We start from the raw sequence: 55,875 nt of genomic DNA on the forward strand, positions 1-55,875 counted from the left end.
GATCGTCAACGCGGCCCCGAACTCCGAGAACCCCAGCGTCGTCAACAACAAGAACCCGAGCAAGGACATCATCAAGTCGGCCGGTGGCGGATTCATGGAGTTTGAAGACACCAAAACCCGCCAGCACCTGCAGCTCTACAGCCCCATCCTGAAGTCGAGCCTGCGCATGGGCGCCGCGACCGACCCGCAGTCGGTCTACAACATCGCGACCCTGGAGCCGTGGAAGCAGAACTACGGCGTTTTGTGCGAGACCCAGGGAAACATGGGGCTGAACCCGGTGGGGGCCATGGTGCTCAAGGCGGGGTCCGCCGGCAAGTTTCCGGTGGCCGCGCCAAATCCGGGTGACTTGCAGGCGCTCGCCAAAACAACCATGATCGACCTGGACAACCAGCGCCCGGTCAGCCAGCCGCCAACCTCGCCGGGTATGCTGGAAATCTTTGCCAGGCACCTGAACCTGTACGCGGAGCCGACCGGCGGCGCAGACGGAACGTCAAAGTTCCAGTACCAGCTGATCACGTCAAGTACTCCTGCGCCCGCCCCCGCCCCCGCTCCCGCACCGGGACCTTCGCCGGCGCCTGCCCCGGCACCGGCGCCCGCACCGGCACCGCCATTCGCAGGCTGGAGCATGGCTGACCTGTACACACTGGGCAATCTGGGCGATCTCAATGCCAGCCTGAAAGTGCTCCCTGCGGATGGCGTCCGGGAAATCGTGGGCACCAACAAGACAAGCTATACGCAGGCCAATTCCAACTCCGTGACTTTTGGGGACAGTGCCTCGGTCGTGCGCGGCAACAGCATCAAGCTGACCCGCGGCATGGATACCAGCCACACCTACGGCATGAGCAGTTCGCTTTATTTCGGCATGAAGAGCGACATGATGATGGGCCTGAGCAACTCGACGTATCTCGGTGTCAAAAACGACCTGTACATTGGCGGGAAGATGTCATTTGCGCTCAGTGCCGAACTCAAGGTCGCGCTGAGCGCCACGGCGGACGCCACCTTCGGCACCAAGAACACCCTTAACGCCGCGACCGAAATCAATGCCAAGATGCTGGAGGCGAAAGCCGTGGCGGTTGAGCAATCGAACACCGTCACATTGCTGACCAACCACGTCATGGCCTTGCGGCAAAACGTGAACAACATCCACACCGATATGAACATGATCGCGACCGCGGTTCTTCACATCTGGACTTGATCACATGCGAGTCATCAAGCCCCAACGCCTTGCGCTCCAGTCCCGAACCTATGAGTTCGAGGGCCGGTTTTATCTGGCCGTCACCACCATGGCGTATTTCGCTTTCGATACACCCGGGCGGCTGCTGTCCGAGGTATCGATGTGGAAGTTCCTGGCCACCGCGCTGGGCAAGGATGCCGTGCTGGACATGGGCATGCCCAAGAAGCACGGTGAGTTCCTGGTCTACGGCCAGTGCCATGCGCCTGCCGCGGGGCCGGTGACGGCCTTGCCGGTGCGGGTCCGCGTTGGCGCCCAGGCCAAGAACCTGCATGTATTCGGGAACCGCCACTGGAACAAGCGCGGGCCGGTGTCTTCGATCAGCGAGCCTGAGCCTTTCACCAGTATTCGCATGGACTATGGCAACGCGTTCGGCGGACCCGGCTACCCGCAGAACCCCGCCGGCAAAGGCATGCCGCCGGCCGACGCCGGCGCGCCCTGGCTGCTGCCCAACATCGAGCTTCCGGGCAAGCCGGTCGTGTTCACCGACGACCGGCCGCCGCCGGCCGGTTTTGGGCCGATCGATTTCAGCTGGCCGCAGCGTTTTTCCAAAGCGGGCACGCATGACCAGAAATGGCTGGAGACCCGTTTCCCGGGCTTCGCGGCCGACATGGACTGGACCATTTTTAATGCCGGTCCCGAAGACCAATGGCTGGGCGGCTTCTTCGCGGGCCAGGAGGCCTTCGAGGTGTCCGGCATGCACGCGGAAAAAGACACGGTATCCGGCCGCTTGCCGGGGTGTGCCTCGCGCTGTTTCATCACCCGCAAGATGCCCGGCGGCGACGTCTTCCAGGAAGTGCCGACACGGGCCGAAACGCTGTTCCTGTTCCCCGGTGCCGAGCGCGGCATTGTGCTTTTCCGGGGCGTGGCGGAGATCTCCACCGACGATGGGGCGGACGTGCTGCACCTGCTCGCCGGCGCGGATTCGCTGGCCGCCCCAAAGCCCGAGCAGCATTACAAGGACGTTCTGGCGATCAGGCTGGATCGCAAGCTCGGTGCCGTGCATGCGCTCAATGACGCGCCTTTGCTGCCCGATATGCCGCAGCGTCAATCGGGGCCGGATGCCGAAGACGACGACGGTATGGAGGCGATGATCCGGCCCAACCAGCTGCATCGCAAAAACCTGCTGCGCAAGCAGGAAAAAGTGTTGAGTGAGTCCAGGGAAAAGCTCTCGAAAATGAAAGAGGAGCTTTTGCAGGCGCATCGTGCCAACGGCCTTGCGCCGCCCGATACCAGCGACATTGACCGTGCAATGGCCATGACGATTGAGCCCGACCCTGCGCCACCGACGCTGGAGGAGCTCCCAAAGTTCAAGGCCGACATGGACGAACTGCTCAAAAAAGGCCTGGAAGAAGGGCAGCGCAACAAGGCCGAGGCCATGGAGCGTATCCGCGCGGCCTGCGTCGAGAACAAGCTCGACTTTGACCAGGTCATGGCAGATGCCAAGCGCCAGGGCAGCGGGCCGCCCAGGCCCCTGGCAGCCCAGGTCCTGCAGCAGGTGCAGGGCGGCGGGGCGGAGCTGCAGTCCATCGGGCAGCCCAATGCGGACCTTGACCGGCTCGCTGCCGACCCGGCGCTGTCAGCCCGGCTTGCGCAGGCCGATGCCATGCGGATGGACAGCTACCGCAAGCATGGCCACCTGCAGGGCGCTGCCGCGGCCATGCCCGCGGAGGCGTCCGAGGCCGCAAGGACGGAGCTGTCCGCGGCGCCCGCATCCGGCAGGCAGTTTGCGGGGCGTGACTTCACGGGCGCCGATCTTTCGGGGCTTGACCTGTCGGGCGCCGATTTTTCGAATGCGTTGATGGAGTCTGTGAATCTTTCGGGCGCCAACCTTCAGAACGCCAGGTTTGCGGGCGCCGTGCTGGCCCACGCTGTTTTGACCGGCGCAACACTCGCAGGTGCCGGCTTCAGGAAGGCGAACATGGGTTTTGCCGTGTTGTCGGGCGCCAAGGCCGCGGGCGCGGACCTGGCCGAGGCTGTTTTGGCGGGCGCCAATCTGGCAGGCATTGATCTGTCCGGGGCCAACCTGGAGGGTTGTGACTTCATGGGTGCGCGGTTTGCCGGCGCCAACCTGTCCGGCGTGAAGGCGCACGGCGCGAAGTTCATTGAGGTGGACCTGCAACCGCAGGAGCTGTCCATTGAAGAGATACCGGAACAGCCGCCGGTTGACTTGCGCGGCGTCCGGTTTGCCGGGGCGGATTTCAGCAAGGCGCTGTTCATGAATTGCCAGATCGACAACGCCGATTTCAGCGGCGCCAATCTCAGCCAGGCGATTTTGCTGTCCGCCATGGGAAGCGGCGTGAATTTTTCCGGCGCCGACCTGAGCAAGGTGTGCGTGGTCAAGGACAGCCGCCTGGACAGGGCCAATTTTCGCGGCGCCAAACTGCACAAGGCCAATATGCGGGGAACCGACCTGGCCGAATCCGTTTTTGCCGAAGCCGATCTCAGCGACGGTGATTTTTCGGAGGCGAGCATGCCGCGCGTGGATTTCCAGAAAGCCAAGGGCGTCAACGTGCGCATGGTCAGGACCGACCTGAAACAGGCGGATCTTTCCGGGGCCGACTTCAGGCAGGCCATCCTGCAGAAAGCCGACTTGCGGAGCGCCAACTTCAGCGGCTGCAACCTTTTCGGCGCGGACCTGCTGAGGGCGATCCGCGACGCCTCAACCATTCTTGACAAGGCAAACCTCAAGAAAGCCGTCTTGCTGGGGGCGCAGACATCATGAACCGCGACGAACTGCTGGAGTTGATCCACAACGGGGAAATCGCGCAGGACGCCAGTTGCGCCGGGCTGGACCTGTCCGGCGCGGATCTTTCCGGCGGGATTTTCGAGAGGGTTTCCTTCGCGTCCTGCAACCTGGCGGGCGCCACGCTCGCGGAGAGCTTGTTCTCCAACTGCGACTTCAGCGGGGCCACACTCTCGCAGGCGAGCCTGCACATCACGCGGATGGTGGACTGCACGCTCTCGGCAACGGCCCTGTCCTCGGCTTACCTGGCGACGGCCGCATTCATACGCTGCGACCTGTCAGGCGCGGATTTTTCAGCCGCCAACATGACGATGGCCAAGCTGGTGGAATGCAACGCGTCGCAGGCGCGGTTCACGGGCGCCAACCTGGACCGCGCGGCCATTTTGCAGTCGCAACTTCCGGGAGCGGAGTTTCGCGAGGCGATGCTCAAGCAGACGGCGATCCTCGAAACCGATTTGTCCGGCAGCGGCCTGGCGGGCGCCATCTGCGCCAACGCCATCTTCGTCAAGTCAAAGCTTGCCGGGCTGGCATTGACGAACATGCGGCTGGCGGCAACCCAGTTCATAGGCGCCGACCTCAGCGGGGTGGACTTTTCGGGCTCGGACCTGACCCAGTGCAATTTCAAGGACGCGATTCTCGACGGCGCGGTGCTGCGCGGATGCGCGGCGGGCAACACGCTGTTTCCCAACGCCCGCCTCCACGGGGCGGTGCTGGAGGGCGCGGCGCTGCAGCAGGCGATCTTCATCGAGGCCGACCTGGGCGGCGCAGATTTGAGCCGCGCCAACCTGTACCAGGCCCAGTTCACCAAGGCGGTTTGCCGCGGCGCACGGTTTCAATCGGCCGAACTGACCTACTGCGACTTTTCGCATGCCGACCTGTCGGAAGCCGACTTCACCGGCGCCAAACTGTTCCGGGCGGTGCTGCACCGGGCCAGGGAAGAAAAAACCGTCTGGAAGGATTCCAGTCGCGACCTTGCGCTGGGAACCGACCCGGAACTGGCCGAGGCCGAAGACTGGGGCCGGCGGGCATGAGGCGCTGCCTCACGCCGCCTTATTCATATTCACAGTGACAGCGATTTTTGATTTTCAGAAGGAACAAGCATGAGCAACCTGGCCATTCAACCCAAGCTGGTCGCGATATTCCAGCAGTACGGCATCGTTGCCGAAGCCGGCGACGACTTTGTGGTGCACACCGACGCGGCGGTTTACCGGGCGCGCAAGGCGGCCAGCTGCCTGCTGGAGCCGCTGGTCGGCGACAAGGTGCTGCTGGTCACCGACATGGAGGCGGGCGATTACGTGCTGGCCGTGCTGGAGCGCGACGCGGGGCGGCCGTCCACCCTGAGCCTGCCGGGCGACGCGCAGATCAGGATGCAGAGCGGCCGGCTCACCGTCTCCGCGCGTGACGGCATAAGCATGGAGTCCGCGCGCGACATCGCGATGCAGTCCGCAAGCCTCAAGGTCGAAGCCCTCAAGGGCGAGGTGACGGTGTATGACTTGTCCCTGGTGGGCGACGCCTGGCGCAGCTGCGTGGACCGCGTGAAGTCCGTGGGCCGCAGCTTTGACTCCATCCTTGAACGTTGCCACCAGCGTGTGTCCCGCTCCTACCGCGTGGTCGACGAGATGGACCAGGTCAGGGCCGGCCAGATCGACTACCAGGCCGAGGGCAGCCTGCAAATGCATGCCAAATACACCTTGATGACGGCCGATGAGCTGGTCAAGCTGGACGGCGAACAGATTCACCTCGGCTAGGAGTTTTCCATGTTTGCCAACTCACAAATGGGCGGGATGAATATGGGTTTCCCGGACGTCTGCATCACGCCGATTCCGTCCCCTGCGGGGCCCATTCCCACCCCCCTGCCTTATCCCAATATTGCCACCGGCATGATGGGTGTCCCGGCCGCCTACAACGTGCTGACCGGCGGCACGCCCGCGCACAATATGGGCACCATCATCCCCATCACCAACGGAGACAACGCCGGTCTGATGGGCGGCGTGGCTTCCGGCACCATGATGGGGCCGTCGCGCGCCCTGACCGGTGCCTTCACGGTGCTGGTCGGCGGCATGCCGGCCACCCGCATGACCAGCATGAACCTGCAGAACTCCACCAACTGCCCCGGCGTATCGCTGGTGCCCAGCCAGCTCAGGGTGCTGATACTGGCGCCCTGAGTTGCCCCGCCTGACGACAAGCCTCAAGGACATCCCATGAAAACCGTCTGGATCACCGCCCTCAAGGAAGACCAGCCCCGCGTGGCCGCCGTCACCGCGGTGCTCAAACGCTACGGCCTGCAATGCAAGGGCCACTTCTGGGCCGACCAGCCCGACAAGCTGGCCTGGCGCATCGCGCTCGACGCCATGCTGGAGGCGAAGGCCGACGCCTGGCTGGTGCTGGTCGACGGCGATGAGGTGAAAAAGCCCTCGGTGCGCTACGGCCTGTCGCTGATGGCCTCGGCCTTGCGCGGCGCGCGCGGCGGCAACTTTCCCATCCTCACGCTGTGGAACTCCGTCCCGCCGGAAGAGGCCCCGCTGCCGGCGCTCATGGCGCAGGCCGAGCGGCTGCTGGAATCGGGCGCGAGCTGGCCCGCGAAAATCGTGGCCAAGGCCAATGTGCCGGGCAAGGCGGCGCCGGCTGAATTCCGCTTCGACGTGCTCGGCAACGAGCGCCTGGGCCAGTGGTTCGAGATAGGCCCTGTGGCCGGCGCCTGGCCGGGCGTGGTGTTCGGCGTGCAGGGCGGCGGCGCCGAAATCCAGTTCCAGGCCGTGGGCCCCAAAACCATGCTGCCGGAAAAGACCACGCTGGAGTTCGCGCAGGAGGGGATGAAGATCGAAGTCGCCGGGAATGAATACACCGCGTGGGCGGTGCGCAACCAGGTCGATGACAACACGTCCTACTTCGTCAAGGTCAAGGGCTGCCCTGACTCGATTCTTTTCATGCCCTATGCCGAGGAAGCGGATGCGGAAGCCACCATCCTGAGGCTGGTGTGAATCCGCGGATTTTTCCGGGTTTAGCGCCGCTCTCAGTCCAGCCGCTTGCGGGCCGGGCCGGTGATATCGCCCCCCGCGCTGACCAGCAGGGCTTCGCCCGGGTCGTAGGGCAGTTCGGCGACGCGCTCCTCGTTGTTGAAGCGGTAGCCGACGCGGTAGACCGACTGGCTGAGCGCCGTCTGCAGCCGCGTGCCGCAGGTTTTGTCGCGCAGGAAGACTTCCACGGGGATGTCGTCATCGGGGTCGTTGCCGGGCGCCGGCGGCACGGCGGGCGGAAACACCATGTCCCACAGCGCCTTGCCGGCCAGCGCACCGCCCAGCATGCCGGCGGCGGTGATGGCCGGTTTCTGCTTGCCGAGTTTGTCGCCGATGGCGCCGCCCACGACGGCGCCGGTCACGCCGCCCGGGCCCAGCACAAAGCCGGCACCGGCGCTGCCGAGGATCACCGGCACGGCCCAGCGTTTGTAAACGGCGGCGGTCGCATGGCGCTTGAGCAGGAAACCGCCGGTGAAGCCGCCCATGGCTGCGCCTATCAGCGGCACGGCATTGCGCAGCAGCCAGGGTTTGGCGTTCTCCTCGCGGATCAGGTATTGGCGTTCGGGGATCAGCACCTGCCAGCAGGTCGATTCGACGGTGCTGGTGCTGCCCAGCGTGGCATAGGCATAGAGCACCGGGGCCAGCACGGGTGCGGGCGGCAGTTCAATGTCGGCGAGGACGTCGGGAACGGACGGGCTTGCAGCCGTGGCGGGAGTGCTTTGGCCCAAGGCGGGCAGGGCCGGCAGCGCCATGGCGATGCAGACAAGCCCCGGGTAAATTGCCGCTCCAATTTGCATGGCTTATTATCATCTTCCCGAATGAATTCACCAAAATTACCTTTAATTACGAACAGGGCAAAACTTGGTTGAACAAAGGTCCCGGCGGGTGCGTGCATGGCGGGTGGCTGGCGCCTGCCTGGCCGCCGGCATGGCGGCGGCGGCCTTGTCGGGCTGCGCCACGGCCAATTCCCTGATGGGCGGCAACACGCGCAAGGAAGCCGTGGCCGAAATCGCCTGGGAGTTCGCGCGCAACGCCATCCTGGTGGAGGTCGAGGCCGACAACCGGCTCAATGAATACGGCGGCGAGGCCCACACGCTGGTACTCGGTGTTTACCAGATGGAAGATTCCGCGGCCTTCTATAAATTGATCGCCGACACGGCGCTGGTGGGAAAATCACTGGAAAGCGGCAAGGGCGGTGAAGGGTTTGTGCATTTCGCGCGCTACGTCGTGGCGCCGGGCCAGCATTCCATCCTGCAGCTGGACCGGGCGCAGAAGGCGAAATTCGTGGGCGTCACGGCCGGTTATTACCAGATGGAGGCGGCCCGCAGCGCGCGACTGTTCGAGGTGCCGCTCACGGTCGAGAGCGAGGGCATGGTCAGCAAAACCTACAAGGCCGCCCCGGCGACCCTGGCGGTGCGCCTTAATTTCGGACCGGACGAACTGCTCAATGCCGAGCGGCTGAACCGGGACCCGGCGGGGAAAAAGAACAGCGAGGCGGTTCCGCTCGATGGCGGGGGCCGCGAGATCAAATTGACGCCGGATTCGCTCAACGATGCGATGAACGCCGCCAGTACAGTGAAAAAACTGGACAAATAAGGACAGCAGGCAGCACATGGAAGAAAAACAAGGCATTTACTGGCACCAGGGCATGTTCCTGCAGTCCCAGCATTTCCAGATGGCTGACCTGCACAACCAGTTCCAGCACAAGCCCCTGCAGGAGTCCGGCCTGCCGCATTTCTGGGGCGTGGGCGAGCTTGAGCTCGTCAGCGCGGCCGCCACCAACCGCACGGTCGAAGTGCAGGCCGCGCGCCTGCTGTTCCCCGACCGCAGCTACATCGAATACCCGGGCAACGCCGTCATCAAGGCCAGGCCCTTCGACGCGGACTGGGTGGAAGGCGACAAGCCCTTCACCGTCTACCTGGGCCTGAAAAAACTCAGCGCCACCGAAAACAACGTGACCATCGCCGCCGACCTGACGGAAGCCGGCGGCGTCTCCACCCGCTACGCCACGCTGGCCAACCCGCCCGAGGTGGCCGACCTGTATTCGGACGGCCCGGCCGCCCAGGTGCGCACGCTGCTGCACGTGGTCAAGGTGTTTTTCGAGGGCGAGATCGACAAGCTGCAGGACTACAGCCTGATCCCCATCGCGCGCCTGGTGCGCGACGGCGACGCCATCAAGGTGTCCGAGAGCTTCATTCCGCCCTGCTATGCGATTTCCGGCTCCAACGTGCTGCTGCGCCTGGTCAAGGACATCCGCGACGAACTGACCGGGCGCGCGCGCCAGCTGCAGGAATACAAAAGCCCGCGCGAAATGCAGAAGGCCGAATTCGACGCGAGCTACATGGTGTTCCTGCTGGCCTTGCGCTCGCTGAACCGCGCCAGCCCCTACCTGTTTCACCTGACCGAGACGCGCCAGGTCCACCCCTGGCTGGCCTACGGCGCGATGCGCCAGCTGATCGGCGAGCTGAGTTCGTTTTCGGAGCGCTTCAACATGCTGGGCGAGGCCGAGGACGGCACGCCCGGCCTGCCGCCCTATGACCACAGCGACCTCGGCAAATGCTTCGACCGGGTTCGCACCATGGTCAGCCACCTGCTCAACGAAATCACCGTCGGCCCCGAGTTCCTGGCCATCCTGCAGCCGCAGGGCGATTACCTGGTGGGCCAGTTGCCGCGCAACTTCTTCGGCCAGCGCAACCGTTTCTACCTGGTGATACGCACCGAAAAAGACATGGAGTGGGTGGTCGATTCGGTGCAGCGCGACGCGCGCCTGGCCGCCACCGACGAAATGCCGGGGCTGATCTCGCACGCGCTGCCGGGGCTGGAACTGATTCACATGGTGGCGGCGCCGCAGGGGCTGCCGCGCAGGTCATACTCCTACTACTTCCGTATCGAGCAGATGAGCCAGCAGTGGGAAATGGTGGAGCGCGAGGGCTCTATCGCGCTGTACTGGACGGATGCACCGGCCGACCTCAAGGCCGAAATTGTCGTGTTGCGGAGATAACGTGCGCCTTGTTGACTGCTTCATTCCCTTCATGGCGTTCGTGCGCCATTTCCAGGGCACGCCCACGGGAAGCACGGCCTCCGTCAAGGATCAGCTCGACAGCCTGCTGGGCGACGCGCGCCGCAAGGCGCAGGAAACCGGCATCGCCGAGGCCGACACGCTCAGCGGCATGTTCGCCGTCGCCGCCTGGGCCGACGAAATCCTGCTGGCCACCGCCTGGGCCGGCGCCGAGGAATGGAAGCGCCTGCTGCTGCAAAAACGCTATTTCAACGTGTCCAGCGCCGGCGTCGAATTTTTCACCCGCCTCGAAGCCCTGGGCCCGCAGCAGCTCGCGGTGCGCGAGGTTTATTTCTTCTGCCTCAGCATGGGCTTTGCCGGGCGCTACGGCCATGACCGCAATCCCAAGACGCTGGAAGACATCAAGCAGGCCTGCCTGCAGCAGCTGGTGCACGAGGGCGAAGGCCTTTACGGCGATTCGGGCAAGGTGATGTTTCCGCAGGCCTACGCCAATCTCACGCGCGGCAAGCAGCAGGCCGACGGCCGCTGGCATTGGCGCATTTCCTCGCTGACGCTCAGCGTGCTGCTGGCACCGCTGGTCGTGCTGGCCGTGCTCTACGGCATCTACCACCTGATCATCTGGCAGACGGCCAACTCCATCATGGCGCAGATCAAATGAAAGCCTTGCGCACATTCCTCCTGTGGCTGCTGGTCCTTACGGTGCTGGCGCTGCTGAGCTGGGGCCTGGCCCTTTACATGGACTGGCCGCTGTGGGCCGCCGTGGCGGTGTTCTTCGGGGTGCTGGGCTTTTACCTGCTGGCGCGTTTCATCATCCGGCTGGTGCTGGTCTACCGTTCGCGCAGCCTCATGGCGCAGGTGTCGCCGGCCAACCAGGACAGGGCGGCCAAGCAGTCCTCGCCGCGCGCGGTGCTGATCCGCAAATGGAAGACGGCCGCGGCCACGCTGCGCGCCTCCAGCCTCAAGCGCTTCGGCAACCCGCTCTACGTGCTGCCCTGGTACATGATCGTGGGCCGCTCCGGCACGGGCAAGACCACGGCGCTGACGCGCACCCGCCTGTCCTCGTCCATCCAGAAGGTCAGCCAGAGCGCCCGCATCGAGCAGACCGCCAACTACGACTGGTGGTACTTCGACCGCGCCGTCATCATCGACTGTGCCGGGCGCTACGTGGAAGCGGCCGACCTCGAGCAGGACCGCAGCGAATGGGAACTGGGCCTGGACCTGCTGGCCAAATACCGCGGCAAGGAAGGGCTCAACGGCCTGGTGCTGGCCATCAGCACCGAGCGCCTGTCGCACCCTGAAAAAGACGACCTGCTCGAAGAAGGCCGCGTGATCCGCGAGCGCATCGAGCAATTGATACGCCTCTTCGGCAAGCGCTTTCCGGTCTATGTGCTGGTCACGCAGTGCGACCGCCTCTACGGCATGGAAGAGTGGGCCCGCCAGCTGAGCGAAAGCTCGCTCGAGCAGGCCATGGGCTACCTGGCCGAGCCCGACAGCGGCGAGCCCGGCGAGAACCAGTTCCTGGACAAGGCCTTCGGCAACATCCACGAGCGCCTGCAGGTGCTGCGCACGGTGCTGGTGGCGCGCGGCACGCCGGTCGCGCCCGAGCTGCTGCTGTTTCCCAACGAGCTGAACCAGCTCAAGCCCGGCCTCGAAGTCTTCCTGCGCGCCTGCTTCGGCGACAGCGCCTACCTGGAGACCCCGTTCCTGCGCGGCCTCTTCTTCAGCAGCGGCCTGCAGCAGGGCGGCGCCGTCTCCAGCCTGCTGGGCCGGGTGCTGCCGCCCGTGCCGCAGCACCCCAGCTCCAACGCCGGGCTGTTCCTGCATGATTTCTTCGGCCGGGTACTGCCGCAGGACCGCAACATCTCGCTGCCGGCCTCGCTGCGCAACCCCTGGCGCACCGCCACGCAAAACCTCGGGCTACTGGCCTGGGTGCTGCTCAGCGTCGCGGCCGGCATCTTCATCACCATCGGTTTCATGGACAACATGCAGACGCTGTCGCTGCTGCAGGAAAAAGACCGCCTGAACATCCAGTTCACCGGCAAGCTTGAGGACGACGCGGCCACGCTGGAGCGCCTGGCCGCAACCATTTCCATCATCGAGCGCCGCGACGACAACTGGAAAAGCCAGTGGATGGTGGAGACCACCAACATCGACGACCTGGAAGACCGGCTCAAAAGCAGCTTCACCGACAACTTCCGCAAATACATATTGCCCGTCACCGACGCCCACTACCAGGAAGACTCCGAGCGCATCCTGCAGAATGACCCCAACAAGGAGTTCCCGCGCCAGATGCGCAACCTGGTGCGCTACATCAACCTGCTGCAGGCGCACCAGCGCGGCGCCGACCGCGAGGCGCTGCTGGCCATGCCGCAGCGGCAGCACATCTCGCGCTACACGCCCGAGCTCTACGCGCGCCTGAACGATCTCTACATCTCCAACATCGCCTGGTCGACGCCCAACGACCCCTACGTGGCGGTGCGCCTGCGCTTTGAGCAGCAGCTGTTCAACCAGCTGGCGCTGCACGACCCGGCGCTGACCTGGCTGGCCGGCCTGCCCGACAGCAACCCGCTGATCAAGCCCGTCACCGTGCAGGACTTCTGGGGCGGCACCAGCCGGCCCCGCGGCGCCGCGGCCGGGCCGGAATTGCCGGTGGTACCCGCCGCCTTCACCACGGCCGGCAAGCGCGAGATCGACGCCTTCCTGGTCGAGATGGAAAAAAGCATAGACGACGGCCCGAAGTTCCTGGCGCACCGCAGCGCCTTCGAGGTCTGGTACAAGGACAACCGCCTGCAGCCCTGGCAGAAATTCGCCGCGGGTTTCCCCGGCACCGAACGCACGCTGTCCGGCGAGGTCGAATGGCGCTCGGCCATGGGCCTGATCACCAGCGCGCGCAGCCCCTACTTCCGCGTGATGGACCGCCTCAACGAAGAGTTTGCCGACCAGTCCGCGGCCCAGCTGCCGAGCTGGCTGCGGCTGTCGCGCGAACTGGCCGAACTGCGCAAGCAGGCCGCCCGCAGCGGCACCGCGGGCGACGCGCTCAACGTGGTGGGTGCCATCAACAACGTGGGCGGCAAGGCCATGAAGGAAGTCCTCTCGGGCTCCGCCGGCCAGGGCCAGACCACGATCAAAAACAACCTGGGCGCGGCCGCCACGCTGCAGAAATTCTTCAAGGACCTCAACGCCGTGGCCACCGACGTGGTCGTCGGCCCGGGCAAGGCCTACCAGGCGGCGGTGGACTTCCACAGCTTCTCGACCGACCCGGCCGTCAAGGCCTCGGCCCTGCAGTCCACGGCCGACAGCCTGGTGCAACTGCGCCGGCAGGTGGGCTACAACAGCCCCGACGACGAATTCGTCTGGCAGCTCATGGGCGGGCCCTTGCGCTTCGTGCTGGCCTACACCGAGGAGCAGGCCTCCTGCAGCCTGCAAAGCGAATGGGCTTCCAAGGTCGACTGGCCGCTGCAGACCGCGCCCAACATGACGGCCATGCTGGACCAGCTCTACGGCGCCAAGGGGACGGTCTGGGCCTTTGCCGACGGCCCGGCCAAGCCCTTTTTGCAGCGCGACGCCAACCGCTTCGCCATCGTGCAGACCCTGGGCTACAGCGTGCCCTTCACGCGGCAGTTTTTGCCCATGCTCAACGACGCGGCCGGCAAGCGCGTGGAGCAGCTCGTCACGCAGCAGCGCGCCGAGCTGCAGGACCAGACCGACAAGCTGGCCGGCCAGAAAGAGCAGTTGCAGTCGCAGCAGGCGCTGGCGCAGGTCGACCGCATGCTGGCCGACATCAAGCAGAAGACCGACGCCGTCAAGGCGCAGACCCAGCAGCTCACCATCACCGCGCAGCCCACCAGCGTCAACCCCGGCGCCAAGGCCAAGCCCTTCGTCACCGTGCTGTCCATCCAGTGCGCCACCGGCGCGCGCGTGCTCAACAACTACAACTTCCCCGTGACCGACAGCTTCCCGCTGGGCGACCGCCAGTGCGGCGACGTCACGCTGCAGGTCAAGATCGAGGACGTGGTGCTCACCAAGAAGTACCCGGGCTCAGGCGGTGTCGTGCGTTTCCTGCAGGATTTCCGCGACGGCTCGCGCCAGTTCAACGTCGACGAATTCCCCGCGGCACGCGCGCGGCTCGATGCCCTGGGCGTGCGCCAGATCGGCCTGCGCTACAACTTCGAGGGCCAGGACGCCATCCTCAAGGCGGCGCAGCAACTCGAACAGCTGGACCGCCTCGAAAAAGAAAAAACCGCCGACAAGCAGCGCCTGCAGGACGCGCAGTTCGCCCGCGAGGAACGCGGCCTGCAGGCCAAGCTCTCCAGCGCGGCCGCCGTACCGGCCATCGAAGTCTCGCTGCCCAAGCAGATAGGCGTGTGCTGGGACACGCGGCTGTCGCCGCACAAGCCGCAGGACACGCAGGCCATGTTCAAGGAACTGGCCGCGGCGCAGGTGCAGGGTGCGCCGGCTGCGGCTACGCCGGCCCGCTAACAGCCGGCCGGCTCAGGTCACCAGCTTCACCGCCGTCGCCGCATCCAGCGCCACAATGCGCGCCAGCAGCGCATCCGCCGCGCCGCGGTCTTCCTCGTTTCGAGCCATCACACCGTAGGCCACCTGCAGGCCGTCCAGGGCCATGGCCGGGTCCCACACGCCGAGCTGGTGGCGGTCTATGGCTTCGACCACGGCGTGGGCGAAAGCCTTGAGGGCGGCGCCGGGGCGGTGCTGCAGCAGCAGCTCGCACAAGCGGATTTGCAGCAGCAGCTGGTCGCGCGCCGTGGGCTGCAGCGCGAGCTGCTCCTGCAGGCAGGCGGCCGCGCTGGCGAGGTCGTCGTTGGCCGCGAGCGCGCGGGCATTGCCGATGGCCGCGGTGACCGCGTCGCTGGCGCGGCCTCCGGCTGCCGCTGGCGCGCTGCCGGCGGCTATGCCGGGCATCAGCGTGGCGAGCCAGTCCAGGGTGTCGACGGCGGCGAAAGGCATGCCGTTGGAGAAGCTCAATTTTTCCAGGCCGGGCAGGCGCGCGAGCAGGCGGGCGGTTTCGTTGCAGACTTCCTGGCGCGCGGCGGCGAAGCCGCTGCCCATGCGGCCCAGCGCGGCGGCGCAAATGCCGCTGAGGTCCAGCCAGAACGGGAAGTTGGCCAGCTGGGCTTCGGCGAAGGCCACCAGTTCGGCGTCGGACTGGCTGTCTTTCAACCGGGCCAGCGCGTCGGTGAGCTGCGAAATCGGCGGCGGCAAGCGGGTCTGGCCGGCGTCGGCGGGCGGCAGGGCTTCCAGCGACGACCAGGCGGCCGTGCGGTTCAGGCGATAGGACAGCGGGTTGCTGCTGTCGTTGGCCAGGAACCATTCGGCGAGGCTCCCCAGGCGCGAGCAGGCTTCCTCAAGTGCGCGTTCGACGTTGTCGGCGGAGTCCAGCAGAAGCGTGGCCGGCGGGGCGGCCGTGCTGTCGGCGGCGGGCGCGGCGCCGGCCGTGGCAGGGGCCTGCGTTGGGACCGGCTTGTCTTCGATCACGGTCAGGTTGTTGACCAGGCTCTGCAGCGCGCGTATCGAAGGCGCTTCGCTGTCCTTGTCCACCAGCACCGCGTCCATGGCCGCCAGGCTGGCCACCAGGCGCGCGACCAGCTCAGCCTCTTGCGGCGGCAGCGCGCCCCAGTCGGTTTCGGTGGCGCGCTGCTGCACGCGGTCGACCAGCCACTGCACCGCATTGCGGCGCCCGCGCATGCGCTTGAGGCCGGGGTAGAGCGTGTCCCAGTAGGTCTGCAGCATGTCGGCCAGCACCTGCAAGCCGTCGGCCAGGCCATAGAGCCCGCGCGTTTCCAGCAGGCCGCCCGTCAGGTAGCTCGCGACCAGCAGGTCCTTGCCTTTGGTGGAGAGCAGCTCCGTCGACCACTGCGTGACCTTGTTCCAGTCCATGGTCGCGCTGTGCACCGGGCTGGCGAGCTTGGCGAGTTCGGCTTCCAGCAGTTCGAAGGCGGGCTCTTCGCGCACCTCGTTGCCGGCGGGCAGCGGCCCGGCGATGGGCTGCTTGCCGAGTTCGGTGATCAGGTCAGTCGTCATAGGGCGTCACAAAAGAGGTGCGATGGGGGAATGGAAAGAAGAACGGGGATGCCTGAAGGATCAGTCCCACAGCGCTTCCACTTCGGCGTTCAGGAAATAACCGACACCGCGCTCGGTGCACAGCAGCTTGGGGTTTTTCGCGTCGGCTTCGAGCTTGCGGCGCAGGCGCAGGATCTGCACGTCGATGGCGCGGTCGTAGATGTCGTCGAAGGCGCGCGTGCGTTCCAGCAACTGCTCGCGCGAGATGATGCGCCCGGGCGTGCCGAGGAAGACGGCCAGCAGGTTGAACTCGGCGTTGGTCAGCGACACCGGCTTGCCCTCGGGCGAGGTCAGCCGCCGCGTGTTGAGGTTGAGCCCCCAGGCCGCGAAGCGGTAGGCGCGCGGGTGCTTGCCGCGCGTGACGGGCACCTGCACGCTGCTGTGGGTGGGGCGCTCGCCGGCCGGCTCACCTGTGGGTGCGCCGGGCGCGCCCGAGGCGCGGCGCGTCACCGCGCGTATGCGGGCCAGCACTTCGCGCAGCGAAAAGGGCTTGGTGATGTAGTCGTCGGCGCCCAGCTCCAGCCCCATCACGCGGTCGGCTTCTTCAAGCCTGCCCGTCAGGCAGATGATGGAGATGTTGGCCTCGGCGCGCCATTTGCGCGCCAGGTCTATGCCGTCGCCGTCGGGCAGGTTCAGGTCCAGCAGCACCAGGCTGTAAGCCTTGTTGGAAACCGCCTGCACCGCCTCGGTGGCCGTGCCCACGCCGTCCACCGACAGGCCGTGGCCGGTCAGGTAGTCGATCAGGAGCTTGCGCAGGGCGTCGTCATCGTCGACGACCAGGATGGATTGGGGTTTGGGCTGCATCATGGCTGCTTGCCTTCTTCGTCAAGGTCAACTTCACTGTCGCCGCCGGGCCGGGCCGGCGGGGCGTCGGACAGGCCGGCGGCCATCCTGACGGCCTGGCGCAGGGCCGCGCCGTCCAGGGGACCGGCTATGGTAACCACGCCGGCTTCCTGTGTGATGACGGTGTCGCCGTTCGCGGCGGCCGCGCCGGTGCAGCGCACCAGCGGCCGGCCGGGGTCGGTTTCGCGCAGCGCGGCCAGCAGGCTTTCGGGCGCGCCGGCCTCGCCGGGTGAATCCAGCCACACCAGCAGCTCGGCATGCTCACCCAGGCCTTGCAGGCCTTGCGGCCCCCCGGTGACGGCTGCGGGGTCGTAGCCGGCGGGTTCAAAACCCAGGGCGGCCAGCGCGTCTTCGGTGCGTTCGCGCGCCGCCTCATCCTGCGCGACGACCAGCACGGTTTCGCCCCGGCCCAGCGGCGCGGGCGGCGCGATCAGGGGCAGCTGCGAGGCCTCCTGTGCGGTCAGCAGCGGCAGCATGAGGCTGAAGCGCGTGCGCTCGCCGCGGCCGGTCCACACCGCCACGCCGCCGGCGTGGTCGGCGGCCACGCCGGCGACGATGGCCAGGCCCAGCCCGGTGCCGTGGCCTTTGCCATGGCCCTTGCCGCCCTCCGAGGAGCGCGAGGAAAAGAAGGGATCGAACAGCTGGTGCACATGCGCGGGCGCCACGCCACCGCCGTCGTCCAGCACGTCCAGCCAGGCGCAGTCTTCGCTGAGCGTGTCGCCGACGCCGGTGTCGGCCTCGCGCGCATAACCGGCGGGCGCGCGGCCGGCCGATGTCGACAGGCGCAGCTCGACCCGGCCCGCCGCGGCCTGCGAGGCGTTGCGCAGCAGGTTGAGGATGGCGCGCGCCAGCTGCCCCCGGTGCACCAGCACCGGCACGGGCGCCACGGGCACCTCCACTGCCAGCCGCACACCGGGCGGCAACAAGGGTGTCACCAGCACCACGGCTTCGGACACCAGGTCGCGCAGGTCGGTGGCCTGGCGCGTGCGCGCGCCCTGGCGGCCGGCCAGCAGGATCTGCTCGGTCAGGTCCTTGCCGCGCGCCACGGCGGCCGCAACTTCGCCGAGCGCGGCGCGCACGGGGAGGCCGGATTTTTCGCGCTCCGCCGCGAGTTCGGCATAACCGCCGACGGCGCCCAGGATGTTGTTGAAATCGTGGGCAATGCCGCCCGTGAGAAAACCCATGGTTTCAAAGCGCCGGGCGCGTTCCAGGCGCAGGTTGAGTTTTTGCCGCTCGTTCACCGCGATGCCGGTAAAAAACGACAGCACGGCCAGGCCCGCGAGGTCCACCTGCAGCTCCCAGGTGCCGTCCTCGCCGCCGCGGGCCGCGCTGTAGGGGCCGTAGCCCGCGATGGCCAGGCCTATGCCGGCCGTCGCGGCGACCAGCACGCCCAGCGAGGCGGCGCGCAGGCCGCCGCTGACGGCCGCCCACACCATCACCAGCGCCAGCAGTATGCGCAGCACTTCCAGCGGAAAACCCGGCAGCAGCGCCGAGGCTGCCATCAGCGCGGCGGCCAGCGCGGCCGCCGCGAGCGCCGTGCCCGGCTTGTCGCTGGCCGGCGCCGCGGCCCGCGCCTGGCGCGAGCACCAGGCCAGCAGGGCCGGCAGCAGCACCAGCACGGCCAGCCCGTTGCCCAGCAGGATGACGCGCCATTCCTCCAGCCAGCTGGTGTGCTTGGTCACCGCGCCTATGGTGGCGCCCAGGGCCGCCACCACGCTGGTGGCCAGCAACGGCAGGAAGAACATGAAGCGCGCCAGCTTGCGCGTGGTGTCGATGTCGCCTTTTTCGCAGACCAGGCGCCGGCCCAGGAAGGCGAACAGCGCCACCTCGAAGACATTGAGCAGCGCGAAGGCGGCATCGGCCTTCACCGACAGCGGGTCGGCGTCGCCCACCAGCATCATGGACAGGAATACCGCGACGAGGAAGAGCGGCCACTGGCGGTAGGGCAGGTTCCACAGCAGCGCTGCGGCCACGGCCGGCGCGGGCCAGATGATGGCGGCCAGGGTGTCGGGGCGAGAGGTATAGGCCGCGGGCGTGGAAAGGATGGCGTAGACAAAGGCCAGCAGCAGCGCCAGCAGCGCCAGCCGGGACGGGTTGGCCGGGTTGTCCAGGGCCGGCACGGCCAGCGCCGTGCGCCAGGCGGCGCGTGCCGCCGGGCTCGCGGGGGCGAGTTCGGCCTGTCCATTGCGTTGCATGTGCGGATCCTGCATTTTTTATACCTCCGCCGCGCGGCGCCATCATGCACGGCTGGGTCTGGGCTCCTGGCCCCCAGGCAAGCGCCCAGTGTACGCAATCGGGCGTACACGGGCACCGGTTTTCGTCAGCCCCGCGCAACATCCGCCCGCCGCGTCAGCCAGCCGCGCGGCATCGGGACGTAAACTCGCCCCCATGAACGCTTCCCAGACGATCCGGCCCGCCCAGAGCGTTGCAGACCTGTCACGCGAAGAATGGGTGGAGATGCGCCTGATCCACACCTTCATGCGGTATGCCCGGCCGGCCCTGCACTCGGCGCTGGTGCTGCTGGTGGTCATGGTGGCCATTCTTTACCGCCACGTGGAGCCTGTGGCCCTGGGCCTGTGGGCGACGGCGACGGCCGTCGTGACGCTGGCGCGCTACGGGGTCATCAGCATTTACCAGCGCACCCTGGTCGGTGTCAGCGGCCCGCCCCTGCATGCCTTCATGGCGCGCTACGGCTGGACCTGGCCGGCCAGCGCCATGGCCTGGGGCGCTTCCATGTTCATCTACTTCCTCAAGGCGCCGGTCTACGACCAGTTCCTCTGCATGGTTGTGCTGGTGGGCATGGCCGGTTTCGCGGTGGGCACGTTTTCGTCCTGGTTGCCTTGCTTCAAGAGCTATGTGAACGGCCTGGGGATTTCGGTCGTGATCGCGCTGCTCTACGAACTGGTGGTGGAGAGCGGCATGCCGTCCACCTTCAACACCTACGGCATGCTGGCGCTGGTGATGATTTACTGGGCTGTGATCCGCATCTCCGGCCAGCGCTTTCACGAGGTGCAGCGCGTCAACCTCGAGCTGCAGTACGACAACTCCACGCTGATCAAGTCGTTGACCGAGCAGAGCCGGGCCGCGCTGGAGGCGGTGGAGATCAAGAACCGCTTTATCGCCAGCGCCGCCCATGACCTGCGCCAGCCGGTGCACGCGCTGGACCTGTACGCCGGCTGGCTGGCCGCCGAACCCGAATTCGTCGAGCAGATCACGCCCAAGATCGTTCGCTCGACCAAGGCCGTCAACGATTTGTTCAACTCCCTGTTCGACCTCGCCGGGCTGGAAGCCGACCCTCTCAGGGTCAACCCGCAGGACGTCGACCTGGCCGGGCTGCTGCAGGACCTGGAAGCGCAGTACGCGCCCTTCGCCCGCGAACGCAGCCTGCGGCTCAGGGTGCGCGGGGCCACGGGGCAGGTCCGGTCCGACCCGGTGCTGCTGCAGCGGCTGGTCGGCAACCTGCTGTCCAACGCGCTGCGCAACACCCACCGCGGCGGCGTGCTGATGGCCGTGCGCCGCCGGCGCGGCGTGCCCTGCATCGAAATATGGGACACCGGTGTGGGCATCGCCAAGGAACACCAGCAGGCGATCTTCCAGGAGTTCTATCGCATTCCCTTGCAGGGGACGGAGGAGGGGTTTGGGTTGGGGTTGGCTATTGTTTCGCGGCTCAGCGAGGCGCTTGGCCATCCTGTTGGGTTGGCGTCCCGGGCTGGGAGGGGGAGTGTTTTTTGGGTTGAGCTGAGGAGTTAGTGGCCGGATCTTGCTCCGGCCTTTGCGCTCTTTGCTGAGGGCGGCTGGCCGGGGTCGCCCGGCATGCGACTCACTTTTTTTGCTTCGCCAAAAAAAGTAAGCAAAAAAAGGCGACCCTGGTTGCTGCGTCCCTCCGCTTCGCTGCGGGCAACCTGCGGTGCTCGGTTCAGGCGGGGTCTCGCTAAACTCGCTGCGCTTCACTCCGCTCAAACAACGCGATCCCTGATCCGCCTGGCCCTGCGCTCCTCGGCGCATCCACAAGGGGCAATCGGGAACGGGATCGGGAGCGGGGACAAAGACAAAAAACCAATACCAATACAAACAAGGACACGCCACGGCGTGTCCTTGTGGTTTTCTGTATTCGGGGTTTGTCTTAGGCTGTTTGGTATTCCTTGTCCCCGCTCCCACCCTTGTGGATGCGCCGAGGAGCGCAGGGCCAGACGGATCAGGGCAAAAACTTGTTTGAGCCGAAGGCGAGTTGTTTTTGACCCCGTCTGGACGAGCACCGCAGGTTGCCCGTAGCGCAGCGAAGGGACGCAGGAGCCAGGGTCGCCTTTCTTTTGGGTACTTTTCTTTGGCGAAGCAAAGAAAAGTGCCTCGCCCGCCGGGGCGAGACCCGGCCAGCAGAACTGATCTAAGTTAGCCGATGGGAGCAGACCGCAAGCGGTCTGTCAGAGCAATCCCTGGGTGCGGGCCAGGTGGCTCGCCTGCGACCGGCTCTTGACGTTCAGGCGCCTGAAGAGGCGCCACAAATGAACCTTGACCGTGTGCTCGCTGATCTGCAGCTCTTCGGCGATGTCGCGGTTGCTCATGCCCTTGTCGAGCATGACCAGCAGCTGCTTTTGCCGCTTGGAGAGTTTTTCGGTGGGGGTGCTGGGTTCCGGGTCCAGCTCTTCGCTCAGGAAGACGCGCAGGACGTTGGAGATCTCGGTGGCGCCGGCGGACTTCTGGATGTAGGCATCGGCGCCCGCCTCGATGGACAGGTCCTCGTAGTCCTGGGCCGGGGCGGCCGACAGCACCACCAGGGGCACGTTGGGAAATTGCTGCTTGAGCTCGCGCACGCCGGAGACACCGTTGGTGTCGGGCAGCCGCAAATCCAGGCAAATCAGCTCGGGAACGCCCAATTCCTGCACGGCGGGCATAACGGCGGCAAGCCGGTCAAGCTCGGTGACGGTGGCCTTGCTGCTCAGGCGGCGTATCAACATGACAACCGCTTCCCGCATGAGCGGATGGTCATCTATTACAAAAATACTCATTAATTGATATCTGAAGTATTGTTCCGATTAGCTATTGAGCATAACTGCAGTGTGTCAACTTTGGGGCATAAATAAACTCGGAGAACCGGTATTTTTTCAGAACGCTGATCCAAAAAAACAACAACGCATGAACATATGTTCAGGAGGCGGACGCTTCGGCAAAGAACTTCAGGGCCGCCGCGACGTCGCCGGCTTCGATGCCCGGCAAGGCCTGGACCTGCCCCTTGGCCTGCAGCGCCGCCAGCGCCGGTTGCCCGTCTTTTTGCAGCGCGGCAATCATTTGCGCGGCGTCCCGGGGCGACTCGAAGCCCTGGCTTTGCAGTAGCACCCGGGCCTCGGCGTCCTGCAGCTTGAAGTAGAAAAGGCCGTCCTTTTCGCGGTATTGCTTGAAGGCCGGCGCGGCGGCTTTGCCCGCCTTGGCCTTGGCCGGCGCGGCCGGGCGCGTGCCCAGGTTGCGCAGGCCCACGGCTTGGCGCAGCTCGCCCATGAAGGGCGTGGCCTCGGCGCGGGCCTTCCGCGCGCCGGCCTGCAGGATGGCCTCTATGCCGGCCGGGTCGGCCATGAGGGCGTGGTAGCGCTCGCGCATGGGCGCGACTTCGCGGTCCACGCGTTCGAACAGCATTTGCTTGGCGTCGCCCCAGGCAATGCCCGCGGCGTAAGCTCCGCGTAATGCTTCAGTCTCTTCGGCGCTGGCAAAAGCCTGGTAGATCTGGAACAGGGCCGAGCCCTCGGCGTCCTTGGGCTCGCCCGGTGCGCGCGAGTCGGTGACGATGCCGGCGATCAGCTTGCGCATCTGCTCGCGCGGCGTGAACAGCGGGATGGTGTTGTCGTAGCTCTTGCTCATCTTGCGCCCGTCCAGGCCGGGCAGCAGCGCGACCGATTCCTCGATCACCGCCTCGGGCAGCACCAGGTGCTCGCCGTAGAGGTGGTTGTAGCGCTGGGCCATGTCGCGCGCCATCTCGATGTGCTGGATCTGGTCGCGCCCGACCGGCACCTTGTGGGTCTTGAACAGCAGGATGTCCGCGCCCATGAGGACCGGGTACATGAAGAGGCCGGCGGTCACGTCGGCATCCGGGTCGTTGCCGGCGGCCTCGTTCTTGTCGACGGAGGCCTTGTAGGCATGGGCGCGGTTGAGCACGCCCTTGCCCGTCACGCAGGTCAGCAGCCAGGTCAGTTCGGGAATCTCGGGGATGTCGGACTGGCGGTAGAAGGTCACGCGTTCCGGGTCCAGGCCGGCTGCCAGCCAGCTGGCGGCGATCTCCAGCGTGGACTGCTGGATGCGCGCCGGCTCGTCGCACTTGATCAGCGCGTGGTAGTCGGCCAGGAAATAAAAGCTGCGCACGTCGGCGCGAAAGCTGGCCTGCACCGAAGGCCGGATCGAGCCGACATAGTTGCCCAGATGGGGCGTGCCGGTGGTGGTGATGCCGGTGAGGAAGCGGGTGGGGGACTTGGCGCCGGCGCCGGATGGGGGTTCTTGGGTCATCATTTCAGCAACATCGCCAGCGGCGTCAAAACGGTTTGGATCACGGAGTAGGTCACGTCCATCAGGGGGCGCATCCAGAGGTTGCTGATGACGCCTGAAATCACCAGCGCCATCACGATGAAAAAGCCCCACGGCTCGACGCGCGAGACCAGCAGTGCCTGTTTATAAGGCAGCAGGCCGACCAGCACGCGGCCGCCGTCCAGCGGCGGCAACGGGAACAGGTTGAAGACGAACATCACGACATTGGTCAGGATGCCGGCCTGGCACATCTTGACGAAGAAGGGCTCGGTCATCCCGGCGCCCGCGAGAACGTAAAACAGGATGCCCCACAGCAAGGCCTGCGCGAGGTTGGCGCCCGGGCCGGCCAGGGCCACCCAGATCATGTCGCGCTTGGGGTTGCGCAGGTTGCCGAACTGCACCGGCACCGGCTTGGCATACCCGAAGAGGAAGGTTCCCGCGGTGGCGAAGTACAGCAGCAGCGGCATCAGGATAGTGCCTATGGGGTCTATGTGCTTGAGGGGGTTGAGCGTCAGCCGTCCCATCATGTAGGCCGTGTTGTCACCAAAGTGACGGGCCACATAACCGTGAGCGGCCTCGTGCACGGTGATGGCGAAGAGCACCGGCAGCGCGTAGATGGCGACGGTTTGAATCAGGTTGGCGATATCCATTGCGGGATTGTCTCATTCGCGCCCGCGGGCACGGGCAGCGGCCTTAAAGGCCCAGTGCCGCCAGGTCACCCCGCCCCTGGCGCACCACGACGGGCTCGCCGCCCTCGCCCATGGGCGCCAGGTCTATGACCGTGGTGGCTTCCTGCGGGCAGGCGCCGGCGTCGATCACGGCGGCCAGTTCATGCTCCAGCAGTTCGCGGATCTCCTGGGCATCGTTGAGTGGCTCCGTTGCGCCGCGCGGAATCAGGGTGGTGGCGAGCAACGGCGCGCCGTGCAACTCCAGCAGCGCCTGCAGCACCTTGTGATCGGGCACGCGCAGGCCTATGGTCTTGCGCGAGGGGTGGCTCACGCGGCGCGGCACTTCCTTGCTGGCTTCGAGGATGAAGGTGTAGGGCCCGGGCGTGGCGGCCTTGAGCAGGCGGAACTGCTTGTTGTCGACGCGCGCGTAGTTGGCCAGCTCGCTCAGGTCACGGCACAGCAGGGTCAGGTGGTGCTTGTCGTCCACCCCGCGTATGCGGCGCAGGCTGTCGGCGGCGGCCTTGTCGTCGAGGTGGCACACCAGCGCGTAGCTCGAATCGGTCGGCACGGCCGCGATGCCGCCGCGCTCAAGCAGCGCCACCGCCTGCTTGAGCAGCCGGGTGTGCGGGTTTTCGGGGTGGACTTCAAAAAACTGGGCCATGGATTCTCAAATGGTTCTTAAACCACCGGATTCAAGACTCGACCGGCTCGATGGCGACCCGGCTTTGCCGCACGGCCAGCCAGGCGCCGGCCGCGCCGCAGATGGCGATCATCACGATGCCCAGCATGGACCACTGGTCGGGCACGTGCGAAAAAGCGATCCAGCCGCCCAGCATCGCAAAGCCGATCTGCGCATAGAGGAAGGGCGTGAGCGTGGACACCGGCGCGCGGCCGTAGGCCAGGATCATCATGAAATGCCCGACCGTGCCCATGAAGCCCATCAGCGCCAGGCAGGCCCAGAGCGTCCAGGAGTCCAGCGAAGCCCAGGCAAAGGGCAGGGCCAGCGAGGCGGCCAGCGTGCCCACCCAGCCGGTGTAGAAATGCATGGTGAAGGGGTCTTCGGTGCGCGCCAGCCGGCTGGTCAAAATCTGGAACCAGGCATTGCAGATCACCAGCCCCAGCGGCAGCAGCATGGTCAGGTTGAAGTCGTCGCGGCTGGGCCGGATGATGATCATTGTGCCGACGAAACCGCCCACCACCAGAACCCAGCGCAGCCAGGACACGCGCTCTCCCAGCGACAGCGAGGCCAGCAGCGTGATGACCAGCGGCGTGATCATCACGATGGCGGTGAATTCGCCCACCGGCATGTACTTGAGGCTGAAGAAGGCAAACACGCTGGTGCCCAGCAGCAGCAGGCCGCGCAGGAACTGGAATTTCGGATGGGCGGTCCTGAAAATCGACATGCCGCGCGAAGGCAGCACGGCGATGGTGGTGGCGACGGCCTGGAAGGCATAACGGAACCACAGCGCCATCAGCACCGGCACACTGTTGGAGATGAACTTGGTGGTGGTGTCCAGCACCGCGAAGCAGGCGACGGCGGCCACCAGGAGCGCAATGCCGGTCGGGGCGTGGGAGGTGTTTCTCGCGGGACCGGCCATCACTGGATGCGGTCCGCCAGCAGTTCCCACACGGGCGTCAGTTCGCCCGGCAGGAAGGGCAGGGTGCCCAGGTCGGTGTGGCTCTCGTCGGGGCTGTGGAAGTCGCTGCCGCGCGAGGCGGCCAGGCCGAACTCTTTTGCCGTTTCGGCGTACTTGAGGTATTCCTGCGGCGTATGGCTGCCGGTGACCACCTCCACGCCGCGCCCGCCGTGGGACTTGAACTCGGTGAACAAGGCGTATTCCTCGTTGGGGGTGAACTTGTAGCGGCCCGGGTGCGCGATCACCGCGACGCCCTGGGCTTCGGTGATCCAGGTCACGGCGTCGCGCAGGTTGGCCCAGCGGTGCGGCACGTAGCCGGGCTTGCCTTCGGTCAGGTATTTGCGGAAGACTTCCGGTGTTTCGCGGCACACGCCGGTCTCGACCAGGAAGCGCGCGAAGTGCGTGCGCGAAATGAGCTCGGGGTTGCCGACGAACTTCAGCGCGCCTTCGTAAGCGCCCTTGATGCCCACCTTGGCCAGCGAGTCCGACATTTCCATGGCGCGCTGCTCGCGCCCGCCGCGCGTGTTGCGCAGGCCCTGCTGTATTTCGGGATTGTCTGCGTCAAAGCCCAGGCCCACGATGTGCACGGTTTGCCCGGCGAAGGTGACGGAGATCTCGGTGCCCGTCAGGTATTGCATGCCCTGGGCCTTGGCGGCCGCGGCGGCACGGTGCTGGCCGCCGATTTCGTCGTGGTCGGTCAGGGCCCAGAGTTCCACCCCGTTGGCCTTGGCCCGTTCGGCCAGCGCCTCGGGTGTCAGCGTGCCGTCCGAGACCACAGAGTGGCAATGCAGGTCGGCATTCAGGATGTTATGGGGGGTCACAGGGCCATTTTAGGCTTTATGCCTTTGCACTGCAGTGCGCGCTCACATATCCCTGCGAAGCTGCTCGGGCTACAAGCCCAAGGCGGTCAGCTCCGGCGACAGGTTTTCCCAGGGCACGTCGAAGCCCGGCTTGGCGCGCTGCGGCGGCGGCGCGTGGCTGCGCAGGGCCCAGTGGGCGCCGGCCAGCACGCTGTCGATGAGCGGCACGCCCAGCCCGGGCTGCAGCGCCGCGGCCATGCCCGCCAAGCCGGCGCCGCCCAGGATCACCGCCTGCGCGCCCAGCTGGCGCACCGCATCGCGGCAGGCCTGGGCCAGCAGGGTGCGGGCGGCGGCCGGGTCGGCGGCCAGCTGCGCGCCCGTCGGCGCGACGGTGTGGATGCCGGCCAGCGAAGGCGCGTGGCCCAGCGCCTGGGCCAGCCGCTGCAGCATGGGCCCCCAGCGCTCGCCCCCGGTGACGATGGCAAAGCGGCCGTGGCGCGCCGCTTCGATGAAGGCCGCCTCGGCCAGGCCGGTGACCGGCACCGGGCTGCTTTCACGCAAGGCCAGCAGGCCGGGGTCGCCAAAGCAGCCTATCAGCACCGCATCGGGCGGTTCACTCGCGCCGGCAAGCGCGGCCGCCCAGGCGTCCAGCGTGGCATGCGAAGCCACTGCGTAACCGGCTTCGTCCGAAATATAGGGCGCGCCGAAGCGGGCGGTGACGGTGCTGACCTGCACATGCAGCCCGGCGGCGGCCTGCACGTGGGTTTGCAGCAGCGCGCTGACCGAGGCCGAGGTATTTGGATTGATGACGAGCAGCTTACGCATGGAGAGTTCACCCCCGTCCAGGCTCACTGCGTGTAGCCTGTTCCCCCCTCGAGGGGGCGGCGCCTGGGGCCGGCGAAGCCGGACCCTCGGCCCCCACTGGTGAAATACCTCCACTGGTGGCCATATCAGGAGAAGAGCGTGGCCAAGTCGGGCGCCTCGCCCGCCGGCGGCGTGAACTGCAGTTGCGACTCCAGGCGCGTCAGGTGCTCGCGCATGTGGCGCGCCGCTTCCCGCGCGTCGCGCAGGCGTATCGCGTCCAGCAGCACGCGGTGTTCGCGGCAGCCGCAGGCGGCGGCCTCGTCACGGCTGTCCTTGCGGGCCGTGCTGTAGGTCATCAGGATCAGCGAGGTGCGCGAGGTCAGTTCGCGCAGGATGCGGCCCAGCGTCTGGTGGCCGGCGCATTCGGCGATCTGCAGGTGGAAGTCGCCCGACAGCCGGATCGCGCGGTGCATGTCGCCGGCCAGGCGCGCCGCTTCCTCGTCGTCGATGCAGCGCTTGAGCTGCTGCATGTCGGCCTCGTTGGCCTTGGCGATGAAGAGCTCCACCAGCGTGGGCTCTATCAGCCGGCGCACCTCGAAGACCTCGCGCGCTTCCTGTTCGGTGGGCTGGGCCACGGTGGCGCCGCGGTTCGGCACCAGCGTGACCACCTGCTCGTTGGCCAGGCGCAGCAGCACCGGGCGTATGCGCGTGCGCGAGACGCCGAAAGCGCCGGCCAGCTTGTCTTCGCCCAGCCGGGTGCCCGGCGGCAGGCGATGGTCCAGGATGGCCGAGACCACGCGCTCGTACATCTCACTGTCGCTCGGGGGCGCCGCGGGCGCGTTCACCGGATTCAGCGCAATCATCGTTTTCCTTTTTTCTGCCGCTTGCCCAGCCACCAGGCCAGGCCCATCGCCAGCGCCATCACCCCCAGCGACACCACGGTGGTGACGGTGCCCAGCGCATAGATGGACGGCGTGGTCACGGTGGTCGTCAGGCCCTGCAGTTCCAGCGGCAGCGTGTTGACGTCGCCGATGGCCTGCGAGGTGCGGGCGATTTCGTCCCAGCTCAGCGTAAACCCAAACATGCCTATGCCCACCACCGAGGGCGCGATCAGCGGCAGCACCACGTGGCGAAAGCCCTGCCACGGCGTGGCGCCCAGGTCGCGCGCGGCTTCTTCGTAAGCCGGGTTGAAGCGGTTGAACACCGCGAACATGATCAGCAAACCGAAGGGCAGCGTCCAGGTCAGGTGCGCGCCCAGCGCCGACGTGAAGAGGCCCAGCGCCGTGCCGTATTCCTCCAGCGCGCCCGTCATGCCGAACAGCTCCAGCGCCTTCTTGATGCCGTTGTCCAGCAGCCGGAATTCCAGGCCTATGCCCAGCGAGACGATGATGGACGGCATGATCAGGCTGGCCACCACCACAAAAAACAGGGTGTTGCCGCCCGCGAGTTTTTTGCGGAAGGCCAGGCCGGCCAGCACCGACAGCACCACCGTGAAGACCGTCACCGCCAGGCCCAGGCCCAGCGAGCGTTTCAGCGCCGCGCCTATGTCCACCACGCCCAGTCCCTCGGCCAGCTTGTGAAACCAGTGCAGCGACACGCCGCGCAGCGGAAAGGTCAGCCCGCCTTCAGGCCCCTGGAAGCTCAGCAGCACGATGATGAACATCGGCCCGTAAAGAAAGAGCACGAACAGCGTGAAGAACGCGGCGAGGAACCAGAAACCGGCAGAGCGTTTATCGGACATAGCTTAGAACCTCCGCAGGAGGGGCCGCAGCGCCGGGCCGCCCCAAGCAAGGCCAGCCCCCTCGGGGGGCAGCGTAGTACACGAAGTGACAAGCGTGGGGGTCATAGTTCCTTCCGGATGTCGACCAGCCGCGTCAGGGCCCAGATGATCATCAGCACCAGCGCCAGCAGGATCACCGCATTGGCCGCCGCCAGCGGGAACTGCAGGTAGGAGGTCTGCACCTGGATGACCTTGCCGATGGAGGCGATCTGCTGGCCGCCCATCACGCCTATGGTCACGAAGTCGCCCATCACGATGGTGATGACGAAGATGGAGCCGATGATGATGCCCGTGCGCGACAGCGGCACGATGACGTTCCACAGCGTCTGCCAGGCCGAGGCGCCGCTGTCGTTGGCCGCCTCGATGAGGCTGCGGTCTATGCGCATCATCGAGTTGAAGATGGGCACGATCATGAACATGGTGTAAAGGTGCACAAAGGCCAGCACCACCGAAAAGTCCGAGAACAGCAGCCACTCCACCGGCTGGTTCACCACGCCCATGCCCACCAGGCTCTGGTTGACCAGGCCGTTGCGTCCCAGCAGCGGCACCCACGAGATCATGCGGATCACGTTGGACGTCCAGAACGGGATGGTGCACAGCACGAAGAGCAGCGTCTGCACCCCTTGCGAACGCACATGGAAGGCCAGGAAATAGGACACCGTGAAGCCCGTCAGCAGCGTGATCAGCCAGACCAGGAAGCTGAACTTGAAGGTCGACAGGTAGGTCTTGAAGGTGACGCACAGCTCCGACGCCTTGCCGCAGCCGTCGAAGATGGCGACGTAGTTCTTCAGCGTGAAGCCCGGCAGCAACTCGTATTCATTGAAGTCCCAGAAGCTCACCATCAGCACCAGCGCCAGCGGGACCAGGAAGAACAGCACAAACACCGTCGTCAGCGGCAGCGCCTGCCACCAGGCGGCCAGCGCACGCCCGGGCGCCTTGGCCGGGGCGGAATGTGCAGTGACAGCAGGAGCACTCATAAATATCCAAGGTAAAAGGCCGAGGGCAAGCGAAGCGAAGCCTGATCCAGGACACCGCGGAACCGGCTTTGCCGGGCCGCAAGTGTCGTCCCCTGCAGGGGAGAGGCCGCTACACGAAGTGAGCGACCACAGGGGGGTGCTTATTTACGCTGCCACAAATTCGTTCCATTTCTGGACCATGTAGTTGTTCTCATCCATCACCGCATTCCAGCAGGCAATGCCGCCCATGCGCGCTTCATAGCTGCCGCCGTCGCGCACCGAGCCGGTCTTGGCCAGCACGTCGCCGGTGGGGCTCTTGATGTCCTGCGTGGCCGGCTTGCCTTCCATCCAGTAAGCCCACTCGTAGGCTTCCATCTTGGCCTTGGCGGTTTCCAGCACGGCGCTGTAATAGCCCTGGCGGTTCAGGTAGGCGCCGGCCCAGCCGTCGAGGAACCAGTTGATGAATTCATAGGCGCCGTCCAGCTTCTTGCCCGACAGCGTGGCGGGCAGGCCGAAGCCGGCGGCCCAGGCGCGGTAGCCTTCCTTGAGCGGCTGGAAGTTGCAGGCGATGCCCTTGGTGCGCACGGCCGTCACGGCGGGGCTCCACATCGACTGGATCACCACCTCGCCTGAAGCCATCAGGTTCACCGACTCGTTGAAGTCCTTCCACAGCGCGCGGAACTGGCCGGCCTTCTTGGCCTCGATCAGCGTGGCGATCGTCAGGTCGATCTCCTTCTTCGTCATGTTGCCCTTGTCCGGGTATTTGTAGATGCCCTTGGCTTCCACCACCATGGCCGCGTCCATGATGCCGATGGACGGGATGTTCAGGATCGCGGCCTTGCCCTTGAACTCGGGGTTCAGCAGCTCGGCCCAGGAGTTGATCGGGCGCTTGATCAGGTCGGGGCGTATGCCCAGCGTGTCGGCGTTGTAGACCGTGGGGATCAGCGACATGAACTGCGTCGGGCTCTTGGCGAAGACCTTGCTCTTTTCGCCTTCGAGGTAAATCACCTTCTTGGGGGCCGTGCCCTGGTCGCCTACGGCCTTGCCGGCCACCGTGCCGGTGGTGAACAGCGTGGTGATCTTGTCGGCGTTCTTGATCTTCTTGGTGTCTATGCCCTTCAGGTTGCCGGTGGGAACGATCTTCTTGAGCGAGAAGTACTCGGTGTCTATCAGGTCGAAGCTGTTGGGCGCGGTCACGGCGCGCTTGGTCACGTCGTCGGTGGTGACGGCCACGTACTGGATAGTGATGCCGGTGTCGGCCTTGAACTTCTCGGCAATCGCCTTGTCCTGGTTCACCGCGGTGCCCAGGTAGCGAAGCACGATTTTTTCCTGCGCATGCACCGCGGGGAACATGCCCGTGGCCAGGATGCCGGCCGTGCCCTTGAGCAGGGAACGGCGGGCCACGCCGCCTGCCGGCGTGTCGGCGGCGATGTCGTGGGGAGCTTGTTGATCAGGAAGAGCGTCGGACATGGTGAAAACTCCTGGTGAAGCGGTTGAGGAAAAGTGATCTTTGGCGAGGGAGTAGAAAGAGAGGACTGGCCGCCGTCATTTGTCAGGCCTGCAGCGAGTGCGCCGCCTCGGGCGCCCACGACAGCTGCACGCTGTCGCCTGGCGCATAGGGCCGGGCCGCGAACGCCGCTTCCGACACCATCACCGACAGCTCGGCCGTGGTGCTGGCGCTCAGCGACACGCCGGGCTTCTGCAGGCCCAGCAGCACGTAGGTGCCCTGGTATTCGACGTCGGTGACCACCGCGCGCCGGTTGTGCGCCGCGTCGGGCGCGGCCTGGCCGGCCGGGGTGATGTTCATGTGGTCGGTGCGCACGCCGATGCGGCCGGCCGGCGTGTCCAGCACGTTGTGCCCGCCCATGAAGCGCGCGACGAATTCGCTGGCGGGGCGGTTGTAGATCTCGTGCGGCGAGCCCACCTGTTCGATCAGCCCGTGGTTCATCACCACCATGGTGTCGGCCAGCGCCATCGCCTCTTCCTGCGAGTGCGTGACGTGGATGAAGGTCAGGCCCAGCTCTTTCTGCCAGCGCCGCAGCTCGGCGCGCATCTGGATGCGCAGGAACGGGTCCAGCGCCGACAGCGGCTCGTCCAGCAGCAGTACGCGCGGCTGCGTGATCAGCGCGCGCGCCAGCGCCACGCGCTGCTGCTGCCCGCCCGAAAGCTCCGCCGGCTTGCGCTCGGCCAGGTGGCCCATGGCCACGCGCTCCAGCAGGTCGCCGGCCTGCTTGCGGCGCGCCGCCTTGTCCACGCCTTTCATCTTGAGGCTGAAGGCCACGTTGTCCAGCGCCGACAAGTGCGGGAACAGCGCGAAGCTCTGGAACATCATGGCCGTGCCGCGCCCGGCGGCCGGCAGGTCGGTGATGTTGCGGTTTTCCAGCAGGATGTCCCCGCTGGTGACGGACTCATGCCCCGCCATCATGCGCAGCGTCGTGCTTTTGCCGCAGCCCGAAGGCCCCAGCAGGCAGCAGTAGCTGCCGCTGGCGATGCGCAGGTTGATGCCGTCCACAGCAGGCTTGTCTTGCGGCCCGTAGCGTTTGGTCAGCGCGACGGCTTCAATGGCGGCGGGTTCGATGCTGGCAAGGGCGTTCATGCCTGGCTTGAGTGCAAGGCCTGTGCCAGGTTTTGTACGCGATTGGCTGGCGGATTGTGTACAAAGTTCCCGCTTCTGGTGCCCGGCTGCCCCGGCCGGGTGCAAAAACTGCCGGCGACGGTGCGCGCCAAGGCTGTCGCGGCGGCGGCTTCAATCCGGCGGGGGATGGCCTACCATGCACTCACCATGATCACCCTGCACCACCTCAACAACTCCCGCTCGCAACGCATACTCTGGCTCATGGAGGAGCTGGGCCTGCCCTATGAGATCCAGCGCTACCAGCGCGACCCCAAGACCATGCTGGCGCCGCCCTCGCTGCGCGCCGTGCACCCGCTGGGCAAGTCACCGGTCATCACCGACGGCGAACTCACGCTGGCCGAATCGGGCGCCATCATTGAATACCTCGTAGCCCGCTACGGCGCCGGCCGCCTGGCGCCCGCGGCCGGCACGGGCGACCACCTGCGCTACACCTACTGGATGCATTACGCCGAAGGCTCGGCCATGCCGCCGCTGCTGCTCAAGCTGGTGTTCGACAAGGTCGAGAACTCGCCCATGCCCTTCTTCGCCAAGCCGATCGCCCGCGCAATCGCCGGCAAGGTCAAAAAAACCTTCATCGAGCCGCAGCTGCGCCAGCACCTGGACTTCCTTGAAATGTCGCTGCCCCAGGGCGGCTGGTTTGCCGGCGCGGATTTCAGCGGCGCCGACATCCAGATGAGCTTCCCGCTCGAAGCCGCCGCTGCGCGCGGCGGGCTCAATGAAAGCCGGCCGCGGCTGATGGATTTCCTGGCACGCATCCACGCCCGGCCTGCTTACCAGCGCGCGATCGAGCGCGGCGGCGAGTTCGGGCTGCAGTAAGGCCTGCTTATTTTCTGGCTCCTTCCCCCGCTGGGGGAAGGCAGGGATGGGGGCTCTCCGGCCTGCGATCTGAAGCCGGCCACACCATCAATCGCTGCAAGCCCCCATCCCAACCTTCCCCCAAAGGGGGAAGGAGTGGTTTTGCAGCGCCTGGGGCTGCTCCACCAAAACGCACTGCTTGCCGGTGCGCCGGCAGTGGTCCTGCACACGCCAGTAAGCGTCGTGGCTCACGCAGCCGGTCTGGCAGATCACCAGGTCGGCCGCCACCAGGCTGGCTTCCAGGGCAGGGCCGTCCTGTTCGTCCTCGCCGCCGTGGTGCAAAAAGCGGCCGCCGGCCATTTCAATCACGCGCTGCGTGGCGCTGGTGCCGGGGCCGTCTTCGCCGACACACAGCACGGATTTTTCGCGCAGGTCGCCCAGCGCGGCGGGCGCGTCTTGCGATGCCGGCGGCAAGGCCGCAGCGTGCCTGTTCCAGCCCAGGCGTTCCCGCATCAGCTCGCGCATCAGGTCCTGCACCCGTTTCGCCAGCGATTCAACCCGCCGCGCCAGGGTCAGGCGTTTGGGCAGGCCGGGGATGGCGGCTTCCAGCGCACGCCTGTCCTCGCGTTCGCAGGCCAGGGCGGTGTCGCGCAGGATCAGCGCGGCGCGCAGGCGCACGGCTTCGGCCTGCAGGGCCGTGACCTGCGCCGCCTGGCGGCTGATCACCGCGCTGCAGCGGCGCTGCGCCTCGCCGTATTGATTCAGTAGCGCCCGGTATTCGCGGGCAAGGTCAGCTTGCGCTGCCGGCCAGGGTCCTGACATGGTTGAACTCCCCGTTCTGGTGACGCCCTGTCTGCGGGCAAAAATCCATCTTAAATGAGAATGGCTCTCATCTGTGAGTCTCGCCGGACCGCGGCGGTTTTAGGCCGGCCGGGCTTTCGGCCCTACAATTGAGAATTATTCTTATCTGTGGCCGGCAGTGCAGCGGGCCCTGAATGGGCAGTTTTCCCTTTTTTATGTCCACCGCCGATATAACCAACGCCCATTGCGAGCCCGCCGGCCAGAAGGTGGACGCGCTGTACAGCGACCACCACCACTGGCTGCGCGGCTGGCTGCGCCAGAAACTCGGCAATGCCTTCGACGCGGCCGACCTGGCGCATGACACCTATGTGCGTGTCATTGCTTCCGGCAAGACGCCGCAGCCTGAACAATCACGGCCCTACCTCACGCAGATCGCCAAAGGCCTGCTGATAGACCTCTACCGCCGCCGCCGCATCGAAGCCGCCTGGCTGGCCACCGTCAGCCTCATGCCCGAGGCCGAAGCCCCCTCCGAAGAAGCCCGCGCGCTGGTGATAGAAGCCCTGATGGAAATCGACGCCGTGCTGGACCGCCTGCCCGCCAAGGCGCGCCAGGCCCTGCTGCTGTGCAAGCTCGACGGCCTCGGCTACCGCGAGATCGCCGACCAACTCAAGGTGTCGGTGTCCTCGGTGGAGAAATACATCGCCTCTGCGCTGCTGGCCTGCTACCAAGCGCTGCACGGGGAGGGCGCATGAGCCGCTCCGGCCTCATGGACGAGCCGCTGCGCGACCCGGCCGTGGTGCGCCAGGCCGCGGTGTGGATGGCGCGCCTGTGGTCCGGCGAAGCCAGCGACGCCGACAGGCAGGCCTGCGAGGCCTGGCGCGCGGCCCATCCCCAGCATGAACTCGCCTGGAGCCGGCTGCAGGCTTTTGAAAACCGCCTGTGCGGCGTGCCGAATCAGCTCGCGCGCCAGGCCTTGCTGGCGTCCCCCGCCGCAGCGGCCTCGCGCCGCCGCGCGCTGGAACTGCTGGGGCTGGCCGCGCTGGTGGGCGGCGCGGCCTACGGCGCGCGCGAAACCGAAACCTGGAAGATCGCCGGTTCGCAGCACCGCACCCGCGCCGGCGAAACCAAACAACTCGAGCTGCCCGACGGCACCCGCCTGGTGCTCAACACGGCCAGCGCCATCGACGTGAGCTTCGACGCGCGCGAGCGCCGCATCGTGCTGCAGGCCGGCGAAATCCTCGTCACGACCGCGCCCGACCCGGTCTCCGTGCACAGGCCCTTCATCGTGCAGGACAGGCATGGCACGGTGCAGGCGCTGGGCACGCGCTTCACCGTGCGGCAGGACGCGGACAGTTCACGCGTCGCGGTGTTTGAAGGTGCGGTGGAAATCCGGCCCGTGCGCGGCGGAGGCCGTCCTGTCCGGATAGAGGCCGGCCAGCGCACGGTCTTTTCGGGCGAGCAGGTGCAGCCCCCGGCGCCCGCGCAAGAAAGCGCCGCCGCCTGGGCGCAGGGCAAGCTGGTGGCCGAGCGCATGCGCGTGGCCGACTTCCTTGCGGAAATCGCGCGCTACCGGCCCGGCATCGTGCGCTGCGCGCCTGAAGTCGCCAACCTGGAGGTCAGCGGCGTGTTCTCGCTGGAAGACACCGACCGCGCGCTGCTCAACCTGACGCTGGGGCTGCCGGTCGACCTGGTGTACCGCACACGTTATTGGGTCACCGTCCAGGCCAGGTAGCCCGCCGCGCCTGGGTTTGAAGGCGGCGCCAAAAAATATTTTCACGCGGCATTGAGGGTTTGGGCTTCTCGTCCGGAAGACCTGGTGAACACATCAGAAACCCCTGACACCCGAGGACCCCGGACATGCCACGCAGACCCGCAAGCACTTCTCCCCTTCCCAGCCTTTCCGGCGAAGCACCGCGCCTGAGCGCCGGCGCGGCCGCCGTGCGCTCCGCCCTGCTCGTGGGCCTGGCGCTGGGCGCGCTGGCCCTGGCCGCACCGCAACAGGCCCACGCGCAGGCCGCCGCCGCGGCGCGCAGCTACAGCATCCCGGCCGGTTCGCTGGACCAGGTGCTCACGCGTTTTGCCAGCGCCGCCGGCGCCGAGCTGTCGGTCGACGCCGCCCTGACGCGCGGCAAAAGCAGCAACGGCCTGAACGGCAGCTTCACCGTGCAGGACGGCTTTGCCGAGCTGCTCAAAGGGCAGGGCCTGCAGGTGGTGCGCGGGGCCAACGGTGCGTACTCGCTGCGCGCGGCGGCCGCCGGTGCCGGCGCCGACACCGGCGCGGCTGCGGGCCCCACGCTGGGCGCGGTAACGGTCACCGCGGCCGCGGAACGCCCCGGCGACGCGCCTGCGCCTTACGCGGGCGGGCAGGTGGCCTCCGGCGCGCGCCTGGGTTTCCTCGGCAACCGCGACGTGATGGACACGCCCTTCAACATCACCAGCTACACCGCCCAGACGATTGCCGACCAGCAGGCCAGGACGATTGTCGAAATCCTTGAAAACGATCCCTCCGTCCTGACCACCACTTCCCGCCTGAACGGCATGGACCAGTTCAACGTCCGGGGCTACGCCGTGAACAACTCGGCCTCGTCCTTCGGCGGGCTGTACGGTGTCGGCCCTTACTACCGTGGAACGCTCATGGGCGTCGAGCGCGTGGAAGTGCTCAAGGGCCCCGGCGCCTTGATCAACGGCATGTCGCCGACCGGCTCGATAGGCGGGAACATCAATTTGGTGCCCAAACGCGCCGGCGACGAGCCCTTGACCCAGTTCACCACGCGCTACCAGTCGGATGCGTCGCTGGGCGGGCAGGTGGACATCGGCAGGCGTTTCGGCCCCGACCAAAGCACCGGCATACGGCTGAACGTCGGCGCCAAAGGCGGCGACGGCAGCTATGACGGCCAGAAAAACTCGACCCAGGAAGCCACGCTGGGGCTGGACTACCGGGGCGACCGGGTCCGGCTGTCGCTCGATGCCGGTTATATCGACAGCAAGACGGACGGATCGGAAGGCGTGCTCGGCATGGCGGCGGGAAGCGCCGTGCCTTCCCCGCCCGGTGCCAGCAGCAATTACTACCAACGCTGGAATTACTGGAACACCCTGGCCAGCTACGGCGCCGCGCGCGCCGAATGGGACATCGCGCCCAATGTCACCGCGCACCTGGCGGCGGGCGCGCGCAAGGCCACGGAAGACATGTTTTTCCCCTCGGGTACCAACCTCACGGCCTCGGGCAATTTCACCGAGGTGTCGACGGCCCAGAAAGGCACCTGGAGCAATTCGACGGTAGAGATCGGCCTGAAGGGCCGGTTCGCCACCGGCACCGTCGGGCATGAGGTGTCTGCAATCGCCTCCACCTTCAGCGAAGAGCTCGGCTTCGGTTACACGCCGGGGCCCAACATCGCCTCCAATATTTATTCGCCCAACCTGGTCGCCAAACCGGCGCTGGCCCTGCCGCCGGCCGTCAAGACTTCGGACACCCGGCTCAGCGGCTTCGCGCTGGCGGACACCCTGTCCTTCGCAGCGGACAGCGTCCTGCTCACGCTGGGCATGCGCCACCAGAACGTGCGCAAAGACAACTTCAGCGCAACCGGCGCCGTCACCACCAGCTACAACGAAAGCGCCAATTCGCCGGCTGTGGGCCTGGTCGTGAAACCGTTCAAAGGCCTGTCGCTCTACGGCAACTACATCGAAGCGCTGACGCAAGGGCCCACCGCGCCCGCCAGCGCCCTCAACAAGGGGCAGGTCTTCGCGCCCTACCAGTCCAGGCAATACGAGGCCGGCGTCAAATTTGATGCCGGCGAGGTGGGTGCCACCGTCAGTGTGTTCCAGATCACGCAGCCCAGCGGCTTGACCAATCCCGCGACGCAGGTGTATTCGCTGGACGGCGAGCAGCGTAACCGCGGCATCGAGTTCAACACCTTCGGCCAGCTCGGCAAGAACGTGCGCCTGCTGGGCGGCGTCATGTTCCTCGACGCCAAACTGAGCAAGACCGCCAACGGCCTCAACGACGGCAGGACCGCCGTCAGTTCACCCCGCGTGGCGGTGCGCCTTGGAAGCGAATGGGACCTGCCTTCGGTCCCCGGGCTGACGCTGACCGGCCGCGCGCTCTACACCAGCTCGCAGTACGTCGACAACGCGAACACGCAGAAGATACCGGGATGGACGCGCTTCGACGCGGGCCTTCGTTACCGCACCACCATGCTGGGCAAGCCGGTGGCGATACGCGCCAGCGTGGAAAACCTCTTTGGCCGCGACTACTGGCTTTCCGGGAATCTGTACCGCGGCGCGCCGCGCACCTACCTGCTGTCCGCCACTTTTGATTTTTAAGCGCTGAGACCCATGCCGCGCCGGCTGGACGCAAGAAGCTGCTACCGGGTGCATCGCTGGAGCAGCCTGCTCTGCACCGCGTTCCTGCTGGTGGCTTGCCTCTCGGGGCTGCCGCTGGTTTTTTCGGATGAGATCGCTGACTGGCTGGGCGAAGAACCCGGCTATCCCCGCGTCGAAGTTCCGGCGAAACTGCCCAGCCTCGATGCCATCGTTGCCGACAGCCTGCGGCGTTATCCCGGCCGGCAGGTTTCCTCCATCACGCTGGATGACGAAGCGCCGCAGATCGTGGTGGCGCTGGTGGCCTCCACGTCGTCCACGCCCTCCGTGAAGGACGAGCCGGGCAAGCGCTACTTCCTGCACTTTGATGCCCGCACGGCCGAACTGCTGCGCGAGTCCGAGCCCCGGCGGCAAAAAAGCCTGACCTTCATGGGCACCATGCTCACGCTGCACATGGAGCTTTTCAGCGGCTTGGCCGGCGGCCTTTTTATGGGGCTGATGGGTTTGCTGTTTGCCATTGCGCTCATTTCGGGCGTGCTGCTCTATGGCCCCTTCATGCGCAACATCGACTTCGGCACCGTGCGCGCCTCGCGCTCACCGAGGCTCAGGTGGCTGGACCTGCACAACCTGTTGGGCGTGGTCACCGTGGTGTGGGCGCTGGTCGTGGGCCTGACCGGCGCCATGAACGAACTGGCTGTGCCGCTCTTTTCTCTGTGGCAGAAGACGCAAGTTCAAGGCACGCTCCAGCCCTGGCAAGGGAAGAGCCCGCCGGCGCCGGCTGAACTGGGCTCGGTGCAAAACGCAGTGGACACAACCAGGCTGGCCCTTCCCGGCATGCACGTCATCAGCGTGGTGTACCCCGGTAGCCGCTTCGGCAGCCCGCACCACTACCTGGTCTGGGCCAAAGGCAGCACGCCGCTGACCAGCCGCCTCTTCAGCCCCGCGCTGGTCGACGCCCGAAGCGGCGAACTGTCGTCAGTGCTCAACATGCCGTGGTACCTGCGCGCGCTGGAGGTCTCGCGCCCGCTCCACTTCGGCGACTACGGCGGCCTGCCCCTCAAAATCATCTGGGCCCTGCTGGACCTGGTCACCATCGCGGTGCTGGGCAGCGGCCTGTATTTGTGGTTTGCCCGACGCAAGGCGACAGAAGCGCGGCTTGACAAACTGGCGCGGCCTTATTAAGGCCAGGCTGAATCACAACCCAACCTTATTACCGTTCGCCCTGAGCTGCCTGTCCTGAGCCTGTCGAAGGGGTGGAAGGGCTTCGACAGGCTCAGCCCGAACGGTGTGATGTTCTGGGTACGGAACAGCAATAGAACGGCTTCAGCCCGCCGGAATCTCCGCGCCCTCGACCAGAAAACGCACCCGCTTCACGCCCTGCCACTCGTCGGCATCCAGCCGGAAGGCCAGCTTCACGCGCGCCGGCAGCGCCTCGGTGTGGCCGAACCAGATGCCGTCCACCGGCTGGCCCTGGTGCTTGAGCTTGAGCGCCAGGTGTTTTTCGCCGACCAGGCGCTGCGACACCACTTCCACGATTTCGCTGAAGGTGGGCGCCGCAAAACCCTGGCCCCAGACTTCCTTGTGCAGCGTGTCGACCAGGTCGGCGCGCCGGTACTCGGGCGCCAGCGGGCCGTCGGTGTCCATGCGGCGGGTCAGCGTGGCGGCGTCCAGCCATTCATGCGCCACCTGCTGCAGCGCCTGTTCAAAGAGTTCGAAATTTTCCTCGGCGATGGTGCAACCCGCCGCCATCGCATGGCCGCCGAAGCGCAGCATCACGCCCGGGTGGCGCTTGGTCATCAGGTCCAGCGCGTCGCGCAAATGGAAACCCGGGATCGACCGGCCCGAGCCTTTGAGTTCGTGTTCCTTGCCCGGCGCCTGGCTCGCGGCAAACACAAAGGTCGGCCGGTGCAATTTGTCTTTCACGCGCGAGGCGACGATGCCGACCACGCCTTCGTGGAATTCCGGGTCGAAGATCGCGATCGCCGGCGGCGGCTCCTCGTCCTCGTCGATCATCGCGTCGGCGGCGAGTTGCGCCTGCTCGCGCATGCCGGCCTCGATGTCGCGGCGCTCGCGGTTGATGCCGTCCAGCGTTTTCGCCAGTTCCTCGCCGCGCGCCGCGTCGTCCGTCAGCAGGCATTCAATGCCCAGCGTCATGTCGCTGAGCCGGCCCGCCGCATTGATGCGCGGGCCCAAGGCAAACGCAAAGTCAAAGGTGGTGGCCACAGGCGCCTGCCTGCCCGCCGCCGTGAACAGGCCCGCCACGCCCGCCGGCAAATGCCCCGCGCGTATGCGCTTCAGGCCTTGCGCCACCAGGCGGCGGTTGTTGGCGTCCAGCTTCACCACGTCGGCGACGGTGCCCAGCGCCACCAGCGGCAGCAAGGCATCGAGCTTGGGTTGGCTGGCCGCGTCAAACACACCGCGCGCGCGCAGCTCGGCGCGCAGCGCCAGCAGCACGTAAAACATCACACCCACACCCGCGATGGATTTGCTTTCGAAGCCGCAATCCGGATGGTTGGGGTTCACGATCACGTCGGCCTCGGGGAGCACCACCAGGCCGTCCTTGAGTGCCGGCAAATGGTGGTCGGTCACCAGCACCTGCATGCCCAGCGCGCGGGCGCGCGCCACGCCGTCCATGCTGGCGATGCCGTTGTCCACCGTCACCAGCAGGTCGGCGCCGCCGGCCTTCACGCGCTCGGCAATCGGCGCCGTCAGGCCGTAGCCGTCGGTCACGCGGTCCGGCACCAGGTAGGTCACGTGCTGCGCGCCCAGCAGCCTGAGGCCGCGCAGCGCCACGGCGCAGGCGGTGGCGCCGTCGCAGTCGTAATCGGCCACCACACAGATTTTTTTGCCGGCGGCCATCACGTCGGCCAGCAGCTTCGCCGCTTCCAGCGCACCGCGCAACGACGAAGGCGGCAGCAGCCGGCCCAGGCCGTCGTCGAGTTCGTCAATCGAATGCACGCCCCGCGCCGCATACAGCTGCGCCAGCAGCGGGTGGATGCCGGCCTGTTGCAGCGCCCAGACGCTGCGCGGCGGGACTTCGCGTACCTGGATTTTCATGAGGGGGTCAAAACTCTCTATATATATGAGGGTGTGGCGGGCGCTGGGGGTTTACAGCGGCTCCAGCACTTTCAGCAAGGGGGTGGGGGCCAGGGCGCTCGCAATCCTGGCGAAGAAGCCATCATGGCCGGTTTCGAAAGTCACCGCGCCGCGCTCGCCGCACAGCGTGAGCCGCACGGTCTCGCCCGCGCGCTGGCGCGCCAGCAGGGCGGTGATTTCGTTGGCATCCAGCGCGGCCCAGGCCTGGGCATAGGCCGTCCAGTCGTCGGCAAACACGGCCTGCGCCAGGCTGCGCGGCACCGCGATTTTCTCCCTCTCCCCCTGGGAGAGGGTAGGGGTGAGGGGCGACGGCCTGCGCACCTCTGCTGAAGGCTGGATCGGGGCTGTGTCTGCAGGCCGCGAATGGATTGACGGCCGCTGTCCCTCACCCCCGCCCTCTCCCAGGGGGAGAGGGAGAAAATCCAGCGCACCCGTGCCGCTGAGCCAGAAGGAATTCACCGGCAACAGCCGCCGCGCCGCGCGCTCGTCGTTCAGTGCATGCGTGTACAGCAGCATCTGCATCTCGTTTTGCAGCAGTTTCATCTTGCGCGCCGTGCCCTTGGGGTCATTCTTGTCCTGTTTGGGCAGCCAGGGGTCCACATTGCGGCCCAGCACCCGGTCCAGCGAGGCCGTCGGCAGCTGGCGAAACAGCTCGCCTTCGGCCAGCCAGCGCGACGGCCCCAGGGCAGGAACATAGTGCAGCGTGATGCCGTCGTCGACAAAATAAGGCTGCATGGCCGCCAGCAGGGCGCGCGATTCACCTTCCTGCAGGCCCAGCGCGGCCGGGTCGGTCAGCGTCGCGTGCTCGCGGCCCATGGCCCAGTGGCAGGGCGCGATCCAGGCCCAGGCCTTGCCGGCAGCGGCGGGCAGGTGCAGCGCCGCATCGCGCGCCGCCCAGGGAATCAGGCCGTCCGGCGTGATGGAATCCGCGATACCCAGCGCCCGGCCCAAAGCCCGCTCATGCGGCGGCGACAGCGTGTGGGCGTCCGCTTCATCAGTGTGCACTGACTTCATGCCCTTGAGCAGTTGCGCCAGTTGGCGCGTGGCGCCGGCCGGCAGCGCCTTCATCGTCGGCAGCCAGGCCTCCGCGGCGCAGGCCGCAAAGGGAAGCAGCAGCTGCGGGCCGGTGAAAGGAGTGGGGGAATTGGCTGACATGGGGCTATTGTCCGGGATGCCACAATTGGGCTCCAAACCGCAGCCGCCGCAGGCGGCCACTAGCGGTCCCGTTTTGAAGGCGAGAAACATCCATGTCCCAAAAATCGTTCCCCCAGGCCGTCACCGGCCGGCCGCGGGTGCCAGCCTGAGTATGCAAATCCCCTATGAACTGATCCTCGGCTGGCGCTACACCCGCGCCGGCCGCGCCACCCGGCGCAACGGTTTTATCTCTTTTATCTCCGGCGTGTCCATGCTGGGCATCGCCCTCGGCGTGGCGGCCCTCATCATCGTGCTCAGCGTGATGAACGGCTTCCAGAAAGAAGTGCGCGACCGCATGCTGGGCGTGATCTCGCATATCGAGGTCTTCGCCCCCAACGGCGTCGCGCTGCCCGACCCGGCCAAAACCCTGGCCGAAATCAAGGCCAACCCCGAAGTCACAGGCGCCGCCACCTTTATCGCCGCCCAGGCCCTGCTGGCCCGCGGTGAAGACATGAAGGGCACCCTGGTGCGCGGCATAGACCCGGCCCTCGAAGGCCAGGTCACCGACCTCGCCGTGACCTCGGCCCCCACCCTGGCCAAGCTGGTGCCCGGCGCCTTTGGTGTGGTGCTGGGCGGCGAACTGGCCCGCGCCATGGGCGTGCGCGAAGGCGACACCGTCACCCTGATCGCGCCCAGCGGCCAGGTCACCCCGGCCGGCGTGGTGCCGCGCCTCAAGCAGATGACGGTGGTCGGCACCTTTGACTCCGGCCATTTTGAATACGACTCGGCCCTGGTCATGATGCACCAGGACGACGCCGCGAAAATCTTCCGCCTCGAAGGCCCGACCGGCATACGCATACGCCTGAAGGACTTGCACGAGGCCCGCGAAGTGGCGCTGCAGCTGTCGCGCACGCTGAGCGGCGACCTCTTGATCCGCGACTGGACGCGCCAGAACAAGACCTGGTTCGCCGCCGTGCAGCTCGAAAAACGCATGATGTTCATCATCCTCACGCTCATCGTCGCCGTCGCGGCCTTCAACCTCGTCAGCACCCTGGTGATGACGGTGACCGACAAGCGCGCCGACATCGCCATCCTGCGCACCCTGGGCGCCAGCCCCAAAAGCATCATGAAAATCTTCATGGTGCAGGGCGCGCTGGTCGGCGTCATCGGCACGCTCTCCGGCCTGCTGCTGGGCCTGGGCATCGCCTTCAACATCGACGTCATCGTGCCGGCCATCGAGCGCGCGCTCAACGCCAGCTTTTTGCCCAAAGACATCTACCTGATCAGCCGCATGCCCAGCGAACCCCAATACGCCGACATCATGCCCATCGTCGTCATCTCCCTGGTGCTCGCCTTCCTGGCCACCATCTATCCCAGCTGGCGCGCCAGCCGCGTCAACCCGGCGGAGGCCCTGCGCTATGAGTGAACTGAAAAACGACGTGGCTGCCACGCTGAAAACCGGCAACGCCAACGGCGAAGTGGTCCTCAAAGCCAGCGCCCTGACAAAACGCTTCCACGAAGGCATGATCGATTTGACGGTCCTGCACGGCGTAGACCTGCAAGTCCATGCCGGCGAAACGCTGGCCATCGTCGGTGCCTCCGGCTCCGGCAAAAGCACACTGCTGCACCTGATGGGCGGCCTCGACGCGCCCACCAGCGGCCAGGTCGAATTGAAGGGCCAGACCCTCTCGACCTTGTCACCGCAGCAGCAAGGCGACCTGCGCAACAAACACCTGGGTTTCGTCTACCAGTTCCACCACCTGCTGCCCGAATTCAGCGCGCTGGACAACGTCGCCATGCCCCTGTGGATACGCCGCCAGGCCCCCGCCGAATCCGCACGCATCGCCACCGACATGCTGGCGGCCGTCGGCCTCAAAGACCGCATCCACCACCGCCCCGCGGAGCTGTCAGGCGGCGAACGCCAGCGCGTCGCGATCGCGCGCGCCCTGGTCACACAACCGGCCTGCGTGCTGGCCGACGAACCGACCGGCAACCTGGACCGCAGCACCGCCGACGGCGTGTTTGAACTGATGCTGCAACTCGCGCGCGACTTCGGCACGGCTTTTGTGCTGGTCACGCATGACGAGACGCTGGCCGCGCGTTGCGGGCGGCGCTTCAGGTTGGTGTCGGGGAGATTGTCGGAGTGGGCTTGACCAGATGACAGCAGTCTTGTTTCTATAAAAAAACTTGTCAAAAAAGGAAAATATATAGAAAATCCGATCTCTCTATAAGAAAAAAAGAGATTGCCATGATCGGATATGAGTTTCTGCTGTCGAAAATCACCCGTCCGATGATGCCGCTCAAGCGGCCGGCCCGCATTGCGCCGGTGACCCGGATAGAGCCCCGCGTGGACTCACTGGCGATCCCCAGGAACGTGGCGCCCGCTGAAGCGGATATCCTGTCCCACGTGCTGTTTGCCTTGAAGCACGAAGACATCAACATCCCCATCCTGCATGAGGCACTGAACCTCGTGCCCGCGGAAGAAATGCTGGACACCCTGCTGGCCCAGCCCGCTAGCGCTTACATCCGCCAGGCGTGCTTTTTCTGGGAGAAAGCCAACAACCGCCCCTTGCCCGGCGACCCCGGCAACCTCGGCGGCAACTATGTGGATGTCTTCGACCCTCAAGCCTATTACACCGGGCAGGTCTGGGAGCGGCACCAACGCTACCGTGTCAATTTCAACGGCATCGGGCCCTATGAATATTGCCCGGTTGTCCTGCGCAACGACAAGCTGGAGGCCGAGGGGAGCGAGGTCCTGGCCCGCCTGAACGCGTGGGTCACGGACCCGCTCAATGCGAGAATTCTTGATCGCGTCATGGGATGGGCTTACCTGAGTGAAACCCGGGATTCCTATGCGATCGAAAACGAAACGCCATCACCCGACAAGGAAAAGGCGTTCCTGCAGGCCATGGAACATCTGCGTGACAAAACCCCCCTGTCGGAGGAGTACCTGGTCCAGCTCCAGAATACGGTGATCAGTTCGCCTTTGGCACACGAGCAGCAATTCCGCACACACCAGAACTGGCTGCAACGCGGCGGCCATGGCGCGCTGTCGGTCAGGTATGTACCGCCGCCGTCCGACAGCATGCTCCACCTCATGGAGGGCTTCATGCGCATGGCGAATGCAGAGGATGAAGTTCCGGCGCTTGTCAAAGCTGCTTTGGTGAGCTTCGGCTTTGTCTACATCCATCCATTCATTGATGGAAACGGCCGTTTGTCGCGCCTGCTCGCACACCATTGCCTGAATCTCAAAGGCGTGCTGCCGGACGTCAACGGCCATCCGGCGATCCTGCCCCTGTCCATCGCGATGAGAAAAAATGAGAGGCAGTACCTGGAGACGCTGGAGTCCTTCAGCAAACCGGCGCGCGCCTTGTGGGATGTCATCGCCATCTCCGACAGCGATTTCACCTTTGATTTCAGGTCCACGCCGCTGATCTACGCCCACTGGGCAGGACAGCAGGCCGCCACGTTTGTCATGGACTGTGCCAAAACAGCGCTGGAACAATCGCTGGTGGAAGAAACCGCTTTCCTGCTTTCCTATGACAAGGCCTTCGAGCTCATCAACAAAAGCTACGAGCTGCCTGATCGAAGCATCAACCTGCTGATCCAATGGATCAGGCAAAACCAGGGAAAGATGCCGGAACGGCGCAAGAATGCCCAGGAGCTTGTATCGCTCAAAGGGGAACAGCTGGCCGACATCGAGCGGATCATTGCCGCGGCTTTCGGGCTGGAGGCGAAGACTTAGGCGTGCAGCAATGCCGCCGTCAAGGCGTGTTCAAGTTGATGCGGCAACTGGCCCGCGACTTCGGCACGGCCTTTGTGCTGGTCACGCATGATGAAACGCTGGCCGCGCGCTGCGGGCGGCGGTTCAGGCTGGTGTCGGGGCGCTTGTCGGAGTGGGGTTCACTGCCGGCTGTTTGACGCGGGCCTGACAGGCACTTGCGCCGTATCCGCTTGGCCCTGTACAGCGAGATGTGCGTAATTCCTGGCGTAAGCGAGAAACCAGAATGCGGCGCCTGCCACCGCGCCGTATCCGCCAAAGGCCAGCGCCTCCGGCCCGTTCACGATACCGGTGGCGTCAAGACGGCTGAAGCCTCCGAGGAAGGCCACCAGGATTCCAAGCGCCGACGACACCATGAGAATTCGCCAGGGCTCGCGCCAGCCGCGGTACCGGAAATAAAAATACGCGGGAATTCCGGCCATTGAGAAAAGATAGGCAAGGGGCGCAACGACGAAGATCCAGCTGAGGTGGCGTTGCAGCAGCGCGGCCACCAGGCAAGGCGCCAGGGGCGCCAAAAGGAATGCCGCCAAGGTGCGTTCACGCCTGTGCTGTATCCGGCTTTCGAAGTAAGCGGCCCATACCCTCCGATGGCGCTTGACTTGATCAAGGTATTTCCGGATGCAATCGTCGGCCATCGGCCCAATCCTGCCGGACAAGGCGATCGACGGCCTCTCGGATAAAAACAAAAGCGCGGTTGCCGCCGCCACTGAAACCGCCACGAGGAACAAGATGGACAGCGCCATCGTCAAGCCATAGGAAAGCCCGTCACCGAGCATCGCCAATGCGCCCGCGCACACGAAGGAATTCAGCAGCGGCGCGTGGATCAGGTACAGCGGAAACGATATCTGGCCAAGAAACGCGAAAGGGGGTGCAGACAGCATCCTGCAAAACGGAATGAAGGCATTGGCCGCCACCAGGATCAGCACCGCGCCCAAAGCGTGAAAAAAACTGACCGGCGAGTGCGCAAAAGGCGTGCCGCTCACCATTGGGAGTGTCCGTTCAACGAAGGGCCGGACACTTTCCCATGGAACGGCACTGTAGGGCATCGTCCCCCAAAAAACACCGATGCCCAACAGGACCCCAGCCCCTCTTGAGCTGATCTTTCGATGGAGTTGGGTCAGCTGCAGCAACGCGCCGAAGGCGAACAAGGCGAGGTATGACCCGGATCCCAGAATGCCCAGTACGCAAAGAAGAAGGATTCGGTCCCGCTCGCGTATCTCCGGGCGCGACGTACGAAAGGCGGTCAGGCTGAAAACCGCAATCAGAATGACCGATCCCCAGAACTCAATACACATGGTCCACAGGGACACGTTGTAAACGGATGAGCCGGTCACCAGCGCACCATACAAGCCCTCTTGAAGCGCTTGAGTCAATGAAGGTGGCTGCCGCATTTGCTCTGCAAGCCAGGTGGACCTGGAAATTGCCGCCAAGCCATGGTTTTGCATCAGGCCGCCGGCCAGCAGCGCGTATGAAATCAGGCTGGCGGACAGGATGGCCGGTGTAAAACGGGCGTACCTTTTGAGCAGCAACGCCAGGGGCCCGAGGCGGGTTTTACCGAAAGAATGCGACAAGACGTAGCCGCTGAGGGCAAAAAATACGCATACCGACAAATCCCCTGCCATGGGTATCAGCAAGGGCGCGCCCGAAAGAGAAACATCCCATGCAAAAACACTGTGCCTGGCCAAGCCTGTGTAAAGCGCAAAGTCGAAGGCAACGATCCCATGAACGACAACCACCACCAATGCGGCCAGGCCGCGCAAGCCGTCTAGATGAGTGTCCCTGTCTGGCTGCATAAGGTCCCGGTTTTATTTTTATGGTTGCTGAAAAACTGTCGCTTCCCTCTGTCGGCAGCTTGAATGGGGCCTTGACGCCTTCCCTGCCGCCTCCCAATCCTTGCAATTCTATGGTGGGAATGCAACTACCGGTCCTCTTCAAAGGTGCGCGAGGAACCCGGGCGGCCCGGCCTGCCGCCGACGGCGTGTTGGAACTGATGCTGCAACTCGCGCGACTTCGGCACGGCCTTTGTGCTGGTCAGGCTCGATAAGACGCGTTGCGGCCTGACCTGCGGGCGGCAAGTACGGAACAAGGCCATTGACCGGCCCCCAGCCCGCACGGCACCAGACAGGCATAATCCTTGATCCCTTCGCCGCGCGCGCAGGCGTATCCCCTCACTTCGTGAGTCTTCCATCAACATGCCGTGCAGCTCCCTGCCTCCGGTCCAGGACACAGCCACCTTCGCATGACCGACCATTACACCGCCCTCGGGCTGGACAGCGCCGCAACGCTGGCCGATGTCAAAAAAGCCTTTCGCCTGAAGGCCTCCTTCTGGCACCCGGACAAAAATGCCGACCCCGAGGCGCCCGGGCGTTTCAGGGCCGTGCAGCAGGCCTATGAGGTGCTGGCGGATGCGGACAAGCGCCAGGCCTATGACGACAACCGCCGCCGCAACCTGCTGGACAGCCCGATAGACACGGCGCGTGCCATCTGGGCCGATTATTTCAACCCGCTGCTGTGAGCCTGGCCGGCCCAAAGAAGAACAAACACCCCATGAAAAACCCGTCAGCATGAGCATCTCCCCCTATTTCCTCGACCTGCGCTCGGCTTACCAGTCCGAGATGGATGACCTGCGATTCGACTCCGAGGGGTGCGACGTGCTGCACCAGCGCCTGGCCGGCAAACGCCAGGAGATGGCTTTTCTGGTCCAGATGATGGACAGCAGCCCCGAGATGGTGGCGGTGGTGTTTCACCAGGGTTTTGATTTCACGGAAAAAGCCGTGATGGACCACCTGCTCAGCCACGACAGCCACGATGCCGATGGCTTTCCGGCCTGGAGCAGCCTGGCGGATGGTTTTGTACTGGCGCCCTGGGCCCAGGACCTGGCGCACATCGTTTTGCAGGCGCCCGGCGGGGAGAAATTCCTGACGCTGACGGCGGGGCTGGAATACATGGCGGGCCTGCCGGTGTCTGCCTCCATCGTGAGCGCCGAAGATAACGACGGCGATAACGACGAAGACCGTGATGAGAACGGCGAGGACGGCGAGAACGGCGAGAACGCCCTGGTGATCTTTGAGGGCGATGACGACCGTGAGCAAAGCGGCGATGCCCGGGCACGCCACGAGGCAGGTTCCGACTGGCTGGTCCAGCAGGGCTTTGACGCCAAAGACTGACGCAAGCAAGCATGACGTGGAAGGTAAAACCCCGATGACAACGCATCTCGCCCTGATAGCAAAAACCCAAAGCCTGATTGCGGCCGGCGACATCGTCGGCGCCGAGGCTGCCCTGGTCTCGCTGGCCGACGCCGAAGGTGATGCCGCGCTGATGGTGGTGCTGGAGCAGTTGCCGCCCAAGGACGTCCTGGCCGTCATTCGCGAATACGACAACTCCAAAGAGTCGGTGGTCGGACTGCTGGTCACGCCCGCGCAGTTTGCCCGCGCCGTGGTGATTGAAAAGCTCTACAAGGACCTGACCCGCACGCACCTGCGCGGCATGGTCAATGCGGTGATCTTCCGCGAGGACGCGGACCCGTTGGAGTTTCTCACCGCGATCGGCGACCTGGAAGGCGGCAGCGAAGCCCTCGCCGATTATTTTTCCGACCAGTGGAGCCGTGTCGAGGGCTTTGCGCGCAGCGGCGGCTTTGAGCCGGCCGACGAGTACGGCAAGCTGCTGTCCCAGTCCGCGCTGCTGGCCTCGGCCTACGAAAAACCGCGCATCCGGCAGGAGGAGATCGCCGACCAGGACTGGATGCAGCTGGCCTGGCTGCTGCGTTACGAACTGCCGGACCTGTTCATTGAAATGCTGATGGTGCTGCGCGCCAAGGCGAGCGCGCACAAGGCGGTGGCTTCCGATGAAGAGGACGAGGACGATGCGCAGGACGACGGAAAAGTCGAGACCGGCGACACCGATCGCGGCAAGGCCACACCGACGGCGCGCGAGTCCGACGAGGAATCGGCGATCTGAACTTGCAAACGCCCATGACTTCGCCTTCCGCCGTCTCGCTTTACGACACGCGCCGCTTTTTTGAGAAGGCGCTGCAGTACGGCGTGCAGCACGGCATTATCAATGCCGAAAAAATCGAAGCCATGCGGGTCGAAGGCCCCAAGGGCATGGTTCAGATCGCGCGCTATTTCGGCAATGAGTTTTTGCGCCCGGACCTTGAAAAAGCCCGCGATCGCATGGTGAACCTGGTCAGCCTCTACCTCGAAAATTCCTGCCACGGCGACCTCCGGCAGGCGGCTGAATCGCTGCGCGATTTCTCGCTGCTGTCGCGTTCCAAGGGCGGCTCGGACATGCTCAAGGCCCTGATCGCCATGCCGCAAAACAGCCACTTCGGCATGAATGAACGCGGCGGCTTCACCGACGCGCACATTCCGCAGCTGGCCAAATGGTCGCTGCGCAGCCTGGCCGACTACCAGGCCGAACTTGCCAGGCGCAGCCAGGTGGCGCAGGTGATGGATGCGGCCGTCTGGCTTGCCGGCGAGCTGGGCATGGACACCGATGAACTCGAAGAGGCGGGCAAGGATGCCGAAGCGGTGATTCGCACCGCCTTGCTGGTGCCGGCGACAGGCCGCACCGAGATGCCCGACTGGGTCGCGTTCGAAAAGATGGTCGCCGCCTTGCGCAAAAAACACGGGGCTGCTCCGGCCGCGCTGCCGCTCGCCGTTCCGAAAAAGCTGCCGGCCCACCTGCGGGATGTGGTGGAGGCGGTGCGGCAGTCCGTGATGGCCGACGCGCCCAAAATACTCGACCCAGCCTTGCCGCCGCGCCAGCTGTTTGACCGCAGCCCGGCCTTCATGGGCCGGTATTTCTGGGTGGAAGACGGCCTCAACGAGGTCGATCACCATGACCGCCAGGCATCCGCCGTGTGGAGCAAGGTGACCGGCGGCAATGCGGACGATGGTTCGCTGTTGACCCTGTTCCTGTGCGTGGCCGCCGGTTCCGCGCCCAAGACCGTGCTGACCGAAAAAAGCGCCGCGACCCTGCTGCGCAAGATCCGCAAATCCGGTTTCCAGCCCGCGCTGGCCCACCAGTACATCCTGGCCCACGCGCCGGTGCAGCACCAGGACGCCTACGCCGGCTTGTGGGATGACTTTGTGGAAGAGGCGCAGGCCACGCTGCAAAGCGATGCCGTTCATGCGCTCCACGACGCGCTGGCCTTGCTGCGGCGGGAATGCCATGTGCAGTAGGTGATGGGTGCCTGCGGTGGCGGGAACCCGGGGTTTATAGGTTTTTTTTCGATTTAGGCGGATTCTCAACCCCACTCCCCGGGACTTCACTCCCTCCCCCCCTGGGGGAGGGCAGGGGTGAGGGCCAGCGGCTGTCAATCAACCTTGATGCCGCGACTCGTGCGCGATTTCGGCCCGGCGTTTGCGCTGGTCACGCATGACGAGACGCTGGCCGCGCGCTGTAGGCCGCGGTTCAGGCTGGTGTCTGGGTGCTTGTCGAAGTGGGGTTCACAGCCGCCTGTTTGAAGCCAAGCTGGCCGGCGGCGCTGGCTAGTAACACTTCAGTTCCAAAACCAGATCGGTCAATCGATGAGGTACGTCTGCCGCCTGCAGTTTGGCGCTGAGGCGATCAAGGTCTTGAACTCGTTCCCGATACGTCCAGTTGGGTCCAGGAGGGTCGTCGTACGTGAAGGTTCTCGGAACTATCAGGTGCGCCAGTTGCGAGAAGTAAAAGGGCTGCCCCCAGACGCCGCCGTCTCCGATATAAGTACCAAAGATGTCTTCCGAAGCAGGCAAGCCGCTTGTCCAATAACCCGCATCCGCCGACAAGCGGTCGAAAGTGGTCCAGGCGCACCAGGAAAAACTGTGTTCAGCGAGGGGGTTGCCTCGCCCGAGAACGTCGGCAGCTGCGGTGAAGAATTCGTGCCATTGTGTGTCGTTCATAGGGCGCGGCCCCATGCATGAAGTTCGTCCGGTTGGTTGAATGCTCAAGCGTCATGATTCCTTCTCTCTGGGTGTTTTCTGGGAGGGGCGGAGGCTTGCCTCCGGCTTTGCAGCCACGACGCGAACAGCCACCACAAACCCACAGCCACGATCAGGTTGAGCGCCATGCAGATGACGAACCCGGCAGGCGACGCGTGGTAGGACACGCCAACAGGGCCCCTTTTCTGCTTGAAGCTGGCAAGGAGCAGGACCTCGCCAAATACCAGGCCGGCGAGGAAGCTGGCTGTCGAGAAGACTGCCAGCAAGAGCATGCCCCAGCCGTTCAATGACAGGACCCGCCACCAGGGCGCTGGCTTCCAGGCGACGGCGAACTCCGGTTTTCGGCTGCCAAACATGGTGTTCCTGCGTGGCCGCCAGTCTTGTGCCGGGGCACTTGACGGCGTGGGCGTGCCTGGTTGTGGGCGGCTAGCTTGCATTTCTGGTCCCGTGCCCGGAAATGGCCAGGTCAAGCCTTGCGTCGTCTCTTTCGCCGCAAGGCTCCAGCGCAGGGTCGCCAGGGCTGGTTTCCACGGCCTTCAAATATGAAACCGCAACAATGTGGGGATCCAGCGGCCAATCGCCCGGAGTCGTGGCGAACTCAAGAAGATCCAGCTTCCCGTCCCTGACGAACAGGAGCGCCGCGGCACCATGCGGGACTCCTTTGACCGTGAGTTCGACGTCGTCAAGGACGAAACTTGCGGGGACAGACCTTTCGTGCGTTCCCCGGACTCCAAGCTCGACATACTCGCCGGCACCGGTATGGGTTCTCTTCACGACGCTGGCCCCTGCAAGCTGCGCCCGTAGCGCGGCCAGCGCCGTATGCCGCCCCGCAAGCAGCAATTCAAGGACGCGCAGTTCATGGGGGCGCAGAGGCGCGGCTTCTGGCGTGGCGTTCATCCCATGCGTTCCTGCGGCGGGCCGAGCGAGCCATCCTCGTTGACGCGGTGGAAGCCGAGTTCGGACAACTTCCACGACTGCGCGGCCGGCTTGGCCATTCCTTCGGGCACAAAGCCTGTGCCACAGGCCTCGCAGTAGAGGCCTGCAACAAACTGCTGAAGCGGCGCTTCGGCCACGAACCCGGGCTTCAGCCCGTCGACGCTCAGGCCACCCTCGCACGCGCAGGACGAACGCTCGCCAGGGCGCTGCTCCAGATGCCCGGCGTTGAGCGGGTTGATCAGCAGCAGCTTCTCGCGAACATTTTTGCTTGACGCGCAGTTGGGGCATTCGTCTGGAATCGTCGTTGGTGTCATGGGTGATTATTCTCCCCCGCCACGGTTTGCCCCGCCTGTCCTGTCGCAAAACTCAAGCAGCCACAGCGCATGGCCCTTCATTTTTCCTTCAGCCGTTTCAGCGAATGCGGCAATCGCGCGCGTGGCCTCCGGGCCAAACAGTGCCGGGATTTCCAGCAAGGCCGCGGAAAAGCCGTCATTGTCATGTCCTTCATCGAAGCCCCGCTGGTACGCTTTCAGGAGTTGGGGCAAGGCGGCAGGTCCCGCCAGTTCCGCCAGAGGCCAGGCGGCAGCTTCCCGTACAAAAAAATCATCGCTTTCCAGAAGCGACAGCAGCTGCGGAATATCTTCCGGCACCGCTCCGGCATGCAGCCTCGACGCGGCCTCTACGCAGGTTGGCACATCAGGATTGCTGAGCCCTGACACGATTTCATTCCAGGCGTTGAGGTTCATACGGGGCCTGAGGTCAAAGGCAACCCGACACCACAGGTGCGCTCCCTGGTTGACCCACTATGCGGCCTACCCAAAATAATGCCTCCAGAGTCCGATAATCACAATCCAGAGAACCGCCATGCCCAGGAGTTGAAGGATGCCCTTCGCGCTCAGTGACATGGGGCCGCGCCTCCGCGCTGCTCTTTCTTTCTGGAAGTCCGTGAACGAGGCAATAAAGTCTTCTTCAAACTTGACCTGGGCGCTGAGTCGGTCGTAGACATCCGGCTAGCTTGCCGCATCCACCAACGCCCGCTCTTGCAGGAGCTGGTCCCTGCGCTCGCGCGCATCCGACAGGGGATCTGCCCACAATGGGCGGAGCTTACTTTTGGGGGTGGCCATGACGGTTTTCTTTCCGGGGTTGTCGGCTCTAACGATACGCCCGGCTCGAAACACTCACCGAATTCCCGTCCGGGTCCTTGGCATTGGCGAATGAATAGCCGTTGGCTTCATGGATGGCGCCGAACTTGAGGCCGCGTGCCGCCGCTTCGGCCACAAATGCCGCAACGTCCTTCACATGGAAGACCAGTTTCACGCCCGCCTGCCCAAGCTTCACGGATTTGGCGGCCTGGTGGATCAGTATCCCGGCGCCGCTTGCAGGGGCGCGCAGCTCGATCAGGCCCTCGCTGACTTCACCGGTCGTGGTGAAACCGAAATGGCGGGCGTAGAAGTCCGCGGACTTTTTCATGTCGCGTGCGTAGAGGATGACGGTGCCCAGGGGTGTCTGCATATGAAGTGTTCCTTGCCTGCGGCCATGCCAGCCGGCGCGAACGCGAGTTCTGTACGGTCCATCGGTTTCATGCGCCGGCCAGCGTGGCCGGCACAAGGCGAATCCCGGAGCAGCGCATTGCCCAGAGGTTGCCGACGATCTCGACCTTGCCCATGTATTCCGGTTCCTCCATGCGCACGTTGCCCGCGGTTTTGGGTTTTGACCGGGAATGTTAGTCGAACCCCGGCGCACACCATGCGCAAGCGCCGGGATATCTTCGCCCCACGCGGTGTGCGGGCCGCTGATGGCGCGGGGCGTATGCGTCATGCTTCGAGCGCGTCCCTGGCGTGACCTGTATGCAACAAAAGTGATTACAGGCCATTACGCCGCGGATTACACCGCCGGCACGGCGCATCCGCTTCCACACGCTTGATCGCATGGCCCTCCAGGGCTTTCCTGAAGCCGTCGCCACCCCGGCCAGGCCGGCGCGCGGCGTATGCCGATACATGAAGCGCCGCGCTAAACATTTCGTTTGCTTCACCTCTGCGCAGCGCTGCGCCTGTCCCGCGCTCGCCTGATCAGGGGGTGGCGCGGTGACGCACTTGGTGCAAGTGTGAGGCCATGCCGCCTCTCTCTCACGCCGACACCCTTCACCCAAGCCGCGTCACGGGACGTGCCCCGGGTTGCGCCTGTTTGCGTGATCACGCTGGAACCAGGTGCGATATGCCGGGACATGCGCAGTTGCCGCAACTCACCGACAGGCAGCGGACGATTTTTTTTGAGCTCCTCAAAGGCCGTTCAAGCAAGGAGGTGGCCCGCGCGCTGCACATCAGCCCGGCCACGGTCGCCAAACACCGGGAACACATCTATGCCAGGCTG

The 55,875-nt window shown here is 65.5% G+C and carries 50 protein-coding genes and 1 pseudogene (1 of these 51 only partly in view); 25 read left to right on the forward strand and 26 right to left on the reverse strand.

The window, feature by feature from the left end:
- From ACLV74_RS10580 to ACLV74_RS10605, 6 genes are all read left to right on the forward strand, one after another.
- Nucleotides 1-1,195 (forward strand): hypothetical protein (locus tag ACLV74_RS10580; protein ID WP_411879358.1); only part of this gene is annotated, 1,195 nt, incomplete at its 5' end.
- Nucleotides 1,196-1,199: 4 nt separating this feature from the next.
- Complete coding sequence (locus tag ACLV74_RS10585; RefSeq protein ID WP_411879359.1) at nt 1,200-3,956, forward strand: DUF2169 domain-containing protein; 2,757 nt, start codon at nt 1,200-1,202, stop codon at nt 3,954-3,956.
- A complete protein-coding gene (locus tag ACLV74_RS10590) occupies nt 3,953-5,008 on the forward strand; it encodes a pentapeptide repeat-containing protein (protein ID WP_411879360.1) in 1,056 nt (351 codons plus the stop codon). The genes ACLV74_RS10585 and ACLV74_RS10590 overlap by 4 nt, the downstream gene beginning before the upstream one ends.
- 69 nt (nt 5,009-5,077) lie before the next feature.
- Nucleotides 5,078-5,725, forward strand: a complete 648-nt coding sequence (locus ACLV74_RS10595; RefSeq protein ID WP_411879361.1) for a DUF3540 domain-containing protein — start codon at nt 5,078-5,080, stop codon at nt 5,723-5,725.
- A 9-nt stretch (nt 5,726-5,734) separates the two neighbouring features.
- Nucleotides 5,735-6,142, forward strand: coding sequence for a DUF4150 domain-containing protein (locus tag ACLV74_RS10600; protein ID WP_411879362.1), 408 nt, complete (start codon nt 5,735-5,737; stop codon nt 6,140-6,142).
- Nucleotides 6,143-6,178: 36 nt separating this feature from the next.
- On the forward strand, nt 6,179-6,958 hold the full coding sequence (locus tag ACLV74_RS10605) for a hypothetical protein (protein WP_411879363.1): 780 nt from the start codon (nt 6,179-6,181) through the stop codon (nt 6,956-6,958).
- A gap of 32 nt (nt 6,959-6,990) precedes the next feature.
- Here ACLV74_RS10605 and ACLV74_RS10610 read toward each other — a convergent pair whose 3' ends face one another.
- On the reverse strand, nt 6,991-7,791 hold the full coding sequence (locus tag ACLV74_RS10610) for a hypothetical protein (RefSeq protein WP_411879364.1): 801 nt from the start codon (nt 7,789-7,791) through the stop codon (nt 6,991-6,993).
- A gap of 88 nt (nt 7,792-7,879) precedes the next feature.
- Between ACLV74_RS10610 and tssJ the strand changes: the two genes are divergently transcribed.
- Genes tssJ through ACLV74_RS10630 form a run of 4 tightly spaced genes read left to right on the forward strand, consistent with a single transcriptional unit; the run spans nt 7,880 to nt 14,492 of the window.
- Entirely contained in the window at nt 7,880-8,590 is a 711-nt protein-coding gene (gene tssJ, locus ACLV74_RS10615) for a type VI secretion system lipoprotein TssJ (RefSeq protein ID WP_411879365.1), read from the forward strand.
- 16 nt (nt 8,591-8,606) lie between these two features.
- Entirely contained in the window at nt 8,607-9,995 is a 1,389-nt protein-coding gene (gene tssK / locus ACLV74_RS10620) for a type VI secretion system baseplate subunit TssK (protein WP_411879366.1), read from the forward strand.
- Nucleotide 9,996: 1 nt separating this feature from the next.
- A complete protein-coding gene (locus ACLV74_RS10625) occupies nt 9,997-10,671 on the forward strand; it encodes a DotU family type IV/VI secretion system protein (RefSeq protein ID WP_411879367.1) in 675 nt (224 codons plus the stop codon).
- A gap of 5 nt (nt 10,672-10,676) precedes the next feature.
- Complete coding sequence (locus ACLV74_RS10630) at nt 10,677-14,492, forward strand: type VI secretion protein IcmF/TssM N-terminal domain-containing protein (RefSeq protein ID WP_411879368.1); 3,816 nt, start codon at nt 10,677-10,679, stop codon at nt 14,490-14,492.
- A 12-nt stretch (nt 14,493-14,504) separates the two neighbouring features.
- Here ACLV74_RS10630 and tssA read toward each other — a convergent pair whose 3' ends face one another.
- The 3 genes from tssA to ACLV74_RS10645 are packed head-to-tail and all read right to left on the reverse strand — an operon-like array spanning nt 14,505 to nt 19,129.
- A complete protein-coding gene (gene tssA / locus ACLV74_RS10635) occupies nt 14,505-16,052 on the reverse strand; it encodes a type VI secretion system protein TssA (protein ID WP_411879369.1) in 1,548 nt (515 codons plus the stop codon).
- Nucleotides 16,053-16,112: 60 nt separating this feature from the next.
- Nucleotides 16,113-16,898, reverse strand: a complete 786-nt coding sequence (locus ACLV74_RS10640; protein ID WP_411879370.1) for a response regulator — start codon at nt 16,896-16,898, stop codon at nt 16,113-16,115.
- Nucleotides 16,895-19,129, reverse strand: a complete 2,235-nt coding sequence (locus ACLV74_RS10645; RefSeq protein WP_411879371.1) for an MASE1 domain-containing protein — start codon at nt 19,127-19,129, stop codon at nt 16,895-16,897. Before ACLV74_RS10645 ends, ACLV74_RS10640 begins: the two co-directional genes overlap by 4 nt.
- Before the next feature lie 193 nt (nt 19,130-19,322).
- Between ACLV74_RS10645 and ACLV74_RS10650 the strand changes: the two genes are divergently transcribed.
- Entirely contained in the window at nt 19,323-20,684 is a 1,362-nt protein-coding gene (locus ACLV74_RS10650; RefSeq protein ID WP_411879372.1) for a sensor histidine kinase, read from the forward strand.
- 671 nt (nt 20,685-21,355) lie between these two features.
- Here ACLV74_RS10650 and ACLV74_RS10655 read toward each other — a convergent pair.
- From ACLV74_RS10655 to ACLV74_RS10710, 12 genes are all read right to left on the reverse strand, one after another.
- Nucleotides 21,356-21,940, reverse strand: coding sequence for a LuxR C-terminal-related transcriptional regulator (locus tag ACLV74_RS10655; protein ID WP_411879373.1), 585 nt, complete (start codon nt 21,938-21,940; stop codon nt 21,356-21,358).
- A gap of 139 nt (nt 21,941-22,079) precedes the next feature.
- Nucleotides 22,080-23,423 carry a tryptophan--tRNA ligase gene (locus ACLV74_RS10660; RefSeq protein WP_411879374.1) on the reverse strand — a complete coding sequence of 448 codons (1,344 nt, stop codon included), beginning with the start codon at nt 23,421-23,423 and terminating at the stop codon, nt 22,080-22,082.
- Nucleotides 23,423-24,091: a site-2 protease family protein gene (locus ACLV74_RS10665; RefSeq protein ID WP_411879375.1), complete on the reverse strand. Its 669-nt coding sequence runs from the start codon at nt 24,089-24,091 to the stop codon at nt 23,423-23,425. The genes ACLV74_RS10660 and ACLV74_RS10665 overlap by 1 nt, the downstream gene beginning before the upstream one ends.
- 43 nt (nt 24,092-24,134) lie before the next feature.
- Nucleotides 24,135-24,770 carry an L-threonylcarbamoyladenylate synthase gene (locus ACLV74_RS10670; protein ID WP_411879376.1) on the reverse strand — a complete coding sequence of 212 codons (636 nt, stop codon included), beginning with the start codon at nt 24,768-24,770 and terminating at the stop codon, nt 24,135-24,137.
- 31 nt (nt 24,771-24,801) lie between these two features.
- Nucleotides 24,802-25,707 (reverse strand): DMT family transporter, encoded by a 906-nt coding sequence (locus ACLV74_RS10675; RefSeq protein WP_411879377.1) that lies wholly within the window; start codon nt 25,705-25,707, stop codon nt 24,802-24,804.
- Nucleotides 25,707-26,567 carry a 3',5'-nucleoside bisphosphate phosphatase gene (locus tag ACLV74_RS10680; RefSeq protein WP_411879378.1) on the reverse strand — a complete coding sequence of 287 codons (861 nt, stop codon included), beginning with the start codon at nt 26,565-26,567 and terminating at the stop codon, nt 25,707-25,709. Before ACLV74_RS10680 ends, ACLV74_RS10675 begins: the two co-directional genes overlap by 1 nt.
- A gap of 69 nt (nt 26,568-26,636) precedes the next feature.
- Complete coding sequence (locus ACLV74_RS10685; protein ID WP_411879379.1) at nt 26,637-27,371, reverse strand: aspartate/glutamate racemase family protein; 735 nt, start codon at nt 27,369-27,371, stop codon at nt 26,637-26,639.
- A 125-nt stretch (nt 27,372-27,496) separates the two neighbouring features.
- Nucleotides 27,497-28,213, reverse strand: coding sequence for a GntR family transcriptional regulator (locus ACLV74_RS10690; protein ID WP_411879380.1), 717 nt, complete (start codon nt 28,211-28,213; stop codon nt 27,497-27,499).
- Nucleotides 28,210-29,091 carry an ABC transporter permease gene (locus ACLV74_RS10695; RefSeq protein ID WP_411879381.1) on the reverse strand — a complete coding sequence of 294 codons (882 nt, stop codon included), beginning with the start codon at nt 29,089-29,091 and terminating at the stop codon, nt 28,210-28,212. The genes ACLV74_RS10690 and ACLV74_RS10695 overlap by 4 nt, the downstream gene beginning before the upstream one ends.
- Nucleotides 29,092-29,192: 101 nt before the next feature.
- On the reverse strand, nt 29,193-30,107 hold the full coding sequence (locus ACLV74_RS10700; protein ID WP_411879382.1) for an ABC transporter permease: 915 nt from the start codon (nt 30,105-30,107) through the stop codon (nt 29,193-29,195).
- A gap of 144 nt (nt 30,108-30,251) precedes the next feature.
- A complete protein-coding gene (locus ACLV74_RS10705; RefSeq protein WP_411879383.1) occupies nt 30,252-31,556 on the reverse strand; it encodes an ABC transporter substrate-binding protein in 1,305 nt (434 codons plus the stop codon).
- A gap of 82 nt (nt 31,557-31,638) precedes the next feature.
- Nucleotides 31,639-32,682 carry an ABC transporter ATP-binding protein gene (locus ACLV74_RS10710; RefSeq protein ID WP_411879384.1) on the reverse strand — a complete coding sequence of 348 codons (1,044 nt, stop codon included), beginning with the start codon at nt 32,680-32,682 and terminating at the stop codon, nt 31,639-31,641.
- A gap of 186 nt (nt 32,683-32,868) precedes the next feature.
- Between ACLV74_RS10710 and ACLV74_RS10715 the strand changes: the two genes are divergently transcribed.
- Nucleotides 32,869-33,537, forward strand: a complete 669-nt coding sequence (locus ACLV74_RS10715; RefSeq protein WP_411879385.1) for a glutathione S-transferase — start codon at nt 32,869-32,871, stop codon at nt 33,535-33,537.
- 87 nt (nt 33,538-33,624) lie between these two features.
- On the opposite strand, the gene ACLV74_RS10720 is transcribed toward ACLV74_RS10715, so the two are convergent.
- The gene (locus ACLV74_RS10720) at nt 33,625-34,194 is read right to left on the reverse strand and encodes a DUF2325 domain-containing protein (protein WP_411879461.1); all 570 of its coding nucleotides are present in this window, start codon (nt 34,192-34,194) and stop codon (nt 33,625-33,627) included.
- 338 nt (nt 34,195-34,532) lie between these two features.
- Between ACLV74_RS10720 and ACLV74_RS10725 the strand changes: the two genes are divergently transcribed.
- The 4 genes from ACLV74_RS10725 (at nt 34,533) to ACLV74_RS10740 (ending at nt 39,816) form a co-directional block, all read left to right on the forward strand.
- Entirely contained in the window at nt 34,533-35,069 is a 537-nt protein-coding gene (locus tag ACLV74_RS10725) for a sigma-70 family RNA polymerase sigma factor (RefSeq protein ID WP_411879386.1), read from the forward strand.
- Complete coding sequence (locus ACLV74_RS10730; RefSeq protein WP_411879387.1) at nt 35,066-36,049, forward strand: FecR domain-containing protein; 984 nt, start codon at nt 35,066-35,068, stop codon at nt 36,047-36,049. The genes ACLV74_RS10725 and ACLV74_RS10730 overlap by 4 nt, the downstream gene beginning before the upstream one ends.
- 125 nt (nt 36,050-36,174) lie before the next feature.
- A complete protein-coding gene (locus ACLV74_RS10735) occupies nt 36,175-38,637 on the forward strand; it encodes a TonB-dependent siderophore receptor (protein WP_411879388.1) in 2,463 nt (820 codons plus the stop codon).
- A gap of 12 nt (nt 38,638-38,649) precedes the next feature.
- Nucleotides 38,650-39,816: a PepSY-associated TM helix domain-containing protein gene (locus tag ACLV74_RS10740; RefSeq protein ID WP_411879389.1), complete on the forward strand. Its 1,167-nt coding sequence runs from the start codon at nt 38,650-38,652 to the stop codon at nt 39,814-39,816.
- Nucleotides 39,817-39,957: 141 nt separating this feature from the next.
- On the opposite strand, the gene recJ is transcribed toward ACLV74_RS10740, so the two are convergent.
- The gene (gene recJ, locus ACLV74_RS10745) at nt 39,958-41,691 is read right to left on the reverse strand and encodes a single-stranded-DNA-specific exonuclease RecJ (protein ID WP_411879390.1); all 1,734 of its coding nucleotides are present in this window, start codon (nt 41,689-41,691) and stop codon (nt 39,958-39,960) included.
- Between the two features lie 51 nt (nt 41,692-41,742).
- Nucleotides 41,743-42,885: a hypothetical protein gene (locus tag ACLV74_RS10750; RefSeq protein ID WP_411879391.1), complete on the reverse strand. Its 1,143-nt coding sequence runs from the start codon at nt 42,883-42,885 to the stop codon at nt 41,743-41,745.
- Between the two features lie 151 nt (nt 42,886-43,036).
- Here ACLV74_RS10750 and ACLV74_RS10755 point away from each other — a divergent pair, with 151 nt between their 5' ends.
- From ACLV74_RS10755 to ACLV74_RS10770, 4 genes and pseudogenes are all read left to right on the forward strand, one after another.
- Nucleotides 43,037-44,290: a lipoprotein-releasing ABC transporter permease subunit gene (locus tag ACLV74_RS10755; protein ID WP_411879392.1), complete on the forward strand. Its 1,254-nt coding sequence runs from the start codon at nt 43,037-43,039 to the stop codon at nt 44,288-44,290.
- Entirely contained in the window at nt 44,283-45,017 is a 735-nt protein-coding gene (gene lolD / locus ACLV74_RS10760; protein ID WP_411879393.1) for a lipoprotein-releasing ABC transporter ATP-binding protein LolD, read from the forward strand. The genes ACLV74_RS10755 and lolD overlap by 8 nt, the downstream gene beginning before the upstream one ends.
- A gap of 95 nt (nt 45,018-45,112) precedes the next feature.
- Entirely contained in the window at nt 45,113-46,609 is a 1,497-nt protein-coding gene (locus tag ACLV74_RS10765) for a Fic family protein (RefSeq protein WP_411879394.1), read from the forward strand.
- Between the two features lie 23 nt (nt 46,610-46,632).
- Nucleotides 46,633-46,785, forward strand: a pseudogene (locus ACLV74_RS10770) (lipoprotein-releasing system ATP-binding protein LolD); the annotation flags it as partial.
- Here ACLV74_RS10770 and ACLV74_RS10775 read toward each other — a convergent pair.
- On the reverse strand, nt 46,768-48,405 hold the full coding sequence (locus tag ACLV74_RS10775; RefSeq protein WP_411879395.1) for an acyltransferase family protein: 1,638 nt from the start codon (nt 48,403-48,405) through the stop codon (nt 46,768-46,770). The pseudogene ACLV74_RS10770 and the gene ACLV74_RS10775 overlap by 18 nt on opposite strands.
- Nucleotides 48,406-48,884: 479 nt before the next feature.
- Between ACLV74_RS10775 and ACLV74_RS10780 the strand changes: the two genes are divergently transcribed.
- From ACLV74_RS10780 to ACLV74_RS10795, 4 genes are read left to right on the forward strand one after another with little or no spacing between them, the layout of a single operon-like run.
- Nucleotides 48,885-49,160 (forward strand): DnaJ domain-containing protein, encoded by a 276-nt coding sequence (locus ACLV74_RS10780; protein WP_411879396.1) that lies wholly within the window; start codon nt 48,885-48,887, stop codon nt 49,158-49,160.
- Nucleotides 49,161-49,209: 49 nt separating this feature from the next.
- On the forward strand, nt 49,210-49,812 hold the full coding sequence (locus ACLV74_RS10785) for a hypothetical protein (RefSeq protein ID WP_411879397.1): 603 nt from the start codon (nt 49,210-49,212) through the stop codon (nt 49,810-49,812).
- Between the two features lie 34 nt (nt 49,813-49,846).
- The gene (locus ACLV74_RS10790) at nt 49,847-50,602 is read left to right on the forward strand and encodes a hypothetical protein (RefSeq protein ID WP_411879398.1); all 756 of its coding nucleotides are present in this window, start codon (nt 49,847-49,849) and stop codon (nt 50,600-50,602) included.
- A gap of 14 nt (nt 50,603-50,616) precedes the next feature.
- On the forward strand, nt 50,617-51,828 hold the full coding sequence (locus tag ACLV74_RS10795) for a hypothetical protein (RefSeq protein WP_411879399.1): 1,212 nt from the start codon (nt 50,617-50,619) through the stop codon (nt 51,826-51,828).
- A gap of 309 nt (nt 51,829-52,137) precedes the next feature.
- Here ACLV74_RS10795 and ACLV74_RS10800 read toward each other — a convergent pair whose 3' ends face one another.
- From ACLV74_RS10800 to ACLV74_RS10825, 6 genes are all read right to left on the reverse strand, one after another.
- Nucleotides 52,138-52,530, reverse strand: coding sequence for a hypothetical protein (locus tag ACLV74_RS10800; protein ID WP_411879400.1), 393 nt, complete (start codon nt 52,528-52,530; stop codon nt 52,138-52,140).
- Between the two features lie 44 nt (nt 52,531-52,574).
- Entirely contained in the window at nt 52,575-52,925 is a 351-nt protein-coding gene (locus ACLV74_RS10805; protein ID WP_411879401.1) for a hypothetical protein, read from the reverse strand.
- A gap of 70 nt (nt 52,926-52,995) precedes the next feature.
- Nucleotides 52,996-53,466, reverse strand: a complete 471-nt coding sequence (locus ACLV74_RS10810) for a hypothetical protein (protein WP_411879402.1) — start codon at nt 53,464-53,466, stop codon at nt 52,996-52,998.
- Entirely contained in the window at nt 53,463-53,819 is a 357-nt protein-coding gene (locus ACLV74_RS10815; RefSeq protein ID WP_411879403.1) for a hypothetical protein, read from the reverse strand. The genes ACLV74_RS10810 and ACLV74_RS10815 overlap by 4 nt, the downstream gene beginning before the upstream one ends.
- Nucleotides 53,820-53,825: 6 nt before the next feature.
- On the reverse strand, nt 53,826-54,251 hold the full coding sequence (locus ACLV74_RS10820) for a HEAT repeat domain-containing protein (protein ID WP_411879404.1): 426 nt from the start codon (nt 54,249-54,251) through the stop codon (nt 53,826-53,828).
- A gap of 406 nt (nt 54,252-54,657) precedes the next feature.
- On the reverse strand, nt 54,658-55,017 hold the full coding sequence (locus ACLV74_RS10825; protein ID WP_411879405.1) for a VOC family protein: 360 nt from the start codon (nt 55,015-55,017) through the stop codon (nt 54,658-54,660).
- Nucleotides 55,018-55,719: 702 nt separating this feature from the next.
- On the opposite strand from ACLV74_RS10825, the gene ACLV74_RS10830 reads away from it, so the two are divergent.
- A protein-coding gene (locus ACLV74_RS10830) for a response regulator transcription factor (protein ID WP_411879406.1) crosses the window boundary here: on the forward strand, nt 55,720-55,875 show its start. 195 nt of this gene lie beyond the right edge of the window; the window shows 156 of its 351 coding nt (coding positions 1-156); its start codon is at nt 55,720-55,722; the stop codon falls past the right edge of the window.

Origin of the sequence: Polaromonas sp. YR568, from assembly GCF_943369415.1 — a bacterium.
GTDB lineage: Bacteria > Pseudomonadota > Gammaproteobacteria > Burkholderiales > Burkholderiaceae_C > Polaromonas.

Excerpts from the sequence above, each read along its gene's own strand:
- ACLV74_RS10585 (WP_411879359.1), top strand. The coding sequence starts at position 1,200 with ATGCGAGTCATCAAGCCCCAACGCCTTGCGCTCCAGTCCCGAACCTAT.
- ACLV74_RS10820 (WP_411879404.1), bottom strand. The coding sequence starts at position 54,251 with ATGAACCTCAACGCCTGGAATGAAATCGTGTCAGGGCTCAGCAATCCT.
- ACLV74_RS10780 (WP_411879396.1), top strand. The coding sequence starts at position 48,885 with ATGACCGACCATTACACCGCCCTCGGGCTGGACAGCGCCGCAACGCTG.
- ACLV74_RS10800 (WP_411879400.1), bottom strand. The coding sequence starts at position 52,530 with ATGAACGACACACAATGGCACGAATTCTTCACCGCAGCTGCCGACGTT.
- ACLV74_RS10700 (WP_411879382.1), bottom strand. The coding sequence starts at position 30,107 with ATGAGTGCTCCTGCTGTCACTGCACATTCCGCCCCGGCCAAGGCGCCC.
- ACLV74_RS10660 (WP_411879374.1), bottom strand. The coding sequence starts at position 23,423 with ATGACCCAAGAACCCCCATCCGGCGCCGGCGCCAAGTCCCCCACCCGC.
- ACLV74_RS10795 (WP_411879399.1), top strand. The coding sequence starts at position 50,617 with ATGACTTCGCCTTCCGCCGTCTCGCTTTACGACACGCGCCGCTTTTTT.
- ACLV74_RS10710 (WP_411879384.1), bottom strand. The coding sequence starts at position 32,682 with ATGAACGCCCTTGCCAGCATCGAACCCGCCGCCATTGAAGCCGTCGCG.
- ACLV74_RS10805 (WP_411879401.1), bottom strand. The coding sequence starts at position 52,925 with ATGTTTGGCAGCCGAAAACCGGAGTTCGCCGTCGCCTGGAAGCCAGCG.
- ACLV74_RS10690 (WP_411879380.1), bottom strand. The coding sequence starts at position 28,213 with ATGATTGCGCTGAATCCGGTGAACGCGCCCGCGGCGCCCCCGAGCGAC.
- ACLV74_RS10705 (WP_411879383.1), bottom strand. The coding sequence starts at position 31,556 with ATGTCCGACGCTCTTCCTGATCAACAAGCTCCCCACGACATCGCCGCC.
- ACLV74_RS10730 (WP_411879387.1), top strand. The coding sequence starts at position 35,066 with ATGAGCCGCTCCGGCCTCATGGACGAGCCGCTGCGCGACCCGGCCGTG.
- ACLV74_RS10665 (WP_411879375.1), bottom strand. The coding sequence starts at position 24,091 with ATGGATATCGCCAACCTGATTCAAACCGTCGCCATCTACGCGCTGCCG.
- ACLV74_RS10785 (WP_411879397.1), top strand. The coding sequence starts at position 49,210 with ATGAGCATCTCCCCCTATTTCCTCGACCTGCGCTCGGCTTACCAGTCC.
- tssK (WP_411879366.1), top strand. The coding sequence starts at position 8,607 with ATGGAAGAAAAACAAGGCATTTACTGGCACCAGGGCATGTTCCTGCAG.
- ACLV74_RS10715 (WP_411879385.1), top strand. The coding sequence starts at position 32,869 with ATGATCACCCTGCACCACCTCAACAACTCCCGCTCGCAACGCATACTC.
- ACLV74_RS10655 (WP_411879373.1), bottom strand. The coding sequence starts at position 21,940 with ATGAGTATTTTTGTAATAGATGACCATCCGCTCATGCGGGAAGCGGTT.
- ACLV74_RS10810 (WP_411879402.1), bottom strand. The coding sequence starts at position 53,466 with ATGAACGCCACGCCAGAAGCCGCGCCTCTGCGCCCCCATGAACTGCGC.
- ACLV74_RS10740 (WP_411879389.1), top strand. The coding sequence starts at position 38,650 with ATGCCGCGCCGGCTGGACGCAAGAAGCTGCTACCGGGTGCATCGCTGG.
- tssA (WP_411879369.1), bottom strand. The coding sequence starts at position 16,052 with ATGACGACTGACCTGATCACCGAACTCGGCAAGCAGCCCATCGCCGGG.
- ACLV74_RS10825 (WP_411879405.1), bottom strand. The coding sequence starts at position 55,017 with ATGCAGACACCCCTGGGCACCGTCATCCTCTACGCACGCGACATGAAA.
- ACLV74_RS10755 (WP_411879392.1), top strand. The coding sequence starts at position 43,037 with ATGCAAATCCCCTATGAACTGATCCTCGGCTGGCGCTACACCCGCGCC.
- ACLV74_RS10790 (WP_411879398.1), top strand. The coding sequence starts at position 49,847 with ATGACAACGCATCTCGCCCTGATAGCAAAAACCCAAAGCCTGATTGCG.
- ACLV74_RS10600 (WP_411879362.1), top strand. The coding sequence starts at position 5,735 with ATGTTTGCCAACTCACAAATGGGCGGGATGAATATGGGTTTCCCGGAC.
- ACLV74_RS10670 (WP_411879376.1), bottom strand. The coding sequence starts at position 24,770 with ATGGCCCAGTTTTTTGAAGTCCACCCCGAAAACCCGCACACCCGGCTG.
- ACLV74_RS10595 (WP_411879361.1), top strand. The coding sequence starts at position 5,078 with ATGAGCAACCTGGCCATTCAACCCAAGCTGGTCGCGATATTCCAGCAG.
- ACLV74_RS10725 (WP_411879386.1), top strand. The coding sequence starts at position 34,533 with ATGTCCACCGCCGATATAACCAACGCCCATTGCGAGCCCGCCGGCCAG.
- ACLV74_RS10750 (WP_411879391.1), bottom strand. The coding sequence starts at position 42,885 with ATGTCAGCCAATTCCCCCACTCCTTTCACCGGCCCGCAGCTGCTGCTT.
- ACLV74_RS10675 (WP_411879377.1), bottom strand. The coding sequence starts at position 25,707 with ATGGCCGGTCCCGCGAGAAACACCTCCCACGCCCCGACCGGCATTGCG.
- ACLV74_RS10645 (WP_411879371.1), bottom strand. The coding sequence starts at position 19,129 with ATGCAACGCAATGGACAGGCCGAACTCGCCCCCGCGAGCCCGGCGGCA.
- ACLV74_RS10815 (WP_411879403.1), bottom strand. The coding sequence starts at position 53,819 with ATGACACCAACGACGATTCCAGACGAATGCCCCAACTGCGCGTCAAGC.
- ACLV74_RS10610 (WP_411879364.1), bottom strand. The coding sequence starts at position 7,791 with ATGCAAATTGGAGCGGCAATTTACCCGGGGCTTGTCTGCATCGCCATG.
- recJ (WP_411879390.1), bottom strand. The coding sequence starts at position 41,691 with ATGAAAATCCAGGTACGCGAAGTCCCGCCGCGCAGCGTCTGGGCGCTG.
- ACLV74_RS10650 (WP_411879372.1), top strand. The coding sequence starts at position 19,323 with ATGAACGCTTCCCAGACGATCCGGCCCGCCCAGAGCGTTGCAGACCTG.
- ACLV74_RS10735 (WP_411879388.1), top strand. The coding sequence starts at position 36,175 with ATGCCACGCAGACCCGCAAGCACTTCTCCCCTTCCCAGCCTTTCCGGC.
- lolD (WP_411879393.1), top strand. The coding sequence starts at position 44,283 with ATGAGTGAACTGAAAAACGACGTGGCTGCCACGCTGAAAACCGGCAAC.
- ACLV74_RS10640 (WP_411879370.1), bottom strand. The coding sequence starts at position 16,898 with ATGATGCAGCCCAAACCCCAATCCATCCTGGTCGTCGACGATGACGAC.
- ACLV74_RS10695 (WP_411879381.1), bottom strand. The coding sequence starts at position 29,091 with ATGTCCGATAAACGCTCTGCCGGTTTCTGGTTCCTCGCCGCGTTCTTC.
- ACLV74_RS10590 (WP_411879360.1), top strand. The coding sequence starts at position 3,953 with ATGAACCGCGACGAACTGCTGGAGTTGATCCACAACGGGGAAATCGCG.
- ACLV74_RS10765 (WP_411879394.1), top strand. The coding sequence starts at position 45,113 with ATGATCGGATATGAGTTTCTGCTGTCGAAAATCACCCGTCCGATGATG.
- ACLV74_RS10685 (WP_411879379.1), bottom strand. The coding sequence starts at position 27,371 with ATGCGTAAGCTGCTCGTCATCAATCCAAATACCTCGGCCTCGGTCAGC.
- ACLV74_RS10605 (WP_411879363.1), top strand. The coding sequence starts at position 6,179 with ATGAAAACCGTCTGGATCACCGCCCTCAAGGAAGACCAGCCCCGCGTG.